This is a genomic window from Bacillus sp. DJP31 (assembly GCF_049310945.1).
GTDB lineage: Bacteria > Bacillota > Bacilli > Bacillales > SA4 > Bacillus_BS.
In genome coordinates this window covers 167493-225163 of record NZ_JBMERO010000003.1, presented here as the reverse complement: position 1 = coordinate 225163, position 57671 = coordinate 167493, and the positions used below count along the sequence as shown (strand labels likewise).

Below are 57671 nucleotides of genomic sequence, written 5' to 3'. Positions count from 1 at the left end.
GAAGATTGTTGCAGCAACACCAAGAAGCATCATTCCAACAGCAACTGGACGCTTAGTAGGTCTACGTTCTGGCCCACGGTCCAAAAATGGCGCCAGCATTAATGCACCAAATGCTATACCTGGCATGATAAATGCTCCAACAACAGTAAATTGTCCTGCAGCAAATTCATACTTTAAAAGTTGGTATAGGAATAAGAAATACCAGTCAGGTAGAGGTATATAACCTGTATCTGTTGGATCAGCCACACGTTCAAGTGGTGATGGATGCGCAACAGTTAAAGCAAGGTATCCAATTAGAAAGACTGAACCTACTAACCATTCTTTCAGTAGAAAGTTCGGCCAAAATGCTTCTGTTTTTCCTGGAAACTCTGAATAGTCTTTTGGAATATTCGCTTTACGCTCAGCAGGTACACGCGAATCTCCAACGAATTTCATGCCTTTTCCACGATGCATTCAGTTCCCCTCCTTTTGTAAGGTAGAAAAAATTTCATGAAATTATAAACGTCGAATCTCTTCGTCAGCTCTCTCACTCAGATCCTCATGTATGTATGATACACTCCGGTCTTCGCTCGCTTCGCTTTCTCGACCTTCTAGCTTCTAATTGCCCGAAATTTTGTTCCTTTATTGATGTGCAGAAAAAATTTCATAAAATTATAAACTTCGAACCTCTTTAAGTACATAATCGCATCATTTTGTCTTTGTTCATTTGTATATGTTCTTTATTTTATAGTGGTCCTGAGATACCTTGTTTACGAATCATAATAAAGTGAGCACCCATTAATCCAAGTAGTGCTCCAGGAAGGAAGAATACATGAATAGCAAAGAATCGAGTTAGTGTTTGTGCACCAACGATTTCGGGATGACCGGCTAATAATGTTTTAACAGCTGTTCCAATAAATGGTGTAGCCTCGGCAATTTGCAAGCCAACTTTAGTAGCAAATAATGCTTTCATATCCCATGGAAGTAGGTAACCCGTAAAACCTAAACCAAGCATTACGAAGAAAATTAAAACTCCGACTACCCAGTTTAATTCACGTGGCTTCTTATATGCTCCTTGGAAAAACACACGTAACGTATGTAGGAACAACATGACAATAACCAAACTTGCTCCCCAGTGATGCATACCACGGACAATAACACCGAATGCTACTTCATTTTGTAAATAGTAAACTGATTCCCATGCATTCTTAATATCTGGTACATAATACATCGTTAAAAACATACCTGACAGAATTTGAATGACTGTAACAAAGAAGGTAAGTCCTCCGAAACAATAAACAAATGCAGAGAAGTGATGAGCAGGGTTAACGTGTTCTGGAACCTCATGGTCCGCAATATCACGCCACATTGGCGTAATATCTAAACGTTCATCTACCCAATCATAAATTTTGTTTAACATCTATTACGCCCCCCCTTTTGGCTTAGCTTTACCTAAGTATAGTTTTCCGTCTTCCACTTTTGAATCAAAAACATCTAATGGTGCTATAGGTGGTGTTCCTTTAACGTTCATACCATTTTTTTCATATCTGCCATAATGGCATGGACAGAAAAATTGGTTTGGGTTTGCAGGATCTGAATTCCAGTTGACCGTACAGCCAAGATGCTTACAAACAGGTGATAATGCAACAATTTTATCGCCATCTTTATACACCCATGCAGATTTAATTTCTTCAGATTCATACCAAGCATCCACTTGATTAACTTTAAAGTCGAATCGTTTAGGTTCTGTTGTAATATCTTTAACATCTGCAACAGGTAATAACTCTTGCTCTGTTGCAGGACGAATAACTGGGTCTAAAGCAAAACGAACCATAGGCATCAACATACCCGCAGCCATAAATCCACCAACACCAGTAAGGGTATAGTTTAAGAATTGACGTCTTGAAACCCGATGTTTTTTCTCACTCATCATTTTCCCCCCTTAATCACGAAACTAAGTCCGTTCGAACATACTTTAATACTTATAAAACTAGGACATACTCATGATATATCAATATTAAAAGAAGGTCAATAATATCATTTTCATATTAATGTTGCAATATGTATAATATTTCTAACCTCTCCATGCTGCTAGTATTAGTGGCACCAGGTGTTGAACTTGATCAGTCATAATTTGCTGTTTGATATGGCTATCTAAATGCTCCAATGGTATAGCTTGTAACCAAATTAAAGATTCTCCTAGTTTTTCAGAGTACTGTTGCCATTCTGCCTCGCTCGTCAAAAAAAGAATATGCTTAAAGCCTTGACCAACTAAATGTTCCTTCCATTCCATTAACCTAATAAACTCACTTTCAAGCTTGCTATTTAAATAAGTAAATGAAGGAAGTAAAAACATTCTACCTTTGAATTGCCTTTCTATTTCACTACCTACTTTTTCTATAAATTCCCCATTAAGAACAGTGTTTTTTAGTTGTTGGTCCAATGAAATAGAAAGTAGCGGAATAATTGCTGTATCAACATATTCCTTTGACTGTAGGTATAGATCCATGTCGGTTGTCATCCACTTCACCTGTATGACCTCCTTATAAAGTCTTATCTTCATTTAACCATATTTTTTTCTCTTTTTCATCCATGAATCAGGCTTAAACATTTCAATATAATAAATTTGCACATAATGTTCACAAAAAATTCTTTTTTGATCCACAAAATAAAAAACAACATCCTGCTCGTAAGCAAGATGTTAAGTTAATCTTTTTAATAATCCTGTTAATCTTAAAAATTCATCTTGATTTTGTTGATCAAGGGCATCATCAATCAATAGTAAAAGTTTATCCCGTTGAAAGGAGAATATGGATTCTTCAAGAAATTTTTCAGCCAATTGCTTGTCTTTTTCATTAATTTGCAAGTGTTTTGGCATAAATGGATTTTCTTCAAGAACCAGCACAAAGTGAGAAGAATGGTAGGATTCCCGAAAGTTTAATTGAATATATATATCTTCATCACGATTTAACCGGATATCATGAAAAGACTTTTCAGCATCAGTGGTCATCACATTCTCTTTGTAAAAACGAAACGGAACATCATCTACACAATGAGTTGACATGATGATTCCCTTCGGACAATATTGTGCTTGCTCAACAAAGTGCACCTTATTCATCAATTGATCATGACTCATTAAATAATTTAAAATCCATACGCACTCTCTTCGTTTAAGCTGATAATTATTTAGAAACCAACGAATAAATTCTTTTTTTTCATTTACAGATACAGGGGTTGCCATTATTGTCCCTCCTCTGCTGTCGATTGAGATGAAGGCATCACCACTCAATAACTAAAATTCAACACAAATGATAAAAATCCTTCACTTCATTCTACGCTTTCATGCTCCAAAATCAGACCTTCAATGTCGATTCTTGTCTTATCCAATTGAAGTAGGTCTTTAAATCGTTCTAACGCTTCTTGTTTTAATCCTTCTTCCAAGAGAAAATATCCGTATTCTTCAAGGAATTCCGGTTGATCTTTAAAAAAAGTATATGCAGCATGGTACTGTTTTAATGCATCCGAATATTGTTCTAATTCCTTCTTTGCAGTAGCTAGATCCCAGATCATTTGTGGATCTTCGTCTCCATTTTCCATGGCTTTTTCCACGAATTGTTCTACTTTTTCATAGTTACCCTCACTCATATAGATCCTTGTTAGAAGAAATGTTGCCTCTAATGATTCATGATCAAGCTCGAACGCTTTTTCTAGCAGTTGTTTTCCTTTTGATGGCTGGCTCATTTTCATGGCTAATCTGCCACCGTAAATATACAATTCTTTGTTGAACTCATCCACTTGAAATCCTTCTAGTACAGCTTTCTCTGCCTCATCCATCAATTCTTCTGCTTCGTAGGCTTTTGCAAGGACTAGATAAAGAGGACTATAGGCTGGATCTATTTCCTTAAGCTCTACTAATTTATTAATAGCTGTCTTGAACTGTTCAGCTTGGAAAGCCGCACAAGCGTAGCCAAATAAACTATCTATTTCCTTCTTATCCTTCAAACCCTTTTCATAATATGTAAAGGCTTCTTCAAAAAGCCCTGTAGCCGCATAGCTTTCTGCTAAACGCAGGTAAACATCTATATCTCCAACCTTGTCTTGTGTTTTCATGACCTCCTCATAGTAAGGAATACTTTGTTTATAATTTCCTCTTCCAGAATAAAATTCGCCTAAAGCAAAAAGAACAATAGGATGATCAGGAAGCAAGGACTTTGCTTCTAATAACTTCTGCTCTGCGACTTCATCAAGCCCTTGCATTTGATATAGATCAGCAAGTAATACTAAGGCTCTAGGATATTCAGCGTCACTTTTATCGATTTGGTCCAATAGCAGGGTAGCATGTTCTTCCTCATCTAAGTCAATATAAACCTCAGTTAGAAGGAGTATAAGTTCACTCTCATGTGGAAAGTCGGCTAAAAGAGAGAGTAGTAACTTCTTTGCTTCCTCTAGAAAACCAAATTGATAATATACCTCTGCGATTGAGTATTTTTCACTATCATTTGCACTCGGTAATAAACTGGCTAATTGAGCTAACCCTTTTTCAACTTCTCCGAATTCAACTAATTCAATTGCTTTTTCTATCGTTTTCATAGTGCTCCCTCTATTTACAGTAATATATAGTGATTAAGTCCATTTCATCATAGTCTGTATCAAAATGTTTCTCTTTGTCACGGTAGATTTATTTCCTAAAAAGTTGAAGCGAAAAATCCAGGTACTTTTATACAAACCTGACTACCAAATCCCGGATTAATAAAGATCTTGTCTCCCGCTCTAATACACCGACCGTTATGGACAGTAATAATTGGTTTATTCATATCATAGTTAACTTCTCCTACATTCGCAACTTCCCTGCTCTTTTGTGCATACAAATTATAATCCACGTCCGCACCAATTCGTATTTCACCTTTTAGTGGAGAAATGCCAATTTTCCTTAAAACATTTAGTGAAAGAGGGGCATCAACACTCGGACAAAAAGGGATCGTAGGAATTCCTTGTCTATTTAAAAGTTCTTTCCATTCTTCTGTCAGTTTTTTGACTTTCCCTTTAGAATAACCTTGACTCCATAACGGAACAATTGGAAGGTAGTATGGATACAATGCATCTCTAATCCATGTCCAAGCCATTTTATACATATCGTGTTCACGCGCTTCAATAAATACAACAGGTATTTTTAATCGTTTACACTGCCTAATGAAGTCTGGAGTCATGACACGAAACGGAATCCTAACGCCAATACAGTAATCTATCGGACTATTAATCATCAGATGCTGAATTTTTTTATATACAGATACCAATTCAGTTTCATAGTGTACAGTTACACTTATCAAGACCGTTGTACATCCATTACCAATTAGCTCCTTCATACGCTCCTTAAAGGCAGAAAATGAGGTAAGTTTTTCAATTTTGAAGTCTAGCATGACATGGCCCGGGGTAAGTAAATAAGGAGAAGCATCCATTTTCAACAAGCTCATATTATCCATATGAGCCCGAATATAATCAAACTTATTGTTCTTTATAGAAAATGAGCATCTTTCAATATCTCGATCTTTCATTAGGTTAGCTCGGTCAATCACATACTGCATAGCGTGTAAACCTCCCACTTGGCTTAACTAGTTAATAAAATAACTCTTAAGACAAGCTATGAAACTCAGAAGGAAAGTATGCATTTAATAAGTCTTTTGGTAGTATTGGAAAAAAAATTGCTCAAATACTCTATTCGCATGTGGGACAAAAAAAGACTACCGAGTAATCAACTCAGCAGTACCTTGTTATTTCATAATAAGTGATTCAATATGTTCAAAAAAACTAGGATATGACACTGCGATTGCTTCTGTATCTTCAATTGACATTTCGCCATTAGCAACAAAAGAGGCAATTGAAAGCATCATGCCGATCCGATGATCACCATGGCTTTGAACAGCTGCTGCATGAAGGGATGACTTCCCTTTTATAATCATTCCATCTTCAGTTGCAATGATATTGGCACCAAGTTTAGATAATTCCTTAACAACTGTATCGATTCGGTTCGTTTCTTTTACCTTTAGCTCACTTGCATCTTTAATTATGGTAGTACCTTGAGCCTGAGTTGCCAAAAGAGCAATGATTGGAATCTCGTCGATTAGGCGAGGTATTAACTCTCCACCAATCTCAATTCCATTTAAATTCGAAGTGGAGATATGTAGGTCGGCAAAAGGTTCAAAGTTTTTTTCTCTTTTATTTTGAATGGAAATCGTTGCACCCATCTGTTGCAATACATCAATAATCCCTGTTCGAGAAGGGTTGATTCCAACATTCTTTACTACTATTTCACTATTTGGCACGATCGCACCAGCTACTAACAAGAATGCAGCAGATGAGATATCACCTGGCACATAAATAGAAGTTGCTGTAAGCTGTTGACCACCAGATAAAGAAATTGTATTGCCTTCCACTTCGATTGTCACCCCAAAGGCTTGGAGCATTCTTTCGGTATGGTCTCTAGATTGATGTGGCTCAGTTACAGTTGTTTTCCCGTTGGCATTCAGACCCGCTAGCAAGATAGCAGATTTAACTTGAGCACTTGCGACAGGCGAATGAAAATCAATTCCTTGGAGTGATCCACCTCTACTGGCTATCGGTGTAAATTGCCCATCCTCTCTTCCATCAATTTTCGCTCCCATTTTTCTTAGCGGATTCGTGACTCTTTTCATGGGACGCATACTAATTGACTCATCTCCAATAAGACAAGCATGGAGAGGCAGACCTGCTAAAATACCAAGTAGTAATCTTGTTGTAGTTCCTGAATTTCCAACATCTAGAATTTCTTTAGGTTCCAAAAGACCATTCCAGCCTGAACCATCGACCGTTACATTTTCACCGTTTCTATGAATAGTAATCCCCATTTTTTCAAAGCAAGAGATGGTGCTTAAACAATCTTCACCCGGAAGGAAATGCTCAACCGTTGTCACCCCATCTGCAACAGCTCCTAGCATAACAGCACGATGTGAAATAGATTTATCACCAGGCACTTGTATATGACCTTTGAGTGGACGCCTAAAGTAGCTCATGGTTCTCATCTTTATAAACCCCCTCCTTAACTAGTGACATATGTTTCATATGTTTGTTCTTCTAAACAAAGTCTAGCTTTTGTACGGTCTTCTTCTGATTGAAAACTTAGACGAAGTACACCGAATATATCTTCTCTAGCCTCAATGATTCTTATATTCGTAATACTAATGCTATGTATAGCTAAAATCCCAGTTACCTCGGAAATAACCCCTGGAAAATCAGGAACATCTACAAATAAATCATAAAAAGAAGGTATAGCGCCTTTTGACTTACTTGGCAAGCCGTCCCGAAAGGACTTTGCCTTTTCAAAATACTGAAATATTTGATCTGAATCAACAGCGTCTATCATTTCACGAACAGAACTCATCTCTTTCATCCATTGATCAAACAGCTCTAATAAAGGAAGACGGTTATGGATGAGAATATCTCTCCACATCAATGGACTAGAGGATGCTATTCTCGTAATATCTCGAAAACCACCTGCTGCAAGTCGACTTATATCACGATGCTCACTTTCATAATGAGCTACATTATGTACCAAACTCGCTGCGATAATATGTGGGAAATGGCTAATTAAACCTGCGACTTGATCATGCTCTGCTGCTGTCATCTCGATAAAATTCGCCTTTGTTCCAGTCAAAAGATCCTTTAATGAATCGATCACATGCTTAGGTGTTTGCTCTCCCGGTGTTAAAATATAAAAAGCATTTTCAAACAAGTGAGCTTTGGACGAACCTACTCCTGACTTATGTGAACCAGCCATAGGATGCCCACCAATAAAGTACACTTCTTCCTGTCTGATTAGAGAACTTTGTTGTACAATCTGCTGTTTTGTACTGCCTACATCCGTGATAATTGCCCCTTTTTTTAAAACTAGCTTAGACATTTCGATAAGAAGTTGCTCTGTTTGTGTGACTGGTGTTGACAGAATGATAAAATCTGCTAAACCTATTTCCTGCTGTAAGTTTATACAAATTTCATCAATTACATGAAGGGAATGAGCTAGCTTTGCCTGGTCCGTTCCTATATCATACCCAACAATTTTAACATCTTTTGTCCTTTTAATCGCGAGTCCTATCGATCCGCCTATTAACCCTAGTCCAATAATCAATACTCTTTTCATCATGTAATCACCTCTTCTTTTATAAAATTGTAGACAAAAAGGTAGGCTTTTTTAACCTACCTAAAAATCACACTTTAGGAAACTTGATAGTTAGCTTTTAGCATTTCCGTTAGTAGAGCAATAATTCCATCGTTATCTTCAGTTTTGCCCACTGTAATCCTGATACAGGTCGGGAACCCAAGGGCATTTCCTGAACGGACGATATACCCACGCTCTAATAAATATTGAAACACTTCATTTCCGTCAAACGTTTCAAAATCAATAAGGATGAAATTACATTGTGACGGATAATAAGTTAAGTTATGTTGCCTGCAAAACTCTTCATATTGTTGTAAGCCTTCGCGATTTTTTTCTTTACAGTTATCAACAAATTCTTGGTCTTTAATTGCTGCAATCGCTGCTGCTTGAGCAAACCGTGATGTGTTAAATGGTTCACGAACTGGCTCTATTTGTTGGATAAATTCTTCATTACCGACTCCATATCCTATTCGTAAACTCGCTAATCCATAGATTTTCGAAAAGGTACGTAGAATCAAGACGTTTGGGAACCTATCTAGTAAACCCAACGTTTCTAGATAATCATCCGCTTTTACATATTCATAGTAAGCCTCGTCAATTACAATCAAAGTAGTGGATGGAACTTCTTTGACAAAAGAAAGCAAAGCTTCTTTCCCAACGTATGTACCAGTTGGATTGTTCGGATTACATACCCACACAACTCTTGTATATAAATCAATTTGTTCAAGCATTCCCTCTAAATCATGTTTTCCATCTAGTAACCCTACTTCTCTTACTTCAGCACCCTCGATGATAGCATTATGCTTGTACTGACCAAAGGTAGGCGTAGCCATGACAGTATTCGTTTGAGGTGATAATAAAGCACGGCAAATGATTTGAATGATTTCGTCAGAGCCATTCCCAAAAATCAATTGGTCTTGTGACACATTTAAATGATTTGAAACTGTTTCCCTTAAATTTGCAGCATATCCATCAGGATACAATGACATTTCATCCACACTGTTTTGAATCGCTTCTTTTACAGAAAGGGCACTTCCAAAAGGATTCTCATTTGATGCTAGTTTCACGATTTTTTCTAAGCCATATTGCTTTTTCACTTCTTCAATTGGCTTACCAGGTTGATATGGCTTTAATGAAATCAATTGTTGTTTGATCTCCATTTTCGTAAACTCCTCTCTTAAGACGAAATAGGGAATATAATGGATTGTACAAAAGCTTTGAACTCTTCTAGTGCATCGGCTTTTGTTTCATCATTTTGTAAGGTAGACTCCAGTTCACTCAACTTTTCTAACAGGGCACTACCAACGATAACACCATCACATACAGGTATCAAATCTGTTACTTGGCTTGCATTTGAGATTCCAAATCCTACTGCAACCGGTATGTTTGTATGTTTTTTGACTGATAGAAGGAAAGGATTGATACTTTCATGCAGTTCCTGTCTCACACCTGTGACTCCAAGCGAAGATACACAATATAAAAAGCCATCTGCAACACTAGCGATCATTTCGATTCTAGCTTCAGACGTAGGTGCGACTAATGAAATATAGGTTAATCCTTCTTCCCGACATTTATTCCGTAGCATGATGCTCTCTTCAAAAGGTAGGTCTGGGACTAATAATCCATCTATATCGTTTTGCTTCATTAAAGCGAAAAAGGATTCTTCCCCTAATTTTAGCACAGGATTATAATAGGTAAAGAGGATTATCGGGACGTGCACACCTTTTTTCCTCATAAGGCTAACTAAATTCATGGCTCTTGTTAAAGTCATACCATTTTTAAGAGCCTTTGAAGCAACACCTTGTATGATTGGTCCATCTGCAAGTGGATCCGAATAGGGAACGCCTAGCTCTATTACTGAAGCCCCTAGATTCTGCAGTAAGACAGCAAGATCAACCGTCGTTTCTTCATCCGGGAACCCAGCCATAATAAACGGGATAAATAAAAAATTAGTAGTTGGAATGTTACGTTTTATTGACGTATTCATTAAGCTTCTTCCCCCATTCGTTCGATGAGTGTATGAACATCTTTATCTCCTCGACCAGATAAACAAACAAGAATGGAATGCGAGGAATCTAATTCTTTAGCTAACTGAATGGCTTTTGAAAGAGCATGAGCAGTTTCAATGGCCGGAAGAATCCCTTCTGTTCTAGTAACCATTTGTAAGGCCTCTAACGCTTCTTCATCCGTTACACTTACATACTGAACTCTATTCGTCTTGGCAAAAAAAGCATGTTCTGGACCCACTCCAGGGTAATCCAGCCCTGCTGAAATAGAGTACGGTTCAGTTATTTGCCCATGTTCATCTTGGAGAAGATACGTAAGAGAACCATGAATCACCCCAACGGATCCCTTTGTTATCGTTGCAGCATGATAGGATGTATCTACTCCTTTACCAGCAGCCTCTACCCCAATAAGCTCAACTGGATCCTCTAGAAAAGGATAGAATATCCCAGCAGCATTACTCCCACCACCAACACAAGCCACCACTGTATCTGGTAGTTTTCCTTCTCTTAAATAAAACTGCTCCTTCGCTTCATCACCGATAATTCGCTGAAAGTCTCGAACCATTTTTGGGTAAGGGTGTGGACCAACAACAGATCCAATCATATAAAAATAATCCTCACAATGAGATACCCAGTATCGTATTGCCTCATTTGTGGCATCCTTTAGCGTTCTAGTTCCGCTATTCACTGGAATAACCCTAGCTCCAAGAAGCTTCATTCTAAATACATTAAGCGCTTGACGTTTTACATCTTCTTCGCCCATAAAAACAGTACATTCCATCCCAAACTTTGCTGCGACCGTTGCCGCTGCCACACCATGTTGTCCAGCACCAGTTTCAGCTATTATTTTATTCTTGCCCATACGTTTTGCCAGTAAGGCTTGCCCGATGGCATTATTAATTTTATGAGCTCCCGTATGATTTAAATCTTCTCTTTTGAAGTAAATTTTGGCTCCACCTATCACACTCGTTAAGTGATCCGCGAACGTTAACGCAGTTGGGCGCCCTGAATACTCCTTAAGTAAAGTTAGATATTCTTCACGGAATGAAGGATCAGAGTTCGCCTCTAAAAGTGCTTGTTCTATCTCTTCAAGAGGATTCATTAAAGTTTCTGGTACAAACTTCCCTCCGAAATCTCCGAATCTGCCAAACTTATCAGGACTTGTTGTTAACATGTCGATCCACCTCAATCTCTAATTTATTGATTAACTCGGAACTTTTTCCTTCCTCTATTTCAATACCAGATGCTAGGTCAATACCATCTGGTAGATAGTCTACTAGCTGAGATACATTCCCGGGACTAACACCACCGGCAATAAAACATGGTACCCCTTGTTTATTCGCTTCCTCTAAATAATTCGGAATGGCTGACCAATTAAACGGAATTCCAGTACCCCCATATGCAGTTGTGGATTTTGTATCAACAACGTATCCATCTACAATACCGTAATAGGACTTCATCTTTTCTATTGCATTTTCCTCATGGTGTATGGCTTTCCAAATGGGTAGATCTACTTTTTCTTTTAGTTGAAAAATTTCTCCTGGTGTTTCGTGACCGTGACACTGAACAATTGATATCGGGACTGTATTCACCGCTTCTAAAATTTCGGCAATTGGTGAATGAACAAAAACCCCAATTAGTTTTTTCCCAATAGGTAAAGGCTTTTTTTTAGACCACTCTAGTACTTGATGTGGAGTAACTCTACGTTTACTTGGAGCAAAAATAACGCCGATAAAGTCTGCTTTACTCCCAATCACATGACACCAGTCTTCAAAGTTCCTATTTCCACAGTATTTAAATAATGGTCTTTTCAAGTGATGTCTCTCCAAACATTTTTCGAATACCTTCACTCGGTTCTTCCTCTTTCATAAATGCTTCCCCAACTAAGATAGCATGAGCTCCATAATTCTTTACAGTCTGAACATCAATTGTTGAATGAATGCCGCTTTCACTAATCACTAAACAAGTTGAGGGTAGGTAAGGTACAATTTCTTTCGTGTGATGAATACTTGACTGGAAAGTAGCTAAATTACGATTGTTTATTCCAATAATTCTCGGAGTGATTTCTTTTAATAGAGCTTCTACCGTTTGAATAGAGTGAATCTCTACTAAGCACTCTATTCCTAACTCCTCGGCCTCTAAATAAAACTCTTTTAATTTTAATGGTTCTAACACTTCCCCTATTAATAAAATGGCATCTGCCCCTATATGCTTGCTTTCTAAAATTTGTCTTCGATCGACAATAAAATCCTTTCGTAAGACGGGAATATTCACTATTTGTTTTATTTGAGTTAGATAGTCTAGTGAACCTTGAAAAAATGTTCGATCGGTTAACACTGAAATTGCATCAACCTTTGAATCCATATATTCTTTTGCTATCTCCACTGGGTGAAATTCCGCTCGAATTACTCCCTTCGAAGGAGATGCTTTCTTTACTTCTGCAATCAAACCTATGTTTCGGTTTGGTTTTGAGAGTGCACGATGTAATGAATAGTTCGTAACTGATTGTTTTTTGGGAAGGGAGAAAAACTTCATCTCATCTTCCTTTACGCTAATAATTTTAGTAAGCATATCGATGTGCCTCCTTCTTACGAATCAATGATTGAAAGTGGTGATAAACTCTAGTAGAATCTAGCGCTTCCTTTGCTATTTGGATTCCGTCGTAAATGGAAGAAGCCCTTCCAGACACGTAGATGGCTGCACCTGCATTTAGGATTACTGTATGACGTGCACTTTCATTTGAACGATTGCTAAATACCTTCTCAATCAATCTTGCACTTTCCTCTACTGAATTTGTTTGAATGTCGCTCAAAACTCCAGTAGGTAAGTTAAAGTCTCTCGGGTGAATCGAATACCTAGTAATCTCTCCATCTTTTAATTCCACTACATCAGTGTCTGTTGTTATGGAAATTTCATCTAGGCCCTCTCTCCCTGTCACAAAAAGGACATGCTTTGAACCTAATGTTCTTAGGGCTTGGGCCATCTTCTCAGCAAACCTAGTATCATAAACCCCGATCACTTGCCTCGAACATCTAGCTGGATTGGCTAGTGGTCCAAGAAGGTTAAAAACAGTTCTGAAACCGATTTCTTTCCGTGGGGTTACGGCATGCTTCATGGCCGCGTGATAAATAGGTGCAAACAAAAAAGACAACGAGTCCTTCTTTAAGGAGCAACGTGCTTCTTCAGGAGTGGACTGAATAGGAATCCCTAAGTATTCTAGGACATCTGCACTCCCACTCTTTGAGGAAACAGCACGGTTTCCATGTTTAGCCACCTTGATCCCGATTGCACTTGCTACAATGGCTGAGGCTGTTGATATGTTAAACGTCGAGACTCCATCACCACCTGTTCCACACGTATCAATGACCTCATCACTGTTTTCAAATTGAATCGCGCTCATACGATTCCTCATTGCTTTAGTAAAACCAATAAGCTCCTCTACTGTCTCGCCTCTAAACCGTAGCACCGATAACAAGCTTGCTATTTGACTTGGGGTAGCCAAACCATTCATAATTTCACTCATAGTACTCTCTGCTTCAGCTTCCGTAAGTGTTTTTCCTTCCATACAATCACTCAAGTAATCCTTTAACACTTTACTCGCTCCTCTCGTCTAAACGTTCTCTCAGCTAATTGAATTGCTTTTATAACGGCACTTGCTTTATTAATCGTTTCTTTCCACTCGAGTTCTGGAACTGAATCCGCCACAATTCCAGCACCCGCTTGAACGTAAGCCGTTTTGTCTTTAATGACGGCAGTTCGAATGGCAATGCAAGAGTCGATGTTTCCATCAAAACCAATGTAAGCAACTGTGCCTGCGTATATATTTCTCGCTACAGGTTCAAGTTCTTGGATAATTTGCATGGCTCGGATCTTTGGTGCTCCTGATACCGTTCCAGCTGGAAAGGCTGACAGCAGTGCCTCAACTGGATCCACCTCTTCACGAAGCCTCCCTGTAACCTTTGATACGAGATGCATAACATGAGAGAAGTAATGGAGTTCCTTAATCATCGGAACTTTGATGCTACCGTACTTTGAAACACGCCCAAGATCATTTCTTGCTAAATCGAGTAGCATATAATGCTCGGCTTGCTCTTTTTCGTCTCGTAGTAGCTCGGCACCTAGTTTTTGATCCTCTTCTTTTGTTCTACCCCGTCTCCTCGTTCCTGCAATTGGATGGACTTCTAAATGACCATTTGTAATTTGAATTAATTTTTCTGGTGAGCTACCCACAATCTCACAGTCATCTAGTTTTATATAAAATAGATAAGGCGATGGATTCACAAATCGAAGTACACGAAATAGATCAAAACCTTTAATAGTGATTGGAAGTTCAAAGCGTTGTGACAATACGGTTTGAAAAACATCACCTGCCGAAATGTATTCTTTGACTCTTTTGACATGGTCAATGAAGGAATCCTTATGATAGGTAGATTTAACAGTTGTGAAATCAGCTTCAAAGTGAAGAGGATTTAGTAATGATTCATGGTGGTTGGGATGTTTGGTTAGCTCGTTAAAATATTGTTCTAGTTGCTCATTAGCAAGTTTATAACACTTTCTCAGCTCAGCTAACGATTCATTTCCATCTAACTGAGTGTAGTGAATAAAAGTTATTTCTTTTGTTGAATGGGAAAATACAATGATTGTTTCACAGAATAATAAATGATAATTTTTGAGCTTAAGATCATCGTTCCTATGCTTGGGAACATTTTCAATATCCGTAACTGCATCATAGCCGATATATCCGACTGCTCCTCCTTTAAATGGAATGGAGGAGTCGAGATCCTTTACAAGTAAATGTTCCTTAACAAAATGGATGGCCATTTGGAGTTCACTGGTTCGAAATAAAATCTCTTTTTGTTTTGTAAGGATGAGTAGCTCTCCTGCCTCTTCTTCGATCGTGATAAATGGATTGAGACCGATAAAAGAATAATTAGACCATGGTGACTGTTCATCATTACTCTCTAATAAATAAACAGCTTCTTCTTTAAAGGCTTGGAATACTTGAATGGGGGTTAAGGTATCTACAAAATAAGAATGCACGATTGGAATTGTACGGTAACAGACTGCATCTTCAATAAATACAGCTTCATTGTATGTGGACATTAACTCATTCCTCCTAACGAATTTTCCGATTAGGAGAATGAGGAAGATAGAGGTGGAAATGTAGGAATCTTGATCGGTGCCAAGCCCTATTGCGACGTTTCTACCTGTTTTATTAAAAACAAGAAACCCAAAGACAAATAAGCCTTTGGGTAGAATTCATCGCTTGTTTACTCTACTAACCTCAGCTATCTCAACTCATTCTCGTCTACCCTATTTAACTCTTCTCAGCTCTAACTGTAAAAACTTTCTCTAACTATTTAAAATAGTATTACAATTCGCTTCTATTTGTCAACCTTAAGTCTGGTCGTAAATTTTGTGCTCTTTCATGATAAATATGTTGTACTTCATGTGGGGCAAGATTGGTATTAACGCTCATCATGACCCTGATGCAAAGAGGTAGTGAATCAGGTACAGGTATCTCCTTGACACACATTACAGGTACGAACGTAAATCCAACTAGTCTCCTCATTGCTTTTGCAGGAAAATCTGCATTGACATCATCTGTCACTGAAATGATGATGGATGCAATATCAGCCGGCTCTATACCATTGGCTAACACCATTTCTCTTAGCAAAACTTCCGTTCGATTAAGTATTTCTTGAGAGGTGTTACTTCCTACTGTTGTAGCTCCTCGGATTCCTCGAATCATTTCTATTCCTCCTTACATTCTTTTTGAAGTAAATTTAGAAGCAAATGATCCTCGACATCTGTGACAGTTAAGCTACCAATTTCTTTCATTAGACTCATACGAATGTTTCCATTCATCGCTTTTTTATCTTTTTTCATCCTTTGAAGAACAGATGTGGCTGTTATAGCCTTCGGAAATCTTGGGAATCCTAGCAAATCAAACCAGTCTTGTAGTTCTTTTATGGGTAGAGTAACTTGAAGCCGCATCTCACTTACCTTCATTGCAAAGATCATCCCTATGGCAACCGCATCACCATGACTCATTTTTCCATAACCAAGCTCAGCTTCTAGTGCATGTGCAAGTGTATGACCAAAATTCAGATAAGCCCTGATTCCAGTTTCCAATTCATCTTGCCCGACAATTGTAGCTTTGATCATTATAGCTCGAATTAGCGCATCTTCGAGAATGGTTCCTTTTAGATCCTCCATCGTTTTGATGTTTTCCCTAAGCCAAGGATAGAAATTTTCATCCCAGATTAAAGAGTGCTTGATTAGCTCGGCAAAACCTGCTCGACATTCACTCGTTGGAAGTGTCTTAAGGAATGAGAGATCATAGATAACAGCCTCAGGTTGATAAAATGCTCCAATTGTATTTTTACCAAGTTGATGATTAACCGCCACTTTCCCACCTACTGCACTGTCATGGGCCAATAATGTAGTCGGAACCTGAATGAACTTAATTCCTCGCATAAAAGTGGCGGCAACAAACCCTGCCAAATCGCCAATTACTCCTCCACCAAAAGCAACAATCATGGAATGGCGATCCAAATTCTTTTCGAGTGCAAATGTTTGACATTCATAAAATTGATCAATAGATTTTGAAGCTTCACCACTTGGAATGACTTTCGAGTACACAGGTGCATACGGGCTCAATAATTGAATAAGATTTTCTAAGTAAAGAGGCGCAATATTGTCATCTGTTAAAACCAAAATGGAAGAGGGTTTACCCTCAAAAATCTTTGTTAACATGTCAGTTTGCTCAAATATATGTGAACCTATTAGTAGAGGATATTCCTTGGATACAGTTCGTATTAACAATTCTTTCATTAAAATTCCCTTGCCCAATCTCTCGTCCTCTGGACATTTTCTTGAATTAATTCTAGACGGTCTTGTCCAAATTGATCTATAACAGCCGTGGCAACCTCCCAAGCCACAACGGCTTCAGCAACTACACTTGCTGCTGGCACTGCACAACTATCCGACCGTTCTATGCTTGCTTCAAAAGGTTCCTTTGTGTCAATATCTACACTTTTCAATGGTTTATAAAGCGTAGGAATTGGCTTCATAACTCCTTTAACGACAATTGGCATACCTGTTGTCATACCACCTTCAAATCCGCCTAAATTATTCGTTCTTCTTGAATATCCATTTTGTTCATCCCATAGTATCTCATCATGTACAAGACTTCCAGGAATGCTTGCTGCCTTAAATCCAATTCCGAATTCTACACCTTTAAAAGCATTGATACTCATGACAGCCGCCGCGATCTTTCCATCTAGTTTACGGTCATAATGAGCGTAGCTTCCGAGTCCAACTGGTACTCCTTCGACAACTACTTCAACAATGCCACCAATGGAATCTCCGTTTTGCTTGGCTAGATCAATTGCCTCTATCATTAGGGCTTCTGCTTTAGAATCAAAACATCGTACCGGAGACTGTTCCGTTATGGTTTGTAGCTGCTCGATATTTTCATAGTCAGTGTTCTCGGCTTTAACTCCACCGATTTCCAACACCTGTCCCGCTACTCTTATTCCTAGTTCACTTAAGATTTTCTTAGCAACAGCACCAGCAGCTACTCTTACAGTCGTTTCTCTTGCAGAGGAGCGCTCTAACACATTCCTCATGTCACGGTGACCATATTTAATCGCACCATTTAAATCCGCATGACCCGGTCTTGGTCTTGTCACTTTACGTTTCATTTCTGTTTCGTTGTCTTCTACTGGTTCAATACCCATTATGGATGTCCAGTGCTTCCAATCGTTATTTTCAACAATCAAGGTAATTGGGGAGCCAAGTGTGACTCCGTGACGTACCCCACTTACTATTTTCACTTCGTCTTTTTCAATTTGCATACGTCTACCGCGCCCGTGTCCTTTTTGTCTCCGAGCCAACTCTATATTAATATCCTCAACTGTTAAAGGAACACCTGCTGGAACGCCTTCTATAATAGTAGTGAGCTGTGGACCATGGGATTCACCAGCTGTTAAATACCTCATTTCTTCTCCCCCTTTATCGCTTTAAAGCTTTTATGTAACAATATAACATATATAGAAAGTGTTCGAGAAGTATTAATTTTATTCTTTAAGTATACACAACGAAATTATAGAATGAAATTTGTTTAGTTGGTTGATTGTATCGAGAGGTTGCTTTTCCTATTTTAAAAAAACTTAGACGGTCAAACTAACACAATTATTGCTATAGTGTCTTTGTAATAGGTTTTAATAAGAAAAGCGTAAGCGCCTTGTTCTGACTAGGCATAGCAAATGTTCTGAAGCAAAAAAAAGGTTGATCTTCCCTTTTTGAATGCTTGGAAACTGGCACGTTCCTTGTGGAGTAGGGGAAAAGCTGGAGATAACTTCAAATGCTTACCTATTACTAACGTTTAGTTGAAGAAGGAACTGAGTACATCCATTTTTATAATCATGAAAGATACCAAAAACGATTAAACGGCCTTAGCCCTATGGAATATAGAGCTAAAGCCGCTTAAATCTTTTTATTATTTCCACTGTCTACTTAACAGGGGGCAGTTCACAATTAAGAGAAAGGGCCTTTTTTAGTTCCTCCATAGACACTCCATAATACCTCGCGAATTTCTCCAAACTTTTCCCTTTGGCACTCTTATATCATTTCTCATATCATTTCTCATACCGATTAACACTATTGATGCTTATACCTAATTCATTTTAACAAATGTAATAACCCTACTCTAAAGAGTAGGTCAATTGGATTAGATAAAAACACTGATAGTCAATATTACTTAACATCACAAGCTTTGATAATTAAATTTCCTGTGTATTTAGGTTTGATAATCTGAAAATTACACTTCTTTATTAAAGCTCTACTTTTCAACCCATCCATTCTCCATATTATGTTAAAAAATGTTTTCAATTTACGGTAAGTGAATTATAATGTTCTTGTCACTAATTTGTAATACTTTTATGAATATTATGAATAATGGGGATTATCAATGAGAAAGAAAAGGAAGGTTCTATTAATTTTATTAGTTGGATTAATTGGTTTTAATTTACTGTTTATTACACCAAATAGTACAAGTGCTGCGGGTGCTGGTTTAGCCTGGGGACCAAAGATTGTTGGTAATTTAAAATTCTATATGACCAATGTACACACTGGGTGGGCTGGGCCGAAGTTTCCTTGGGCCTCCCATACAAATTTTCATGTAGATAAGAAGAAAACAACTGGTGGTTACAAACAGGTAGCAAATTATCATATTGTAAAATATCAAAAAAGCAGGTCTTACTGTGTTTATAATTTATGATTCTGTAAAGAAAAAAGTAGTTATGGACTCATGTGGTGATAGCCTAATTGTGCTTCAGTAATATATACCGATTCGGAATATATCTCATCTGATTCTACTTCAGAAGCTACAGGTTGTTCAGAAAATGGAAGTATAGGTATTGGATCACCTGGGACTAGTATATCTATGACAACCAGAGTAATTAAAGACCATGTTGCAACAGTAGCAATCCAATCTGCATTATCTAGCACTGTCTTAATAAATGATTTCATTGCACTTGCTGCTTTATTAGCTATGCTATTCCATTATACTGCTGAGGAACTAAATCAATATGACACAAATGATTTGAAGCCTGAGTATGTGAGTGATACCGAAGGGAATACAACCACTACAAATTCACCAGATTTGCAAGAAACAAAAACAACTACATCTCCTGGAGTTATTACAGTTCCGGAAGACCCTACTTTACAATACTAGGTGATTATATGAAAAATAATTTTGTTATTCATAATATTAGTGACGACGACAACTGGAATAAAGTTTTTAATATTTGTTTAAATGAGGCTAACAGATTTGAAGTAGCATATCCACTTGGTGATGACGAAGATGATAATCCACTATTAGTTGGAAGAGATTATTTTTCTTCAACCCCTTCATTAAAAACTAAACCTTGGGATCTTATGGATAATTCACTTTTGTATTATGGAGAATTAAATACAGCAATTAAAAATTATATTTATACTAAAGTCAGTCCTTCCTTTGATGGAGAAAAATCAGAAATATGGAATTTTAGTTTATTTAAAAATGACATTAAACTCCTGTCAGTTACAGATTTCAATGTTTGTATAATTTATCATGGACAATTTATGGAAAGACTTTTAATTCAAAATGGGATTACTATTGATGAGTAACTGACTAACTAAAAATTCTTAACCCTACAAATAACGGGTTCACTTTCGTGAGAGAAAACTTAAAATAACATACTAAATAGGGATACATTTCGCATAGTGATTGGTATCCCTATTTTTATTGATATATTAAGGCTTTTGAGTTTTTAAAACCTTTACTGGAATACTAATTAGTGTGCTAATTTTTATTTTGATAACAGTGTTAATTCGGCAATACTACTTATTTATTTAAGATAACCCACACAATAATGTGCTTGGGTTATTTCTTTTTTAGGGGTTTTAGTTTTTATGGTAAAATTATTTATAATATTTTATAAATTGATTTGACCCCAAAAACGTAGGCATTTAAAAAACTTTTGCAGGGTTCACGAACATTGCATTGCTTTATTTTACAATTTATTGGAAGTTTTGATCTGGCTGAAGAAAACCATTCTCTCCTTAAGAAGTCTTTACCCTGTATTTGCTCACTGCCTTAAAGTTAAAGGCTAAAATTTTGGTGTGAACCCATATTTTTGAGCGCACTAAACCAAGGACCGGGATATCGTCAATTTTGAATCCCCTCCTAAGTGCAGATATTATTCCTTCTATGCCAGCTCTAAAATTAGATAACTCTCGATGTCGATCACCGTTCATATGACTTCTTACTGTGTCAGTCTGTAATTTGTTTTTGGTAAAACGAACAGTGTTTGCTTTCTTTTGCTGTTGAATAGGGCATTGATCTATAAAAGGGCAAGCGGCACAGGTCTGTTTTGAAAATTTCGCCTGATATACCTGCTTCTCTGAGTCAAATATTGAAGAGATCGGTTGGTGTCCTGCAGGACATTGAGTAATATGGTCATTCTCGTCGATCTGAAATTGATCAACACCCAATTTATCCTTGGCTGGCTTTCTTCCTGTCATTGTAGAGAAGTTCAGTTCAATTCCTTTTTTTTCAGCCTTTTCAAGGGAACTTTGACGATAATATGCACCATCGGCAGACAAGCAAGAAATGTCCGTTGAGAGTGGATCTTGCTCAATAAACTCTTCTCCAAATTGAGCATCACTATAAAGGTTCGTCTGTACATCGTGACTTAAAATCATTCCTACTTTCTTCTTTTGGTCACGTACTTCTACTACATTCACAGTGTAGCCAACATCACCTTTCCCGTTCTTCGAACGATAGGTTGCATCTGGATCAGAAGGATTTTGAAGACTCTCGGGAGAGAGTTGCTTAGCTTCGATTGGAATTAAACATCCTTCGTCAGTTTCTACAGATTGATCTTGTAGAAGACGAGTAAGGTATTGAAATTCTTTCATAGTTCGGCATTCGTTGATTGTATAGATATGGCGATATAATTCAGCTGCGTTTTCGAATTGCTTTTCAAGTTTGGATCCAGCTTCCGAACTCTTAATATGGTAGAGCGTTTGATTTTTATGTCCATCTTTTAAGTAGTCTTGAAAAGATTCAGAAACAAGCTCAGGATTTAATTTATTCAACGCTTGAACCATTTGTTGTACCACTCGATACACCAATTCCAATCGAGTTAGCTTTTTACAAGAGCTGCTTAACATGAAGGAGTCCATACGAGCCATACTTCTATCTAATTGAATAAGTTCAGCTAACCTATTTGACAATTCATTCTCTTCGATTTTTAGCAAATCTTCTTTCGTTTCGACCTCATGCTCAACTAAGCGTTTACGGAAATTGGTTAGAGTATTGATGCATATACGTTCCTTTTCAAAGTTCTCTATACCGAGAGCGTAGTGATAACGGTAGTCAAAGTATAAGGATTCAATCAATTGTTCATCAGTTAAACCATGCAGCTCTTTTAAGATGAGTAGGCTTACTAACATGTTAACAGGCTTATTAGGGCGGCTAAATTCTTCACTGTATAGCACGGAAAAACGATCCTCATTAATTCCTAGAAATATATTTCTGTAGAAGTCATCTGCCCAGCTTTTTTGTAGAGACTCTACGATAGATTTAGGTAAATCCAAGAATCGATCATCAAGTGATAATTGTTGTTCTTTTCTTCCGTGCTTAAACATGATAATACCCCCGCGAATATTAAAGTCTATATGTAAATTTTAACATTAGACAAGGTAATTAGAGACCACTGAAAAAGTAGTTGTTTTCGAAATATGAGCTATTTTAAGGAATACTAAGTTGATTGGAGCGGAAGGTGCGAGACTCCTGCGGGAGCAGCGGGACAGGTGAGACCCCGCAGGCGCTAGTGCGCCGAGGAGGCTCACCGCCCGCCCCGCGGAAAGCGAGCATCCTGGAGCGGAAATCAACAGGTAATTAACACATGCTTATTAAAAAGTGGACTTTTTCAGCAGCCTCGGTAATTAGGGGGTTTTTTAGGGGAGATCTGACCCTTTTTGGGGGCGAATCATAAATTATGTTCTTCAACAAACGGGAAAGTTTAATTCAAGATAGATAAGTGAGATCAGATTACAACGAATTAGGTAGAGGGAAAATATAGGAGGGTTGGTGGAATTGCTATCAACAAATTTAAATAACTTCTGAATTGTTGAAGTATCTAAGGATAAAGTTGGAAGATACATTAAATTGGACGTTCAGCTTCCAGATGGTGATTGCATCATTCGATAGGATTTAGATGAGTATACTTACAAACAAATTAAAGAAGTTGTATCTAAAAAGCATTTTGATTCACTTGCAATACACTATCTATATGAGATTATCCCCCATGTTTCTAAATACCAGGAAAAACCAAAGAACCAATCCAATTACAGAGGAGTAATTAGATGTATCCAAGGAAATCGAGAAGCAAGGAATGAATTCTCTTGTTCCGAAAGGTTTGCTGGTAATATGGAGTGGTTCAGAAAAGAAGTTAAAAAAGTGGAAGATATAAAGCATTTAGTTTGGGAGAATTTCTTAATTGGAAGTTTTTTATTTTAAGAAAAAAAAGTATGTGATGAAGAAATGTACTTAAAGTAACGGAGTGCTTTAGTTGAAGAACAGGTCAATAAATTTTAAAAAACGCAGAGGGCTGTTAAAACCTCTGCGTTTTCTTGTGCGATTTCGTCGTCTAAATTTATACGATTTATCCTGTTATTTCGCTTGTTATTTTGGTTTTTCTACCTCTGAACCGAACTACTTAAATATTCGTCAATGCTCTTTTTATATAGGACATTATTCCAAACCTTATGTATATGTCAACAAGGATACATCAATCGATTTTAAAGAGTTTTATTTGATTGGAGTAAAGATAACTGGATATGATAAAGTCCTTTGGTGCGGACCTTCCCATCGGATTTGAACTGGTAAATAGACATCCCATTGTCAGCAGCGTAGGCTCTGAAAGCTCGCCAGAAGTCCGTACACAATACATTTTGGGATGAAAGTTTATGACCAATCGCTTTGTCCAATTGCTCTGTTTTTATTCTACCTACTCCAAGTGTTTTTGAGACTGTGTTTTTGTCCCGCTCTCTTGCCACTAATACACAGACCTGTTCCTTGCTGATGCCCCGTTTTTTAGCTTTTCCACCGCGTTTACGAGGTTTTCTGCCTGTGATTTTCTTCTGCCCTTTTTCTGAGTACAGGAAATAAGTTTCGTCCATTTCAACGATACCTTGAAAATTATCTACTTCAATTTGTTTCAATGCAGATAATAGTTTGTGTCTCCAATAAAACAGTGTGACGTGAGAGATCCCTTTAACCAATTTGGCTGACTTACGAAGTGAGTATCCATCAATCATACATTCAATGAATTTAATCCACTTATTCAGCCGACGGGTTCTATAAAGTGCAGTGTTTGTTAAATCGGTGAAAGTGGCAGTACAGGATTTACAACGATAATGTTGCTTCTTTACTTCATCACCATCAACAAGAGTTGTATATTTGCCAAATCTGACAACGTGCTTAGATTGGCAGTGAGGGCAGAAATATCCCTGTTTATTTTTGCGTTCTGAAATCTCCTGTAGTACGTTGCCTGTTGAAGATGAAGCAGTGAGAGCATCTATGAAAAATGCCCGCAGCCTTTGTTTTTCTGCCGGATTTAATTTCTGTATCTCTTTAAGGATATCTGTCGCTCTCACTATCATCACCAGCCTTTAGTTGATACTCTCGTTATAGAGCAAATGTTCGTAAAATTCAAATATCAACAATAACCTTTAACACAGCCTATCTTTTAAGAAAAACATATTACATAAAAGTTGATTGGAACAGATATGCTCGGGCACCTGCTTAGAGCAGCGGGACAGTTGAGATCCTGCAGGCGCAAAAGCGACGAGGAGGCTCACCGCTCGCCCCGGGAGGTGCATCCTGGAGTTGAAATCAACCACCAACTTGATTATCAATATACCAAGGTATTGCGTTGTTTTAACCGTCTAAGAAAAAATCAATTTTTTAGTAAGAACCAAACCATAAGAAAAAAAATAGGCCCTCATAAGAAGAACCTAGTTTTGCTTTCGATAAAAAAACGTATCTTCTGTTTCTAATCCGAATGTAGAAGGTGTAAAGATTTGCTCCGTACTACCTACAAATAAAATTCCGCCTGGCTTTAGTGCCTTACTAAATTTGTGGAAAATGAGATTCTTGGCTTCCTCAGTAAAATATATGAGAACATTTCTACAAACAATTAGATCGAAATTCTGCTCAAATGGATCAGCTAACAAATTTTGCTTTTTAAAAGTGACTGTTTTCTTAATAGAGTCATCCACGTTATAAAACATTCCATCACGAGCAAAGAATTTTGACTTCATATCATTTGGAACTTCCTGAAGGGATCTCTCAGGGTATGTTCCCACTTTGGCACGAGCAATAGCAAGCTCATCTAAATCAGTAGCCAAAATGGAAATATCACGCACAGGCATGAAATTTGAAGCGACCATCGCAAGCGTGTAAGGCTCTTCTCCTGTAGAACAGGCAGCACTCCATATCTTTGGCCTGTTAGTATCCTTAAGAATCTTCGGGAAAATCTTTTCTTGCAAAACTTCCCAGCGCTTAGCATTTCGATAGAATTCTGATACATTAATGGTCATACGATCAAGGAATTCATCAAATAATTTTTGATCGGTCGTCATAAAACGGAAATATTCTTGAAAACTCTTAAACCCTCTTTTTTCATATAATGAAGTCAACCTTCTCTTCATTTGTGCTTCTTTATAAAGGGATAAATCGATCCCCGTCTTTCTCTTAATATTTTCGTTAAAATCAATATAATCCTGTGACATGTAAGTAACCTCATTCTTAGAAAGTATAAGAAGAGTATACACGAAAAATGACCTTTACGTAATCTATTATTTTAGGGTACAACAAAAACAAAAAGTGAGGGAGTACTTCTAAAACAAATTTTTTAGGGGTATCAGAACTCGGATCCTTTCTATTAAGGTAGACTTTCTCAAAGCTTGTCGCTGGAACAGGATTTGGAAACCTAAACGTTATATATTCTAATAAAACAAAAAAACAAACCAGCTTTATAAAGACTGGTTTGTTACTACTTAACTATCTCTTAAATAGGAAGGTCTGTTATCCTATTAGTTTGTCCACTGATTAATAAGCTTTGAATATTCAACTAGCTCTTCTTGGTTAAAGAATAAGTTGACTTCGCGCTCTGCGCTTTCAGCTGAGTCTGAACCGTGAATGATGTTCTTTCCAACAGTAACGGCAAATTCACCACGGATTGTACCAGGTGCAGAATCTTTAGGGTTTGTTGCACCCATCATCTGTCTTGCTGTAGCAATCACATTTTCACCTTGCCATACCATTGCAAAAACAGGACTAGACGTAATGAAGTCCACTAATTCACCGAAGAATGGACGTTCTTTATGTTCACCATAGTGAGTTTCTGCTAATTCTGTTGGAATAGTCATTAATTTTGCTCCTACAAGTTGAAATCCTTTTTTCTCAAAGCGTGCCACAATTTCACCAATCAAATTACGTTGAACACCATCAGGCTTAACCATTAAAAACGTTTTTTCCATTTTATTCTCCACTCCTGTTACATTATGTATAAGCCTACATTGTAAGCCCATCCAAATATATCACTCTTTTCTATCTTTCGCAATGTTCGAGTAGTGATTAATACTTTCGTTTACCTATATATCTAGCAATATTAGTTAGGGCTAATTTCGCACGATTATGGGGTAATTCTTGAATAATCGCTAGAGCCTTTTGTAAATAAAGATCACTATATTGAAAGGATTTCTCAATACTTCCACTATTCTTAATGTCTTGAATAATCAAATGAAGCTCTGCGTTTTCAATATGCTCATGAACATTTACTATTTTTTGACGCAGCTTTTCATCTCTCATGGCAAACAAAACTGGAAGTGTAATATTTCCTTGCCTTAAATCACTACCTGAGGGTTTACCCAATTCTTCTTCTGTTGAAGTAAAGTCAAGAATATCATCTGTAATTTGGAAGGCCATCCCAACATAATAACCAAATTGAAATAGCTTTTGATGGATATCCCGAGGGACATCCGATGCAATTGCTCCCAATTGACAGCTTGCTGCAATTAATAGAGCCGTCTTTCTTTTTATCCGTCTCAAATAAGTTTTTAGGTGCTGATCAAAATTGTATTTATCTCGTATTTGTTCAATTTCACCCAAACTCACTTCTACGATTGTATGGGAGAGAATTCTGTGAGCCTCAGGTTTATTGATTTTTGTCATTAATTCTAATGACCTCGCAAAAATATAATCCCCAGTATACATGGCAATTCGATTATCCCATTTTGCTTTAATGGTTGGTTTCCCCCGACGGAGTTCAGCATCATCTATCACATCATCATGAACAAGTGAAGCCATGTGAATGAGCTCCAATGCTACTGCAACATCTTTGATTACATCTAGATCATATTGCCCGAATTTCCCTGCTAACAGGACAAATATAGGTCGAAGTCTTTTCCCTCCGGCCTGTAAAGTATGCAGTGATGCTTCTTGTAGCAATGAATGCTCCGACTTAATCGTTTCTTGGAGTTCATTTTCGATTTCTTTTAAATCTGTATTCAAAAATGAATACATCTTATTTAATTTCATCTATTTCACCTAAATCATTTACAATTTTACCATCAACTTTTGAATTTTTTAGATTCTAGCTTGATGGCTCGTCCTTATATCCGATATGAGTAGCCGCAACACCAAATGTATGGGCCTTTACATCAACTTTTGAAAACCCTGCACCTTTAAACATAGTTGCAAGCTCCTTCATGCCAGGGAAGTCTTTAGCTGATTCCTGTAACCATGAGTATTCCTCATAGCTTTTTGCAACTAATTTACCAAACAGCGGCATTAAATATCGAAAATAAATTGAAAACACTTGCTTGATTACTGGAAGTTCTGGCTGTGAGGTTTCAAGACAAACCGCTTTACCACCTGGTTTTAAAACTCGATACATTTCTCTTAAAACCTGTGCATAATCTGGTACGTTTCTTAATCCAAATCCAATTGTTACATAATCAAATGAATTATCCTCAAATGGAAGAGCCATTGCGTTTCCATGAAGTAACTCAACTTGGTCTAAACGTAACTCATCTACTTTTTGTTGTCCTACACTAAGCATGTTCTTACTGAAGTCTAATCCAACGACCTGACCTTTTGGGCCAATAACATTCGCTAAAGCAATTGTCCAGTCTGCTGTCCCACAGCATAAATCCAGTGCCTTCGTCCCTGTTTGTACATTCATCAGCTGCATTGTTTGGTTTCTCCAAGCGATATGGCGTTGAAAGCTAATTACAGAATTCATCAAATCATATTTTCCGGATATTTTTTCAAAGGTTCTATGAACTCTTTGTTCTTTAGACTCTTGCATATTTCACCTTTCTTCCACAATTTGATGAATAGTATGCTCAAACCCGTTCACCATTGACTGTAAGCTATTTAATATAGAAGAATGTATTGATGTATTTGAAATAATAGAATGAACTCGTTCTCGAGTATTCACGATCACTTGTTCAAAATTAGTAAGTACTTGTTTTTCCATTTCAAGCTTTGATTGACTATATTTTATGCATTCTTCGTCAGATTCTTTCAGTAAATATTGAATAATAACCGAGCTCCCAGTCCGTTCATATATCAACTTTTCGAAATATAATCGTTTTAGTACCAGTAATTCAGGAATTATTTCCTTCCAAAAAGAAAGCTGAAAAGCATTAGCTACATTTCGGAAGAGCTCGCTCTCAATAATCCTAACACTATCTACCAGTGAATCATTATAAGATGAATCTTTTCGATAGACTCTTATTTTATGCTCATTTATTCGCTTAATACTCGTTGCTAGTATTTGAATCATATTAATATCTTCTATTTCAGCTAATAAGCTATAGTAAAGTCCACTATAATAATCACCGGCTAAAACCTTTAGTTGCTGTTCTTTTTGCTCCGAATCTTGAAGAGTATTTGATATGGACACCTCTTCATGTGTATCAAGTGCGACTTGAACAAGCATTGTAGTGATTATGTAAGAGTCTTTTTTCTCTTCATTCATCTCTATATCATTACACATGGCCACCAATAGAAAAAGTTTGTCCTCATCCACTTTTGGGCTTTTTATAAATTTTTTGAGATAAGGATGGTGTATGTACTCATGGATTTTTTCGAGCATATATGCTTTTTTTCTATTGATGTCACTCACACTGATCACCCAATCCCCATCAAAACAATTTCTGTGTAAAGAAATATTCATTTTTAGATTTATTATTGATAATTTTCGGCACCATCAATTATAGCATAGCCGTCTCAGGAAAAGAATGATAAAAGCTCATGTCAAAATACGACTTTAAGCATGGATAGAAACAAATAAAAGCAGGGTAGCCTGCTTTTTTTATTCTACCTCGGTATCTATTTCACCATGACTGGTTTGTACGATTGCTTTTCCTCTAATCTTCACGGCTGATGTATGTTCTGTAAATTGGGCAATCATCACTTCGCCTTTGTCCAACTTTTCAGAATGATGAAATCTCGTATCTAGCCCTCTTGTTAAGCCGATTACATTGACACCGTTTTCTTTTGCCTTAATAACAAAGAAATCGTTGTTGGATGATTCTTTCATCAGATGATCCCCCTTAACGCCCATTCTTGTCTCTTAACTATCTCCTAATCTTTAAGTTGTGTCAATATTTATTGCTACTTGATTAATGAAAGAACCTCAGCCCTTGCTGCGTTGTCATTAACAAATATACCTCGAACAGCAGATGTGATTGTAGAAGATCCTGGTTTTTTTACACCTCTCATCGTCATACACATATGTTCTGCTTCAATAACAACCATAACTCCATATGGGTCAAGAGATTCAACCATAGAGTCAGCAACAGTTGAAGTAATCCTTTCCTGTAACTGTGGTCTTTTAGCAACTGCTTCAACGGCTCTAGCCAACTTACTTAGGCCTGTAACGCGCCCACCTCTTGGAATATAAGCCACGTGTGCCTTCCCGAAGAAAGGAACGAGGTGATGCTCACACATTGAAAAGAAAGGTATATCTTTTACTAATACAAGTTCTTCATGATCTTCTCCAAAAACCGTTTTAAAATGTTCCTTTGGGTCCTCATTTAAGCCAGAGAATACTTCAGCATACATCTTCGCAACACGCTTTGGTGTATCTAAAAGTCCCTCTCGGTTTGGGTCTTCACCTATTGCTTCCAAAATTAATCGAATTGCTTGTTCAATTTGTTCTTGATTGATTGTTGCCATAATGCCTCCTGTAAGTGTATGTAATCATATTTGATTTTGATTTATAAGTAGAATATTAGCATACAGGGTATATAGAAGCAAAAAAGAAGAGTCGCAACATGTGCGACTCTTCTTGCCAATATGTAAAGATTACTTTACTGCATCTTTAAGTGCTTTTCCTGGTTTGAATGCAGGAACCTTACTTGCAGCGATTTCGATTTCTTCACCAGTTTGTGGATTGCGTCCCTTACGAGCAGCACGTTCACGAACTTCAAAGTTACCAAAACCAATTAGTTGAATCTTATCACCGTTTTTAAGTGCCTCTAAGATTGAATCAAAAACAGCATCAACTGCTTTTGTTGCATCCTTTTTAGATAGTTCACTAGCTTCAGCCACTGCGTTAACTAATTCTGTTTTGTTCATGCCATTCACCTCCTCTAAAAATATTAGGCACATATTATCTCGGGTGAGACTACGTCACAAGGATGTGCTCATACGCGATAAGTGCATATACCTCAATAATATGTGAATTAAAATCTTACTATCATTACTTCACATATTTTCAACTTTCTATACTTACTAAAAGCAAGCAAATCGCTGACAAGCCTTATATTAAACGATATTTAGACATAATTCAATACATTTTGATAGAAATCTTTCATATTTAGGCATAAATCCCCAAAAAAGTTAAGATTTTCTTACAAAAAAACTAAATTACCTTAAAAGCGATAATATCGGCACGCGTTCCTGCTTGTTTACTTGTAGAAGATTATCATACTGATCACTATAAATCAAGTAACATCAAGGCTTAGATCACTTTCGACATTTTTCGAACAGCAAGCCACTTACTATTCAGACAAAAAAAGACCCCCTATAGGAGCCCTAGTGTTATAGGATAATAGCGATTAGTCCGCCAGATCCTTCATTGATAATTCTTTCTAATGTTTCTTTTAGCTTGTATCGGGCATTTTCAGGCATTAACGAGAGCTTTGCTTGAATCCCTTCACGAACAATTGAACTTAATGAACGTCCGAAGATATCAGAGTTCCATATTGAAAGTGGGTTATCTTCAAAATCTTGCATTAAATATCTAACGAGCTCTTCACTTTGCTTTTCTGTTCCGATAATTGGAGCAAACTCTGATTCGACATCCACTTTAATCATGTGTATAGACGGAGCTACAGCTCTAAGTCTTACTCCAAATCTAGAGCCTTGACGAATGATTTCCGGCTCATCTAAAGCCATTTCAGAAAGAGCTGGTGCGGCAATCCCATAACCTGTTTGCTTTACCATCTTTAATGCATCAGATACTTGATCGTACTCCGCCTTTGCGTAGGCAAAGTCTTGCATCAGTTGAAGTAAGTGATCTTTCCCTCTAATCTCTACTCCAACAACTTCCTTCAGTATTTGATCATAGAGTGCGTCTGGTGCATATAAATCGATTTCGGCCACACCTTGACCCATTTCGATTCCTGCAAGTCCTGCATGCTCAATGAAATCATATTCACTAAATTGACCTACAACTCGATCAACATCACGAAGTCGTTTAATATCCTTTACTGTGTCCTTCACTGCATCCTGATAACTTTCACGTAACCAGTGATTATCGCGAAGTACCATGACCCAGCTTGGTAGGTTCACATTTACTTCAAGGACAGGGAATTCATATAAAGCTTCGCGCAAAACGTTGAAAACATCTGATTCTCTCATACTTTCAACACTCATCGCTAAAACTGGAATATCATATTGCTCTGATAATCTTTGACGTAATTGTTCGGTTTCTGGATGATGTGGATGAACTGTATTAATGACCATTATAAATGGTTTACCCACTTCTTTTAATTCGTTAATGACTCTTTCTTCAGCAACTAAGAAGTCTTTACGTGGAATTTCACCAATAGAACCATCCGTCGTAATCACAACACCAATTGTTGAATGCTCCTGAATGACTTTTCTAGTCCCGATCTCTGCAGCTTCATGAAACGGGATTGGCTCATCATACCATGGAGTGTTAATCATTCTTGGTCCGTTCTCGTCTTCATATCCTTTTGCTCCTGGAACAGTATACCCCACACAGTCAACTAGACGTACATTGACATCTAGACCATCTGCTACATGAAGTGATACAGCTTGGTTTGGAACAAACTTCGGTTCAGTAGTCATAATCGTTTTGCCAGCAGCACTTTGAGGTAACTCGTCTTGTGCGCGTGCTTTTTCCGATTCATTTTGAATGTTTGGTAAGACTACTAGCTCCATGAACTTCTTAATAAAGGTAGATTTGCCTGTTCTAACAGCACCTACAACTCCTAAGTATATATCGCCACCAGTACGCTCGGCGATATCTTTAAAGATATCTACTTTTTCCAAGTGTTTCCCCTCCCGATCTCAACTTATTGGGATAATACGATCATACGCTATCCAATAATGACTAATAACCCTAGGACAATATATCTTATGATGTTGTCCTATTTGATTATGACTACTGTTAAAAGAAAAATTTATTTCTTACGATGTTTGCTATGCTAAAGCCATATTTTAATAGGGCTTACTCGTTCTTTAACAGAGCATTAGTAGTTTGAATGGGGTCTAAAATCCCTAATTCAAAAAAAACCCTTCTGTAGAGTCTATTCTAATCAGAAGGGTTCATGACTATTTTGTTAGAAAAATAAAATCAAACCATATCAGTATTCTGTAAAAAATAATAAGCCACGAATTCGTTTATTTTTCAAAGAATACAGGTTCATTATTTTCAACAGTATAAGGAACAGAATAAACAGGTACAAAATCAGACTTCTCCATTAGCAATTCACGTATATCATCACCTGATTGATAGCTATGTTTTGTCTCTTTCAAAGCACTGTATAAATCTATAGAATAATCGATAAATATTTCACCTTCGTTATTGATAATAAAAGGTAAATTCATTCCCGAGATAGGGCTTACTGCATATGGTGGCTCATCGTAACCAAGTTCTTTATAGTTCACAGTGAAAACTTTGTCGGATAATATTTTATCAAAAGGTGGATACCCATTTGATCTTTTATACACGAGGATTCTCGCCTTTAAATCTCTTATTTCATCAGTTAGTCTTAGATCGATCAGCTTAACTGTAGGGTTTACTTCTACATCCACTAATACATATTGAAAGATTCCACCGCTCTCAAATGCTGATGAGGGAGGTTCAGGAATGTAGCGAGGTACTAGTTTCCCAAAATCAATCGGGTATTTTTGATAGATTGGCGTCTCCATGTCTCGGTCCTTAATTGGAATTAATCCACCACTATCTTCTCTAAACTGAACGACAGCGTTTTGGACTGATTGGAGCTGATCCTTATATGCAACTGCATTTTGAGCTAATCTGTCATCTGGATACAAACAGCCTGTTAGTAAAAACGAACAGATAATTACTAGTGTTGTATATTTTTTCATCTCATACCGCCTTATCTACACCTTATGTAAGGTTATTCGTTAACCGGTCCACTAAATACAACAAACAATATAATAAGTCCAGCGATTACCATAAATGCATATGCCATAAAGGCAGTGATCCACTTAAAAACACCTCTGAGCTTATATCTACTAAGCATGATTGTCACAACTGCGAGAAACATTAACCCCATTGAGCCTAATGCAAACCACATCTTAATTAGTCCTGTTGACATCCTCTCAACTCCTTCTCAAATCGACAGAATTATACCACAAACAAGCCCAAAATTCACGACATATACCTTTACGTCATTTCCATCCAGCCACCATGCAATTCTCTCTATTTCTTAATCTTTGGCTCTTTGGCTCTTTAATCCTTTAGATCTTTGGACCCGAGGCCGCCCTTCCCTGAATACCCTTCTCCACTCCCCACCTGAATGAAATTCAGGTGCCACACCCAAAATGCAGAAGGGAATGGAACTGAACTACTAACCAAATCTTGTAATGAATAAAAAAAGCTGAAGCAAAGGGGGCTCCTTACTCCAGCACTGACTAAATATAACCAAACAAATACAGCTCAAACTCAAAGTTTGCTTCGAAATATTGTATGCATTCCACAAGTAAAATGCATCGTTAGGTAGCCTATTTTTATTACTTATTTTTTAAACATCTTACCAATCGAGTTTATATCCATAGGCATGTTATTGTTAATAATTGCGTTAACAATCTTATCTTCCTTTTCTTTTGTAACAGGCTTACCTGCCATTGCTGATACTTGCTTAATAAGCTGTCGGATTTGTTTCTCATCTTTCAAATTAGCACCTTTAACAGAATCTGCTAATTTAAAAATATCATCCTTTTTTATGTTCGTTTTCTTTTCAATATTATCAAACAGGCTCACTATATACCCTCCTTCACATAAGATTCAACATATCGTATGCAGAAATAAGGAAACGGTGATTGTTTAATAGGCTTGATTTAAAATTTTCACATAAATACTATTCATTAGTAGAATGAATAGGACCAAGGTCTTCCATCTCATGAGTTTTTCCACGAGCCATTAAAATATCTACTGCTTCTTTGGGATCCTTTTGATTAAATAGAACATCATATAAGGCGTTGGTGATTGGCATTGTTACATCCATTTTTTTAGCGAGCTGGTAAGCAGCTTTTGTCGTTCTTACTCCTTCAACAACCATTCCCATATTAGCTAGTACTTCATCTAAATTTTGCCCCTTGCCCAATAAGTTCCCCGCTCGCCAATTCCGACTGTGGACACTTGTGCAAGTTACGATTAAATCTCCAATACCGGTTAAACCCGCAAATGTTAGGGGGTTGGCTCCCATTGCCACGCCCAGTCTAGATATTTCAGCTAATCCACGCGTAATTAGAGCTGCTTTTGCATTGTCACCATAGCCTAAACCATCTGTAATTCCAGCCGCAAGCGCAATAATATTCTTCAACGCACCACCTATTTCAACACCTACAACGTCTGGATTAGTATAGACCCGTAAATGCTGGTTGATAAACATATCTTGTACTCTCTGTGCAGCACGAAGATCTTCACAGGCTACTGTGACAGTGGTAGGCTGTCTCCTACTCACTTCTTCCGCATGGCTTGGGCCAGATAATACAACAACATTTGATAATAAATTAGGTGGTAACTCTTCGCTAATAACCTCTGATACTCTCTTAAAGGTATCCGGTTCAATTCCCTTACTTACATGAACAATTGTAATGGGTTTTTCAATAATTGAACGAATTTGGGTCATAACTTCGCGAATGGCTTTTGTCGGAACAGCCAAAACAAGGGTCTCAATCCCCTGTAATGCATCTTCTAAAGAGGAATATCCGATAATATTCTCGGGCAGTGAAACTCCTGGAAGATACTTCTCGTTTGTATGCTTCTCATTTATCTCTTTAATCTGCTGTTCTTTATGTGCCCATAATCTAACCTGGTACCCATTATCCGCTAGTACAAGTGCTAATGCTGTTCCCCAGCTTCCCGCTCCTACAACTATGACATTCTCCAATTTCATCACCCTTTTTTCTATTATTTACGAGCTCTAGTAAATATTTTAATTGGAGTTCCGATAAATCCAAATGATGCTCGAATTTGATTTTCCAAGAATCGTTCATATGAGAAATGCATGAGTTCTGGATCATTGACAAATACAGCAAAGCTTGGTGGCTTAACTGCAACCTGTGTTGCGTAATACAGTTTCAAACGATTTCCATTATGTGTTGGCGTTGGGTTCATGGCAACGGCATCCAATATAACATCATTTAACACATTCGTTTGAACACGTAAGCTATGGTTCTCTGCCGCAACATTGATCATCGGTAACAGTGTATGCGTTCGACGTTTTGTTAAAGCTGATAAAAAGACGATTGGTGCATAGTCCAGAAACTTAAAGTGAGCTCTAATCTTTTCTTCAAATTCTTTCATGGTCTTCTCATCTTTTTCAACGACATCCCATTTATTCACAACGATTACGATCGCACGACCAGCATCATGAGCATAACCAGCGATTTTCATATCTTGTTCAATGATTCCTTCTTCACCACTAATAACAACTAATACAACATCAGAGCGTTCAATCGCCTTTAATGCACGTAGAACACTATATTTTTCAGTACTTTCGTAAACTTTCCCTTTCTTTCTCATACCGGCTGTATCAATAATTACATAATCTTGACCATCCTTTGAGTAAGGACTATCAACTGCATCTCTTGTCGTTCCAGCGATTGCACTTACAATAACTCTTTCTTCACCTAGTAAAGCATTAACAAGTGATGATTTCCCTACATTAGGACGACCAATTAGAGAAAAGAGAATGGTACTTTCGTCATAAATTTCAGGTTCTCTGCTAGGAAAGTGCTGAACCGCAGCATCAAGTAAATCACCGAGACCAAGACCATGAGAACCTGAAATTGGCATAGGCTCCCCAAATCCTAACCCGTAGAAGTCAAAAATATCATTTCTCATTTCCGGATTATCAATCTTGTTAACAGCAAGAACAACAGGCTTATCAGATCTGTATAAGATCTTTGCGACCTCTTCATCTGCAGCCGTTACACCATCTCTTCCGTTTACCATAAAGATAATTACATCTGATTCATCTATTGCAACTTCTGCTTGTTGACGGATTTCGGTTAGAAAAGGGGCGTCTCCAATTTCAATACCACCTGTATCAATTATATTAAAATCTTGATTTAACCATTCTCCTGAACTATAAATTCGATCTCTTGTGATACCTGGTGTATCTTCTACAATGGATATTCTTTCTCCCACAATTCTATTAAAGATAGTTGACTTTCCTACGTTCGGTCTTCCAACTATTGCAATAATTGGTTTTGGCATCTTTTTTCTTCCTTTCTACTATCCGTTACACACATACTTTATTTGAAATTGTCTCTACGCTATGTTTGTTACGTTGGCAATTGCATATGCGCTCATTGTTAGGTAAAAAAGTATCCCACCATTCTTTAGGGAAAGGCTTGAAAAAACCATCCTTTTTAGGGTAGTAGGGACTTGCGTTTTCAAACCTAACTTATTAATCCTACCAAAAATGTGTAAAGAGAACAATGTTTTCCTTAATGTCGAACGATGATATATACTTCTTCGCTCAACTTATGTGCAATTCCGTCAATGATTGCTTCTAAGTTTTTCGCAAAATCATCCATCTCTTCAACCGAATCACATGTAAAAATGGCTGTACCACCTGCGACTTTTTTGGGGTTTATTGTCACGATCGCTAGAATAAATTTATCTAGATTCATTTTATCTTATGCCCCTTTTTGTTTGCTTTTGATTCTGTTGGCATCCTAATCGCATTTTCCAAAGTGGGTACAAGACCAATTACCTCAATGGCTTTCTCATAGTCCTTAACCTGTGGTAGAACAAATATACCTACACGTCCATCGTCTAAATCTCTTTTGGCTAGAGGAACAAGGGCTGGTGTACCTGAGTCACGATATACACCTAAAGCAATCGACATGTCATATAAAATTGCTTGCCGTTGACCTAAGTTAGCAATGGTAGACCTTGCATTAAAGTTTTTAGGCTTTAAGATAAAACCCATCCCGTATTTTAAAACTTCCTTTTGTCTTTCGGGTATCCCGATATTCATAATATATATATTATCCACGTAAAGACCCGCACCTTCAAACCTCGGTTCAATATATTCAATGTCGATTATATCTTTAAGACTGCCCCCACTCATTAGTTTCTTTGAGAGAAACAGTGCAATTCCTCCTGCTAATAGGCCAGCCCAAATATTCCAGACTAAGTATGACAAAGTAGAAACAAATGAACTAAAAATAACTAAATAGTTTCTCCCTTCAAATGCAACAGCGATGCCCTCAATATATGTATTACCCCTTGAAACCAACTCATATTCATCTAATTGTGCTAATGTATTTCTTTCCATATTTCGTACTTCTCTAAACTGAGATGCCGCCAAAGTTAGAAAGGTTATCGCTGTAAAATCTTCTTCCATGATGGAGGGTACAGCGACTGTTCCAAGACCTGCCGCTATAAAACCAAGAGCAATATGAATGATCTTCCCATGAAGATAAGTAGGATATTGTCGGTAATCCGTCCTTAACATATAAATCCTTGTTAAGGTTCCGATTGTTACACCAAAAAGAATGGGGTACGTGTATTCATTCATAGAATTCCAGCCTTTCTTTTGCTAGTTTTTGAAATACCCTGATTAAACATCGCAGATAACCGTTCAATTCCATCCCACATAAAGAGTAGGATGATACCGAATACAACTACATCAAAGAACGAGAGATTACCCATACTATATGGAAATCTAAAGTAGTCCATAATAACACCGTATAGAATCTCACCGTGGCTTACACCAAACAGAAACATAATGATGCGTTCCTTCCTACTTTTGGCTAATAGTAGAACTAAATATATAAGGATAAAAGCAACCATAAAAGAGGGTTGAAAAATAACCCATATAGGATCAAACAATCGAAACAATTGAAAGCTTACATAAGCAAAAGTTAGGATGAAGGTACAGATCAATATGTAAAGTAGTTTACTGTTTTTCATGTAAGCAACTTGGATATACGTGATGAGAAGCAACACTATGAATCCATAGGATACTTCTATTTTAGAAAAAGAGGAATGGTGATGAGCCGTTATAAGTAGGATTAAAACGAGACTCGCTAATCTAGTCCTTAGTTTCCCCTTTTTCATAAAGAATGTAATGATAATCCAACCCATCCATGCAAACCAATAAAACGAAATACCTTCCAAGAATATCCCTCCTATCATTTCCATTATTTCTTCATTTCATGAAAATTAATCAATTTACAACATTGAATGTGTTTGGTGTAGTTAGGAGAGGATAAGTAAAGATTTTATTGTGAGAGGAGGAGAAAACATGGGAAAAGACCGTCAAGAAAAAAAAGTAAAGGCTTCTGGAAAAGTGGAGTCCGACCGAGATCAACAGCTTAATTATCCTGGTGCAACAACAATGGAAGGACCTAAAGAGGCAAGAGAGAGGTCAGAAAAAAACAGCTCATATACGTGAGCTGTTTTTCTTATTTACTATATGATGATGTATCAATACCTCTTTGGGTTAGCCAATGATAGGTATCGCCTTTAATGATGATAGGGGCCTTACCCAGTTCTAAAATATCTCTTTTGCCGAGCACCGTCATGATGAAGCTTAAATCAGTGTGAATCTCTTTAACCTCTTGAATTACCTCATCGGCACCCTGTTCTAATAGGATTTTCAGGAAATAACCCGCCATCCCTACACAACTAGCCCCTAAAGTGATCGATTTAGCAATATCTAAGGCTGACATAATTCCACCAGATGCAATTACAGATAGCCTGCGAGATTGGGAACGGACCTCAACAATTGATGATGTTGTTGGGATACCCCAATCATTAAAAAAGGATAAATTCCGTTCACGTCTTAAATTTTCTATTCTTGAGAAGTTCGTACCACCAAACCCGCCTACATCAACTAACTGTACACCAATATCTAACAGAATTTGAGCGGTTTCTTTACTCATACCGTATCCGACCTCTTTCACAATCACAGGAACAGGTACACGAGATACAATTTGTTCAATCCGTTCAAATGCCTGTTTAAAATCTCGGTCTCCTTCAGGCATGACTAGCTCTTGAACGACATTTAAGTGAATTTGAATAGCATTTGCCTCAATCATATCAATTGCTCTCTGTGCTTGTTCTACCGTTGCTTCACTTCCTAAGTTAGCAAAAATAACCCCTTTTGGATTTTCTTTGCGAACGATTTCATAGGAAGCTCTTTCTGATGGATCCCTTAATGCAGACATTTGCGAACCGACAGCAAGTGCTACACGACACTCGTTCGCTACCATGGCTAGGCTCTGGTTGATTTTTAATGTTTGATTACCTCCACCACCTGTCATGGCGTTAATAAGAATAGGCGAACTTAAAGAAAGTTCGCCTAGCTTACAATTCATTTTTATATCCCCGACTGACAGGTTTGGTAAACTCTGATGAACAAATTGAATGTCCTCAAATCCATGAGCACGTACTTGACCTGTATCGATTGCATGATTAATATGATCTATTTTTCGTTGTGATCTACTCATAGTCATCACCATTATCTTAATTTATTTAATTTGTCACCAATCAAATCACCTAGACTGAAACCCGATGATTCCTCTTTTTGCTGATACTCACGGAAATCTATTTTATCTTCGTCTTCTAAAAGTTCACGGATACTTAAAGAGATTCGTTGATCAGATTCATTAATGTCAAGCACCTTCACTTTTACTTGCTGACCTACTTCTAAGGATTCATGTGGTGTAGCAATGTGCTTATTTGAGATTTGAGAGATGTGTACAAGTCCTTCTACTCCTGGGAACAATTCGACGAAGGCACCAAAAGCCACAAGTCTTCTAACCTTCCCCTCCACAACGGAGCCTACTTTAAGCTTTTCAGAAACTTGCCCCCAAGGTCCTGGAACTGTTTCCTTTATAGACAGAGAAATTCTTTCATTATCAAGATCTACCCCAAGTACCTTAACCGTAACTTTTTGTCCTTCTTGCACAACCTCAGAGGGCTTGCTAACGTGTTCATGTGAAAGCTGCGAAATGTGAACCAATCCATCAATTCCACCGATATCTACAAATGCACCAAAATCAGTTATACGTTGCACCGTTCCTTCTAGAGTTTGGCCAACCTTTAACGATCCAATAGTTGCTCTTTTTTGTTGCTTTTGCTCTTGCTCAACAACTACACGATGTGATAAAATTAGACGGTTTTTCTCTTTATCCAATTCAACTATCTTTACCGCTAAGAGTTTCCCTTTGTAATCTGTAAAGTCTTCAACAAAGTGTGCCTCTACCAAGGAAGCTGGGATAAAACCTCTAACACCTAAATCCACTACTAGTCCGCCTTTTACAACGTCTTTAATTTCGGTTTCAAAAACTTCTCCTGAATTAAACTTAGACTCAAGCTCGCCCCATGCATTCTCTGCTTCAACCGCTTTTTTTGAAAGAATAACGGCATCATCTTCTACTTTTATTACTTTTAGCTCTAGTGTTTGTCCTTCAGAAACAATTTCACTAGCCTTTTCAACATGGAAACTAGAAAGCTCACTGATTGGAACAATTCCATCTGATTTATATCCTATGTTTACTAGAACCTGCTTTTCTTCAACCTTTGTTACTTGACCGGTAACAATGTCACCGATTTCTAAACTTTTAACTACCATAACTTCTTGGTCCATCTCTTCCATTCCAATTACCTCCTTATTTACCAGCAAACGATTTGAAACAAACTGTTAAACGGTATTTTTTTATATGTATGAAAAAGGAAGGGAAATACCCTTCTCATATGAAAAATCTAGGTGTTGCTCTGCCGAAGAAAAGTGTGGCATGTTCTTTGTTAGCTTTTTAAGATTTGGGTTTTCATGCCGAGAACGCTTATCTTCTCAGTATTTTTTTAAAAATTATTTCTTCTCTAACTTCTAATAAATGCAATAAATTGTCAAGTAATAAACTCTGACTATTTGTATTTTTGCAGGATTTGCTGAATTGAATCCATGATTAACTCAGTAGCTTCTTCTGCAGATCCTTTTCTTTCTCTCATTTCTTGCATATTTATAGGAGGACCAAACACAACTACTACTCGCTTAAAAGGTTTATAAGGTCCAATAATGGCACATGGTATCACCTGTGCCTCTGTTCGGAGTGCAAAGAATCCAGCCCCCGCTAACCCTTTGCCAAGCTCCCCCGTCTTGCTTCTTGTACCTTCTGGAAATAAACCAAGGACTTTTCCATCCTTTAAGATTTGAAGAGCTGTTCGAAGAGATTGCTTATCGCTTACCCCCCTCTTAACTGGAAAGGCATTAATGCTAGGTAAAAGGTTTTTAAGGATTGGCAGACGAAATAATTCATCTTTTGCCATGAAGTGTATGTCTCTTGTTGATGAAATCCCTACAATTGGTGGATCTAAATTATCAATATGATTTGAGCATATTATGACACCACCTGAAGTTGGAATATTATCCGCACCAACTACTTGAAGTTGATATAACGGTTTTAATAATCCTGTACAAATGGCTTTACCAGCTTTATACAGATTCACATCCATCAATCCTTTCGTGAGCTAACACCATGATTCTTTCAACCACCTCAAATATTGACAATGAAGTAGTATCGATTGCGATTGCATCTTCCGCTTTAACTAAAGGTGCCACTTCTCTTTCAGAATCAATTTTATCTCGTTGTTCGATCTCTGCCATTAGCTGTTCAAGGTTGGATTCCATACCTTTTCGAATGTTTTCACCAAATCTTCTACGGGCACGTTCTTCAACAGAAGCTAGTAAAAAAACTTTCACCTCAGCGTGAGGAAGGACATGAGTTCCGATATCTCTTCCATCCATCACCACACCACCACTTGAAGCCATATCCTTTTGTCTATGAACCATTTCTTCTCTGACGAGTCCATGAGCAGCCACGTAAGAGACTTGGTTTGTTACCGCATTAGATCGTATCTCATCTGTAACATTCACTTGATCCAAAAACACAAGCTGACCTTCATTGGATGGCTTCAAACCAATTTTTGTTCGAGAAAGCATTTCTGATAATGCATGTTCATTATGAATATCTATACTGTTTTGAAGAGCTTTAAAAGTTAATGCTCTGTACATAGCACCTGTATCAATATATATATATGAAAGATTCTCAGCAACTTGCTTCGCAACTGTACTTTTTCCTGCAGCAGCTGGACCATCAATTGCAATCGATAATTGTTTACTCATTTTTCCTCCCAAAATCCTAAAATTATAGGTTGTCCTATTTCAAGTAAGCTATAAATGAAAAAAAGCAGGTTCTACCTGCTGCTATTGTTCTTCACAGATGATAAATTTATTTTATCATAGCTTCTATTAACGGTCGAATGTTTCTACTACTTTCGTATACGTATCTTTCGTTACCCCTTCATACTGGATAACCTTTGATAAGAAAGGAGAAAGCTGATGATTCATCATAATGACCTGAGCTATAACTAGACAAATGATTTGTATCACAACTACCTTCATTAATATTCTTTCGATATGTTTCACCATATCCCCCTCTTCTTCAAACTGTCACTCTAGTTTAAGGGGAATTTTGATTTTTTATACTATTTAATCCCTTTTCGTTTTAAATTTATTTGTCGCTCAAAGGAAAATCGGATGAGAAGCTGGCGATCCGTATCATTTATATCTACAAATTCTATTGGCATTTTGTCACGCTCTCCATCTCTACCTGGAATCACTCTAATCGCCTTTGATTTAAGTGTAATATATTGATAGTCTCCTGATTGCATAGGTAAGACGATCCAGCAGGTAAAAGTGGTTTCTGGTTCTAAGCTTTTATTAGATGGTAAAATTATGGAAGCTCCACCTGCACTTATATCACTCGTCACTGTAACAAAAGGACTAAACTCACTATTTATTGGCTGCAAGGCTACGTCAACCGAAGTATCTACACGAACATATTGCCTTCGCTGTATCCTCACAACGTTATCTTCTTCTGGGCATGATAACGCAATCATAGGAATATTTTGTTTTGTACGTCCTTGAACTTCTGTTTCAAATAAATAAACTGTATTGTCCTTGCCAACAAAAGAGGCCTTTAATTGAGTTCCGTCTAATAGAAAAACAGTTCTCCCTGTCTTCATATTAATAGGATAATCAATAAACAATTTTTCGCCATTTTTTTCTACTAGTTTGCATCTATATTTTTCATTATCAACTGAGTTCTTTGGCTCTAGTATAATTGTATCTCCTATGTTAATCATGAAATCCCTCACTTATTTTACCAGTGCTCCTATTATCTCACGGAATAAAAAAAAGGAAAAGCCATTATTGATTGAATACTGGCTTTTCTTCTTATTAAGCTATAGTAACTCCTTATAGATCGGCTCAGCATTTCTAAGCTTTTCTACCTTTTCTTCAAAACCAGTCTCGGAATTTATAAAGATACGGTAGGTGTCATTTTTAATCGTACCTAGGAACTCGTAGCAAAGCACTTCCTCTTGAATGTCATTCACAATGAGAGCAAGTCGATCTTCCATGACATCGACACCAGGGTTAATTTTATCTCTTGCCTGTTCTACCGTAAGACTAGGTTTTGGCAAATCTCGTTTATGATTTGCCATCAAGTAATCCTTTGCCGTAAAACCGATTACATTCCCATCATCTAGTGCAACTTTTATAGTTATAGCATCAGGGTAGATTCGAACATCGTTTTTTACCGAAACAAAGGTGAATATGCCTATATTATCGTATTGGGCACTTTCAAACATTTGCAGATCCTGGAATTTATGATCCTTTAGATAGCTCACTGCCTTTTCCATTGCTTCATTTAATCCAATATTTTTTTCCTTTACATCTCGGTTTCGTAGTACCCAAATCGGATAACCACCTTTTTTCGTCACATCCATATATATTTCCGTCTTAGCCTTTGGATCGTCTACAGCCAAACTATAAAATCCATACTCTGACCCTTTTCCATTTTCAGATACTTGTATCTCTTCTTGACCTTTTAGTCCTAAGAAATCTTGTGCAACTTTTTTAGCTTGTTCCTCTGTAATTTCACCGCCAGTTAAATACTGAAAACCCTTTTCTTCTTTATTCATACTAGTAAATGTCGGACCAAAATCAGCCTCTGAATAGCCTTCTACATTTTTTTCAACTGTTTTAAATCCATCAATAATGGTATTATCCTGTTGTTGATCTGTTGCTAGGGCTAACTGCACATCCATCCAGCGAAGATTATTTTCTAAAACTAAATGCTGTACGTTTCTAAGTTCCTTCTGGATATCTCCTGACTTTTCATATAGAGACTCTAGTGTTTTATATTCCTCGTCAGTTAACGGTTCTTTGTCTAAATCACGGACTGCCGTGCGGTAACTAAATTCGCCAACATTCGCCAAGAATTCTTCTGTTTTGTTAAATGGGAGTAGGGTTAATGGTAACTGCCCTACATCAGAATGTGCTTCTGACGTTAATCTCCAAACCTCCGCTAAGGAAGGTGAAAGCTGTTGTCTAGAATTCATTGCTAAAGTAGACCCGATTTTATCGTTTAATAAATCCAATTGATAGGTTAAATCGTGAAACGCACGCTGATAGTTATTTTCCGCATGAATTAATACGGCATTTTTCTCAATATGTTCTTGGTAACCCCAATAAGCAGTACCGGCAACCCCTATTGTTAATACTCCAATAATTATTCCTCTAAGCATATTCTTTCACCCCTCTATTTACAGAAGATGTGCTTTCCGATTTTTTTAATTTGTGGTCTTCCCCATATCCAGCCATTTGTCGCTGTATCTGGGTTAAAGTAATAAATCGCACTTTCGGTTGGATCAAACCCATTAATTGCATCTAAGACTGCTTTCTTTGCTTGTTCATTTGGAGTTAAATTAATTTGTCCATCTGCAACGGCTGTAAAAGCACGAGGTTCATAAATAACACCCGAAACAGTATTTGGGAAAGCCGGACTATTAATTCTATTTAGGATGACCGCTGCCACAGCCACTTGCCCGATAAATGGCTCACCTCTCGATTCTCCATAAACAGCATTAGCCATTAATCTGAGATCATTTTGTGAAAAACCGTTTGGCATATTAACGGCAGTGTCTCTAGGTGTATCTTCCTGCTCTTGTTCAATTGGTTGTTCTTTTTGCTTCTCTGCTGGTGGCTGGGCCTTTGCTTGTGGCTTCTGCGCTACTGGCGGTTGGGCCTTTGCTTGTGGCTTCTGCGCTACTGGCGGTTGGGCCTTTGCTTGTGGCTTCTGCGCTACTGGCGGTTGGGCCTTTGCTTGTGGCTTCTGCGCTGCTGGCGGTTGGGCCTTTGCTTGTGGCTTCTGCGCTGCTGGCGGTTGGGCCTTTGCTTGTGGCTTCTGCGCTCCTGGCTGTTGGGCCTTTGCTTGTGGCTTCTGCGCTGCTGGCGGTTGGGCCTTTGCTGGTGGCTGCTGCGCTGCTGGCGGTTGGGCCTGAGCTGGTGGCTTCTGCGCTGCTGGCGGTTGGGCTACATTTCCTTGTTTTTGTAGCTCCTTATTTCGGTTTAAATTTTGTACAACCCTATTTTTTTCTGCTGCCTTTTTTGCTTGCTCAATCATTTTTTGACTCGGTGCACTTTGATTGGCCAATGGTGTGCCGCCATAATGTGTAAATCGACGCCCTTGTTGTAGTTGTTGATAAACAAAGTTTTTATCATACTTTGTTGCTTTTACAATCATTTCTTTTGTTTTTCCACCGACAAATCCATCTACTACTGTCAGTCCAAATTCCTTTTGAAAGTTACGAACGGACCAATAAGTTGACCAACCAAATACTCCATCAATAGGACCATGATAATAACCGTTATATTGCAAACGTGCTTGTAATTCAATTACATCATCACCTGTGGCTCCCCTTTGAATAATTTGATTACTAAATGCGTGGCCCGTTTGTGCTGGGAATAATGAAACAACAAAACAAACTGTAATCATGATGATTAGAGGAATTCTCCAGATAGATCGAAGCCTCATCTTTTTACCTCCTTAACCAAATTCTTAGGTGTCTTACAAGTATTTTCTGTATTGTCGCTAATTTTATACAAGAACTTTGCATAGAAAGTGAATTTCATTCAATTCACTTCAAGTCAAATAATAAAAAAAAGCAATTGTCATTGTGACAATTGCTTAATCGATGGTTCATGAATCAATCTAGCTAGCTTTACTTTTCTAAGAGCTAGCCACCATAAAAAAATCATAAAGGGCACGATAAAAATAATCCATTGTTCGAAAGAATAGATAATATAATCATAAAATCCATGCAAAATAAATGGAACGACTAGTGAAAGTATCAAAAACCTCTGTTTACTTTTCCCCAGACTAAACTTGGCCTTTCCTAAGTAATAGCCCATAATCACACCTAATAAAGCGTGGCTCGATACCGGAAGTAGGGCCCGACCAATGGCTAAATCCACACCATGTGCAAATAGGTATAATATATTTTCAACACTTGCAAAACCTAACGATACAGCGGCACCATAAACAATGCCGTCATACAGTTCATCAAATTCAACATGTTTATAGGCAATAAAAAACAAGATAAACCACTTGAAAAATTCTTCAAGCAAACTAGACATGAAGAATGCATTTAGTAAATCTGAAACAAAAATGCCTTCCAATGTTAATACATATTGAATAAACATAATCGGAAACACAAGGATGGATCCAAATAAAAACGTTCGAATAACCATTGAAATTGGTTCTGATTCGTATTGGTCCTTTAAGTAAAAATAACTAAGCAAGGCAACACCTGGGGCAATACCAGTTGTTATAATTCCTAACATATCTGTACCTCATTTCCATCAATCTCTAGAATGAGTATAAATGAATAGAAAAAATGTAATCACTCTCTAGTCAAGATCACTTTCTTATCGTAACATGATAATGAATGATTGAGAATGTTTCATGATAGAAAATTTCAAGGAGTAAATGGAGGGTTCAATGAAAAACATCTTAATACTTCATACAGGCGGTACAATCGCCATGCAAGAAGATAAACATACTGGGTCTGTTCAGCATGACGGAGTGGGACATCCCCTTCATGATTCCATCACAGCACTAAGTAAGATAGCAAATATAACGGCCGAGGAAGTATTCCAACTTCCCTCACCTCATTTCACGTCAGCTGAGATGTTATTTTTAAAGGAACGGATTGAGCTTGCAACTTACTCAGAGCAAATTGATGGAGTGGTGATTACTCATGGAACCGACACTCTTGAGGAGACAGCTTATTTTTTAGATTTAACTGTTAGGACAAGCATTCCAATTGTCCTGACGGGAGCAATGCGGTCAAGTAATGAAATGGGGGCGGATGGACCTTACAATCTACTATCTTCAGTAAGGGTGGCGGCATGTGACCAATCCAAAAAAAATGGAGTTCTTGTCGTTCTAAATGATGAGATTCATACAGCAAAAAATGCGACAAAAACGCATACTAGTAATATTGCTACCTTCCAAAGTCCTCAATATGGACCAGTTGGAATTGTCACTAAACGTGGCGTCTTTTTTCACCACCACCCTTTAAATCATGAAAAATATAATGTGCAACGTATTACAAAAAACGTCATGCTATTAAAAGCTTATGCTGGCATGGATTCTTCTTTATTATTTGCATTAAAAGAAATGAAGATTGATGGACTTGTCATTGAAGCATTAGGTCAAGGAAATCTCCCACCAACCATGATTGCTGGAGTAATGAATCTTTTAGAACATGATATCCCTATCGTGCTCGTGTCTCGTTGCTTTAATGGAATTGTACAAGATATATACTCATACGTTGGGGGCGGTCGACAGCTTAAGCAGCTTGGGGCAATCTTTTCAAACGGTCTTAACGGACAAAAGGCAAGAATTAAGCTTATGGTGGCATTAGAACAGACAGATGATTTGCGAAAGCTGCAAAGCTTGTTTTTGAATTAAATGCTGATTCTACAGTTTGGAAGACCCCAGCATTGTTATAGATTGGCTGGGGTCTTCGCATATTCCGAGGCTTTTTTTGGTATTTAATATATCCCCCCCTAACCTACTATTTAGGATACCACTGAAAAAGTAGTCATTCTCAAAAAACTAGTTATTTTAGGGAGTATATGTTGATGGGAACGCAAGGTGCGAGACTCCTGCTTAGAGCAGCAGGACAGGTGAGACTCACGCATGGCGCAAGCCGAGGAGGCTCACCGCCCGCCCCGGGGAAATGGTGCATCCTGAAGTGGAAACAAACAGGTAGATTTAACACATATTTTTAAAAATTCGGACTTTTTAACTGCCCTCACTAGTTAGAAGTGGTACTTTTGATCGAACTAGCAATGAGTCCACCGTGAAAACGACCATTTTCAATAAAGATCTCATTTGCGTTATTACCAGCTGCAAGTACACCTGCTATATAGATTCCCTTTCTATTTGTCTCCATCGATTCTGGATTAAAAAGGGGTCGTCCCGAGACTTCATCTATTAAAACGCCCATTTTTTGAAGAAGTTGGTGTTCGGGGTGATAGCCAATCATGGCAAATACAAAATCATTTTTAATTGAAGCATCTATTCCATCTATTCGAAAGAACACATTGCTATCTGTTATCTTAGTGACAGTAGCATTGAAGTACATCTTTATACTTCCGCCTCTTGCTAAAGATTCGAACTCAGGTAAAATCCATGGTTTTATACTTAAAGAATAATCACTGCCCCTATATAAAACCGTAACGCGTGCACCCACTCTTTCAAGTTCTAGTGCTGCATCTATTGCAGAGTTTTTCCCACCTATAACGACTACATCTTTATCGAAATAAGGATGTGCTTCTTTGAAATAATGAGAAACCTTGTCAAGCTCTTCACCAGGTACACTTAGAGCATTGGGATTGTCGTAATAACCAGTAGCAATTACGAGATACCCTGCTTCGTAAAGACGTTCTTTCCCTGTTTGTAAGATGGTCCTTACGCTAAATTGTCCATTCTCGCCCTCAACTCTAACCACCTTTTCAAAGGCATGAATTCTCAAATCTTTTCTTTTAACCACTTCTCGGTAATAAGCTAGAGCCTGACTACGAACAGGTTTTCTGCTTTCAGTGATAAATGGGATCTCTCCTATTGACAGCTTTTCACTTGTGCTAAAGAAAGTCTGATGTGTTGGGTAATGGTAAATTGCATTAACTATATTACCTTTTTCTATAATTAAAGGATTAAATCCGACCTCTTTTAACGAAATGGCAGTGGCCAATCCACAGGGTCCTCCGCCAACAATGATCACATCTTCCTTGTGCATTTATCTCTCCCCTTTTTTAAAAAAAGAAAAATCCCTTATCATTACTATGATAGGGGATTATAATCTTGATTTCAAACATTAGGTTTTTATATCCATCCTCTAAATCTTGAAGCTTCAGCCATTTTACGAGCACCCACCATGTAGGCAGCTAGGCGCATGTCTACACGGCGTGTTTGAGCGGTTTCATAGATATTATTGAAAGCCTTTACCATTACTTTTTCAAGCTTCTCTTCTACTTCTTCTTCGGTCCAGTAGTAGCCTTGGTTGTTTTGAACCCACTCAAAATATGAAACAGTTACTCCACCGGCGCTTGCTAAAACGTCAGGCACTAACAATACTCCACGTTCAGTTAAGATTTTCGTTGCTTCAAGTGTTGTTGGTCCATTAGCAGCTTCAACTACAATGCCAGCACGAATGTTATGTGCATTTTCCTCTGTAATCTGATTTTCAATTGCAGCAGGAACAAGGATATCACAATCAAGCTCAAGTAATTCTTTATTTGTAATTGTATTATTAAACAGCTTTGTTACTGTTCCAAAGCTATCTCTTCTATCAAGTAAATAATCAATATCTAAACCCTTCGGATCATATAGACCTCCGTATGCATCGGAAATACCAATTACCAAAGCTCCTGCATCATGCATGAACTTAGATAAGAAGCTTCCTGCATTTCCAAAGCCTTGAACAACCACTCGAGCACCTTCAAGCTTTAGCCCACGTCTTTTAGCGGCTTCTCGGATACAGATTGTTACACCTTTTGCAGTGGCTGTTTCACGACCGTGTGAACCACCCAAAACAATTGGTTTACCCGTAATAAACCCTGGTGAATTAAACTCATCAATTCGGCTGTATTCGTCCATCATCCAAGCCATAATCTGAGAGTTCGTAAATACATCTGGAGCAGGGATGTCTTTAGTTGGACCTACAATCTGACTGATTGCACGAACATAGCCACGACTTAATCGTTCTAACTCTCTAAACGACATTTCACGTGGGTCACAAACTATCCCACCTTTACCCCCACCATAGGGTAAATCTGCAATACCACATTTTAAACTCATCCAAATGGATAGTGCTTTTACTTCCTTCTCAGTTACATTTGGATGGAAGCGGATTCCACCTTTGGTTGGACCAACTGCATCATTATGCTGTGCACGGTAGCCCGTAAATATTTTTACGGAATCATCATCCATACGAATAGGTATCTTTACCGTCATCATACGAATGGGTTCCTTTAACAATTCATATACTTCTTCAGGGTATCCTAATTTCTCTAATGCACTATGTATGACAGTTTGAGTAGATTTTAAGACATCTAATTTATCATCACTATCATGAGAATGATCTGCGTTCTTTTCGGCAACCATCTGTAAACCTCCCAAAAATTATACCTATAAGTATTCTCTACCACTCGATAAATAGTATACACCTTCACTTTGCATATGCAAAGATGAAAAATTGACTTTTTTACAATTTGAAAAATAATTTTGAAAACGATTACATCATTTGGAAACTATGGTTAAAAGAAAATAAATACTTAGAAAATTACTATCTTATAGATTACTTTTAGTGGATATAAAAGGCTGTTTTCGTGAACTTTGTTGCTATTTAACCCAAAACCCATAAGTTGAGTGGTTGATTACAGCGAGAGAATGATCTCTTTGCGTGGGGGCGGGCTGTGAGCCTCCTCGGCGCTACTCTCGCCCCTTGAGTTAAGTCTCACCTGTTCCGCTGCTCTAAGCAGGAGCACTAGCATATTCGTCCCAATCAACTTATTTTTCAACGGGAAGATTTCACAAACTTCAATCTAAAAACAATCATCTTTTAGAAAAAAGCCAAATAAAAAAATCCATACAGTATATTCCTGTACGGACCTATTCTTATCTTTTGAAAAATTTGATTATTTGATGTATCGAATTTTCTTGCATTAGTTGTTTGCCGTACTCCATGACTCGATATTTGGTAACAGTTGCTGGGTTACCGTATTCAGCTAGAATGGCAATGATATTATCATTGTTATGATCAACTAGTTCACTATCTTCAAATAATAAATAGTATCTGGATTGAAACGAGAATAAAGTACCACCCTCGATCCGAAGGTTATGAAAATTCACAGCTAAAGAAATAATATCTTCTAAGTTGTTAAACTCGTAAAAAATATCGTCACTTTCATCTAGTGTCACTTGCATCTCGATATATTCATCTAGAAACTCATCTGTTTCTTCTTCTTGGTCAAATGCTTCCTTTGTAACGATGACCACCATGCCCTGAGCTTGAAGGGAGAATACCTCTACAGCAATCGGTCCGTCAGCTTCAAAGCCCAACTCGATGCTCGCTTCGTCCATCATATCTCGGAAAAGTTCTTGAACCTTTGGCGCATCATGCCATAAGTCTTCTTTTTTCAGACCACGTTCAAGGAGGTCATCAAATGTGAGAAATACCTTAATCTTATTATAAGTTAAACGTTCTAAACGCATTAGGGTAACCTCCTTACCATCAACTCCCACATCCTTACCTTTACTATATGAGTGGATTGTAAGATGGTTCATCACAATTACAACTTTAGTTTACACCAAAAGTCGAGCAAAAACAAGCATTCCGCTACTGTTTGGATTCTAGCCATGAATCCCATTCCCGTCTACTTTCCCCAACTAAGAATCGTCCATATCCTTCTTTCTGATTAGGATCTAGCAAAGAGAAAGCGTGCCCGCCTAATCCAATTTCGAGTGTTGGGAAATCCTTTTCTAACCGATCAACTAAAAGAAGGGTTTCAGGTACATTTTGGACGAGTGTGCAGGAAAGAAATAAGTATTTCGGCTTAACTTCACTCAGAACGATATCCATATCCTCAGCAATTATACTCCCACCTAAATAGATAACTTCATATCCCTTTTTGCGTAAATAAAGGGTAAAAACAAGTAATCCAAGCTCATGCCATTCATTGGGACCACAAACAGCTAACACCTTAGGTAGAAAAGCACTAATTGGTAAGGTGTGCATAATGTTGCCGATTCTCGAACGGAGAAAGGAGGAAGCGAAGTGTTCATGTGCACTAGTGATTTTTCCTTTTTCCCACAAATCTCCAATTCTTACTAAAACAGTACCAAGTATATCAATGGCTACTTTATCCACTGAAAAAATACTAAAGGCATGATCTAAATAGTCATTCGCTTTATTTTCATCAAAGTGGAGCAAGGCTTCAAGAAGCTTGTCTGTTAAATCTTCATTTTTTTCACCCTCTTCACTCAGTGCGCCTGTGGTTTCTGAGTGCATCCCTCCATTTTCAAAAAGATGGATAGCCTGACTAATGATGAAGCCCTTATTTACCTTTTCGATTAACCATTTTACTATTTTCACATGTTCTTCTGTATATAAACGATGACCTGCTTCATTTCGAACTGGAGCAATGATTTGATACCTTCTCTCCCATGCACGAAGTGTTCCCGCTTGAATACCGAGCATTTGAGAAACAGCCTTAATATTATATTTCCCTTCTGATGATATCATGCTAAAAGCCCCCAATAACCCAATACTGCTATTTATTTATCTGATAGAATTATAGCCTAAACAATTATTTGTGTAAACTTTGTATAGGTTTGTTCTATCAGTTAACATTGGGGTTGGAAATCGTAATGAGATGAGTCTCTGCTGGAGCTCCAAGCCGCAGAGGAAGCATAGTTGTTCCATAGCCATTACTAATAAAAAGCTTTGTACCTTCTGTTTGGATAATTCCACCCCTTTTGTACAATCCCCATGGTCCAAAGCGTATTTGTCCTCCATGTGTATGTCCACTCAAAACTAGTTTTATTTCATGTTCACTTGTAATCTTCTTAACGATCTGGGGATTATGACTAACAAGAATTTTAAAACTATCCTTTTTTGCATCAGATAAGGCCAGGTGAAGCCGATCTCTATTTTTACTTATTTCATCCACACCCATTAATGAGATTTCCTCACCACTCCCAGATTCAAATGAAACGGCTGTATTATCTAAGATTTTGACCCCTTTACTAAGTAACATGGAATCGAGTTGATGGTAGTCTACTTCATAATCATTATTTCCCCAGACAAAGTAGAGCTGACCAATCTCCTTTAACTTTTGAACATTTTCTTCCACCCTTTGAAAGGGTACTCCTTTTTCTAAAAGATCTCCACCAATGATCACTATATCAACATTTCCTTTAATTTCCTCTAACATTTTAGAAGAGATTTCCCTCTTATGTATATCTGATATAAAATAAATGGTGATTTTCCCCATACTCTCAGGAAACTCGTTAAAGGTTAAATCAACATATTGGATGAAATCTCGATGTGCTTCCAAATACATATAAATCAATAATAGGATGAAAGCTATTCCCACTATTACTAAAATAGTCCAAATCAAATGATAACTCCTCCTGTTTCACGTCTACTTACAAGTATCTAACCCTTCTATCTAGAGAAATGATACCATATAAAACTGAAAATATTAAAAAGACAATAGGCCTTGACAAGCTAAAAACGAATATTCCATCAAAATATATGTTTCAAAATAGGATTAGAAACAAAGCAGCACAGATTATTGAGCACGCTTTGCTTATATATAGCTTAATTCAATTCCCCCCGCCTAGACCAGCGAGTTAAAATAAGAAATAAGTAGGCATAGCGAAAACACCCTTTACCTTCATTTATGAGGGTAAAGGGTGTTCCATGAATACTTTTTGTTCTTAATCTTCTGTAATATCTAACACTCTAAATCCAGCACTTTCTAGCTTACTCACAAACTTATCCATGTTATTGTTCTTTTCAACCTTCATGACTATTCTTCTTACAAGTTTATCTGTTTCATCAAAGGTTGTTAAAGAAATAATCTTTTCGTGGTAGTGCTTTGCAATTTCGGCTAACCTGGCAATGCGTCCTTCCGTTTCAACTGACGTAAACGCAATACGCACTCCTGGACGGTTCATCCCAAATGCGCTTTGGAATTGTCCGAGAACGTCTGATCGAGTAACAACCCCTAAGTACTTCAATTCACTATCTACTACCGCAAGCAAAGGCATATCCTTAAGCATGACTAGGGTTTTCTCAAAAATTTCTTCACCTTCTAAATAGACATCCTTGAACGTAGCAATTTGACCAGCCGTCGTTTCGGCCAAGTAGGTTTCTCTATCTTTACTTGTCTCGAAAAAACATTCATAAACATGATAACGTGTTAACATACCAGCATATTTTCCGTCCTGAATCACAGGAACACCATCAATCGAGTGTTCTTCTAGCTTTTTAAGTGCATTTCCAACAGTATCGTTAAAATCTACTGTGAAGCTATTGTAGCTCGGTATCATTGTGCTTTTTACAAACATATACAAACACCCCTTTTTAAATTAGAAAAATGGCAATTAATTTAAAGTACCTAGACTTTTTTAATTCCTTACCATATATATTCAACACTTCTAAAGAAAAACCTTTCAATTTATGAGACGTTTTACAAAAAACACAGATCATATTACTAAATATAGAATGAATGAATTATTTACTGCGGTAAACAATAAAAGTGAATTTAGCTACATGAAAAAAGGAGAAGATAAAATGGGTTGGAGAGATGATCCCTCTTGGAAAGTAGTATATCCAGATCAAAGAATTTTTCTTATGAGAGAACATAACTGGGCTCTTGTAGCTTGGGAGATCGCCTTGAATAAAGGGTGGACTGAAAAAAATGCCACACTATATCAAATCGACCATCACTTTGATGATGCAGCTACAGGTGCTTCAGTACCTGGTCTCATAGAAGCAACTTCTGTCGAAGAACTAGCTTCATTAACTAGTGAAGTGACTGTATATGATGAAAAAATAGGCAAAGATAATTATGTACTTGCTGGATTTGCAAGGGAGAGTATACAAAAAGTTGTCTATGTTTGTCCTAAACATACTTCCCTAAAAGAAAAGGATCCCTTTGATCTTGATCGATGGAAGGATAAGGATGTTCATGACATCTTAAAAGCTATTCCACAAGAAAGGCTAGAAAGATACACAGGGAAACATTTCCTATCTATAGAAGATTTGGAAAAGCATATTACAGACGAAGGTTCGTTACCTTATGCGAATGCTAAGCCTATGATACTTAGTATTGATCTGGACATATTTGTGGAATACGAAGAAACGTCTCAACTAGTCTTAAAAAAAATGAAAGATGAGGGGACCATTCGGAAACAACTCCAATTCCTTAAGAGTGCATCTGATTGGGGTGCAACAGTCGTAGCCATTTCACCTTTTTATCTAGGTGGAGATGAAAATGCCGAATTCTTAGTCAATCTGTTTTTAGAGGAATTCAATTTAAGTAATGTAGAGTCACAGAGTTGGTCACACTTATTTTAGTGAGTCAACTATTTCCCTTATTAAATAAAGTCCTACTCCCAGATGAGATAGGAGTAGGACTTTTGTTATTTATTCTCGTGATAAAGATTTATATCTTTTACTTCTTTCATTTTAGCAAATACTTCATGACGTTTCTCCCAATCAAACGGATATCTCCATTGGAGTGGACTTTTTTGAACTATCTCTTTTCTTAATTCATGATATTCTTTTTCATGCTTTTCTTTTTTTCTTTTATAGTACGCCCCTAGACCAAGTAAGAAAAGCAAGATCACAACTAGAAAATACAATAAACGATCTGTGACAATGGCCGCGAACATCCTGTCCGCCTCAGAAGAGTACGGTGTTAAAATAAATTGGTTGATATAATAAAAGGTAACTAAAAAAAACAGTAGCGATAGCCATGAACAAAAAACTAAGTTTTTCTTATAAAGGTCAAACTTCTTTTTGTGATTAAATACATTTTGTAACATCACCTTTGTCGGCTCATCGGTATGACTTCCAAAGTTTTTAATAAACTGTTCCACCATGTTCCTCCGTTCCATTCATAGACCTTGTCTATTTATATTCAGAGCTCATGCAGCTTAGTCTTTTTTCAAAAAAAAATAGCCCAAATCTATTTTTGGACTATTTCTACTTAGAAGGCTTTATTGGAATTTCCAATCGTTGACCATTTTCAACTTGATTATTATTTAAACCATTCCATTTTTTTAGAATCTCTTCCCCGGATCTACTGCTGTAATACTGCTGAGAAATAGAGTAAAGTGTTTCCCCATCCTTTACCGTGTGAAACACAATATCATACTGCTTCTCGTCAATCTCTGATGAAGAGGCCTCTTGCTCACTATCAGGCTTTATAGCTAAATCTGATGTATTTGTTTCGGAGACAGGTGTATCTTCCTTCTTTTGAGGGGGATCTTGAATATCTGGTTCTTCCACAATCACTTCTTCTGGCTCTTTTTCAATCCCTTTTTTTGGTTCTTGTTTTGTGCCAATCGAGATTTCTTCCCGAGATGATGATTGATTTTGTGACAAGCTATTAGATGCTGGAAGTTGATTGTTTTGGTGATATGTATATCCTAAAATTGCAATGGGAAGTAAAATAAATAACAAGGCAAGTAAACGGACAATCGGGTATTTAAGTTTAATTTTCGTCTTCTTCTTTTCATCCTTTGCATGATGAATGGTTTTGCGTGGTGGTAATGAAAGAACCTCCTTTTCAACTGGTTCATTGTTTTGAATGAGATTCATACGCTCTCTTAGTAGTTTTGCTTGGTCAAACTGATCAATAGAATCAGACATACTTTTCACCTCATCCTCTTTTGCTTATACTCTATCCGTATTTTAACCCCAAATATAAAATCAATGAGGAAGTGTGCAAAAATGGTTACGTATAGATTTTGTGTACTTTCATAAAGCCATCCTAACAAAAAACTAAGGGTCATGACGATGATAAATAATACCCATTTTTTCAAATAGCGTACGTGCAATAAGGTAAATACAATACTTGCAAAGTAAATTCCATAATGAGTTTGAATGACTCCACGAAACAACCATTCCTCAGTAACAGCAATAAGCAAGCTTAAAAAAAAGATATGTAGAATGGAACGCTTC

General features: G+C 37.5%; 62 protein-coding genes and 1 pseudogene (2 of these 63 cut by a window edge). 7 read left to right on the top strand and 56 right to left on the bottom strand.

Going from position 1 to position 57671, the window contains the following annotated elements:
* From ACOI1C_RS05185 to aroC, 19 genes are all read right to left on the bottom strand, one after another.
* Positions 1-453 carry the 5' portion of a c-type cytochrome gene (locus ACOI1C_RS05185; protein WP_422508667.1) on the bottom strand. 345 nt of this gene lie to the left of the window's left edge, so 453 of the gene's 798 nt are visible here — the first part of the coding sequence; it begins with the start codon at positions 451-453; its stop codon lies beyond the left edge, outside the window.
* A gap of 271 nt (positions 454-724) precedes the next feature.
* Positions 725-1399 (bottom strand): menaquinol-cytochrome c reductase cytochrome b subunit, encoded by a 675-nt coding sequence (gene qcrB, locus ACOI1C_RS05180; RefSeq protein WP_422508665.1) that lies wholly within the window; start codon positions 1397-1399, stop codon positions 725-727.
* 3 nt (positions 1400-1402) lie between these two features.
* Positions 1403-1909 (bottom strand): ubiquinol-cytochrome c reductase iron-sulfur subunit, encoded by a 507-nt coding sequence (locus ACOI1C_RS05175; protein WP_422508663.1) that lies wholly within the window; start codon positions 1907-1909, stop codon positions 1403-1405.
* Positions 1910-2053: 144 nt separating this feature from the next.
* Positions 2054-2500 carry a YpiF family protein gene (locus ACOI1C_RS05170; protein ID WP_422508775.1) on the bottom strand — a complete coding sequence of 149 codons (447 nt, stop codon included), beginning with the start codon at positions 2498-2500 and terminating at the stop codon, positions 2054-2056.
* A gap of 180 nt (positions 2501-2680) precedes the next feature.
* A complete protein-coding gene (locus ACOI1C_RS05165; RefSeq protein WP_422508661.1) occupies positions 2681-3220 on the bottom strand; it encodes a ReoY family proteolytic degradation factor in 540 nt (179 codons plus the stop codon).
* A gap of 86 nt (positions 3221-3306) precedes the next feature.
* Complete coding sequence (locus ACOI1C_RS05160; protein ID WP_422508659.1) at positions 3307-4569, bottom strand: tetratricopeptide repeat protein; 1263 nt, start codon at positions 4567-4569, stop codon at positions 3307-3309.
* A 95-nt stretch (positions 4570-4664) separates the two neighbouring features.
* Positions 4665-5561, bottom strand: a complete 897-nt coding sequence (locus ACOI1C_RS05155; RefSeq protein ID WP_422508657.1) for a hypothetical protein — start codon at positions 5559-5561, stop codon at positions 4665-4667.
* Between the two features lie 186 nt (positions 5562-5747).
* Positions 5748-7034: a 3-phosphoshikimate 1-carboxyvinyltransferase gene (gene aroA, locus ACOI1C_RS05150; RefSeq protein WP_422508655.1), complete on the bottom strand. Its 1287-nt coding sequence runs from the start codon at positions 7032-7034 to the stop codon at positions 5748-5750.
* Between the two features lie 17 nt (positions 7035-7051).
* Positions 7052-8152 (bottom strand): prephenate dehydrogenase, encoded by a 1101-nt coding sequence (locus ACOI1C_RS05145; RefSeq protein ID WP_422508653.1) that lies wholly within the window; start codon positions 8150-8152, stop codon positions 7052-7054.
* Positions 8153-8223: 71 nt separating this feature from the next.
* Positions 8224-9327 (bottom strand): histidinol-phosphate transaminase, encoded by a 1104-nt coding sequence (gene hisC, locus ACOI1C_RS05140; protein ID WP_422508651.1) that lies wholly within the window; start codon positions 9325-9327, stop codon positions 8224-8226.
* 17 nt (positions 9328-9344) lie between these two features.
* Complete coding sequence (trpA, locus tag ACOI1C_RS05135) at positions 9345-10154, bottom strand: tryptophan synthase subunit alpha (protein WP_422508649.1); 810 nt, start codon at positions 10152-10154, stop codon at positions 9345-9347.
* The gene (gene trpB, locus ACOI1C_RS05130) at positions 10154-11347 is read right to left on the bottom strand and encodes a tryptophan synthase subunit beta (protein WP_422508647.1); all 1194 of its coding nucleotides are present in this window, start codon (positions 11345-11347) and stop codon (positions 10154-10156) included. The genes trpA and trpB overlap by 1 nt, the downstream gene beginning before the upstream one ends.
* A complete protein-coding gene (locus ACOI1C_RS05125) occupies positions 11328-11987 on the bottom strand; it encodes a phosphoribosylanthranilate isomerase (RefSeq protein WP_422508645.1) in 660 nt (219 codons plus the stop codon). The genes trpB and ACOI1C_RS05125 overlap by 20 nt, the downstream gene beginning before the upstream one ends.
* Entirely contained in the window at positions 11968-12744 is a 777-nt protein-coding gene (trpC, locus tag ACOI1C_RS05120) for an indole-3-glycerol phosphate synthase TrpC (RefSeq protein WP_422508643.1), read from the bottom strand. Before trpC ends, ACOI1C_RS05125 begins: the two co-directional genes overlap by 20 nt.
* A complete protein-coding gene (gene trpD, locus ACOI1C_RS05115) occupies positions 12734-13765 on the bottom strand; it encodes an anthranilate phosphoribosyltransferase (protein WP_422508641.1) in 1032 nt (343 codons plus the stop codon). Before trpD ends, trpC begins: the two co-directional genes overlap by 11 nt.
* Positions 13759-15276 (bottom strand): anthranilate synthase component I, encoded by a 1518-nt coding sequence (trpE, locus tag ACOI1C_RS05110; RefSeq protein WP_422508639.1) that lies wholly within the window; start codon positions 15274-15276, stop codon positions 13759-13761. Before trpE ends, trpD begins: the two co-directional genes overlap by 7 nt.
* Before the next feature lie 268 nt (positions 15277-15544).
* Positions 15545-15925, bottom strand: coding sequence for a chorismate mutase (gene aroH / locus ACOI1C_RS05105; RefSeq protein WP_422508637.1), 381 nt, complete (start codon positions 15923-15925; stop codon positions 15545-15547).
* Positions 15926-15927: 2 nt separating this feature from the next.
* Complete coding sequence (gene aroB / locus ACOI1C_RS05100; protein WP_422508635.1) at positions 15928-17010, bottom strand: 3-dehydroquinate synthase; 1083 nt, start codon at positions 17008-17010, stop codon at positions 15928-15930.
* On the bottom strand, positions 17010-18179 hold the full coding sequence (gene aroC / locus ACOI1C_RS05095) for a chorismate synthase (protein ID WP_422508633.1): 1170 nt from the start codon (positions 18177-18179) through the stop codon (positions 17010-17012). The genes aroB and aroC overlap by 1 nt, the downstream gene beginning before the upstream one ends.
* A gap of 410 nt (positions 18180-18589) precedes the next feature.
* Here aroC and ACOI1C_RS05090 point away from each other — a divergent pair, with 410 nt between their 5' ends.
* The 4 genes from ACOI1C_RS05090 (at position 18590) to ACOI1C_RS05075 (ending at position 20349) form a co-directional block, all read left to right on the top strand.
* Complete coding sequence (locus ACOI1C_RS05090) at positions 18590-18670, top strand: IS3 family transposase (protein WP_371316473.1); 81 nt, start codon at positions 18590-18592, stop codon at positions 18668-18670.
* Positions 18671-19150: 480 nt separating this feature from the next.
* Positions 19151-19459, top strand: coding sequence for a hypothetical protein (locus ACOI1C_RS05085; RefSeq protein ID WP_422508631.1), 309 nt, complete (start codon positions 19151-19153; stop codon positions 19457-19459).
* Positions 19460-19624: 165 nt separating this feature from the next.
* Complete coding sequence (locus tag ACOI1C_RS05080; RefSeq protein ID WP_422508629.1) at positions 19625-19915, top strand: hypothetical protein; 291 nt, start codon at positions 19625-19627, stop codon at positions 19913-19915.
* A gap of 8 nt (positions 19916-19923) precedes the next feature.
* A complete protein-coding gene (locus ACOI1C_RS05075) occupies positions 19924-20349 on the top strand; it encodes a hypothetical protein (RefSeq protein ID WP_422508627.1) in 426 nt (141 codons plus the stop codon).
* Between the two features lie 435 nt (positions 20350-20784).
* Here the strand turns inward: ACOI1C_RS05075 and ACOI1C_RS05070 are convergent, their stop codons facing one another.
* The 19 genes and pseudogenes from ACOI1C_RS05070 to ACOI1C_RS04980 all read right to left on the bottom strand — a co-directional run bounded on the left by ACOI1C_RS05070 (position 20785) and on the right by ACOI1C_RS04980 (position 38666).
* On the bottom strand, positions 20785-22374 hold the full coding sequence (locus ACOI1C_RS05070) for a transposase (protein WP_422508625.1): 1590 nt from the start codon (positions 22372-22374) through the stop codon (positions 20785-20787).
* Between the two features lie 1188 nt (positions 22375-23562).
* Positions 23563-24387 (bottom strand): annotated as a pseudogene (locus tag ACOI1C_RS05065) (IS1595 family transposase); the annotation flags it as partial.
* A gap of 360 nt (positions 24388-24747) precedes the next feature.
* Positions 24748-25524 (bottom strand): CheR family methyltransferase, encoded by a 777-nt coding sequence (locus ACOI1C_RS05060; protein ID WP_422508623.1) that lies wholly within the window; start codon positions 25522-25524, stop codon positions 24748-24750.
* Between the two features lie 303 nt (positions 25525-25827).
* Complete coding sequence (gene ndk, locus ACOI1C_RS05055) at positions 25828-26274, bottom strand: nucleoside-diphosphate kinase (RefSeq protein WP_422508621.1); 447 nt, start codon at positions 26272-26274, stop codon at positions 25828-25830.
* A 97-nt stretch (positions 26275-26371) separates the two neighbouring features.
* Complete coding sequence (gene hepT / locus ACOI1C_RS05050) at positions 26372-27334, bottom strand: heptaprenyl diphosphate synthase component II (protein WP_422508619.1); 963 nt, start codon at positions 27332-27334, stop codon at positions 26372-26374.
* 55 nt (positions 27335-27389) lie between these two features.
* The gene (locus ACOI1C_RS05045) at positions 27390-28106 is read right to left on the bottom strand and encodes a demethylmenaquinone methyltransferase (RefSeq protein WP_422508617.1); all 717 of its coding nucleotides are present in this window, start codon (positions 28104-28106) and stop codon (positions 27390-27392) included.
* A gap of 3 nt (positions 28107-28109) precedes the next feature.
* Positions 28110-28928: a heptaprenyl diphosphate synthase component 1 gene (locus ACOI1C_RS05040; RefSeq protein ID WP_422508615.1), complete on the bottom strand. Its 819-nt coding sequence runs from the start codon at positions 28926-28928 to the stop codon at positions 28110-28112.
* Positions 28929-29117: 189 nt separating this feature from the next.
* Entirely contained in the window at positions 29118-29345 is a 228-nt protein-coding gene (mtrB, locus tag ACOI1C_RS05035) for a trp RNA-binding attenuation protein MtrB (protein ID WP_422508613.1), read from the bottom strand.
* A gap of 74 nt (positions 29346-29419) precedes the next feature.
* Positions 29420-29983 (bottom strand): GTP cyclohydrolase I FolE, encoded by a 564-nt coding sequence (folE, locus tag ACOI1C_RS05030; RefSeq protein WP_422508611.1) that lies wholly within the window; start codon positions 29981-29983, stop codon positions 29420-29422.
* 129 nt (positions 29984-30112) lie between these two features.
* Positions 30113-30385 carry an HU family DNA-binding protein gene (locus tag ACOI1C_RS05025; RefSeq protein ID WP_422508609.1) on the bottom strand — a complete coding sequence of 91 codons (273 nt, stop codon included), beginning with the start codon at positions 30383-30385 and terminating at the stop codon, positions 30113-30115.
* A gap of 465 nt (positions 30386-30850) precedes the next feature.
* Complete coding sequence (gene spoIVA / locus ACOI1C_RS05020; protein WP_422508607.1) at positions 30851-32329, bottom strand: stage IV sporulation protein A; 1479 nt, start codon at positions 32327-32329, stop codon at positions 30851-30853.
* Positions 32330-32680: 351 nt separating this feature from the next.
* Positions 32681-33391, bottom strand: a complete 711-nt coding sequence (locus tag ACOI1C_RS05015) for a hypothetical protein (RefSeq protein WP_422508605.1) — start codon at positions 33389-33391, stop codon at positions 32681-32683.
* Between the two features lie 32 nt (positions 33392-33423).
* Positions 33424-33624 carry a DUF2768 domain-containing protein gene (locus ACOI1C_RS05010; RefSeq protein ID WP_422508603.1) on the bottom strand — a complete coding sequence of 67 codons (201 nt, stop codon included), beginning with the start codon at positions 33622-33624 and terminating at the stop codon, positions 33424-33426.
* Between the two features lie 419 nt (positions 33625-34043).
* Complete coding sequence (locus tag ACOI1C_RS05005; RefSeq protein ID WP_422508601.1) at positions 34044-34289, bottom strand: stage VI sporulation protein F; 246 nt, start codon at positions 34287-34289, stop codon at positions 34044-34046.
* A 97-nt stretch (positions 34290-34386) separates the two neighbouring features.
* A complete protein-coding gene (locus ACOI1C_RS05000) occupies positions 34387-35427 on the bottom strand; it encodes an NAD(P)H-dependent glycerol-3-phosphate dehydrogenase (RefSeq protein ID WP_422508599.1) in 1041 nt (346 codons plus the stop codon).
* Between the two features lie 14 nt (positions 35428-35441).
* Positions 35442-36752, bottom strand: a complete 1311-nt coding sequence (der, locus tag ACOI1C_RS04995; RefSeq protein ID WP_422508597.1) for a ribosome biogenesis GTPase Der — start codon at positions 36750-36752, stop codon at positions 35442-35444.
* Between the two features lie 233 nt (positions 36753-36985).
* The gene (locus ACOI1C_RS04990; protein ID WP_422508595.1) at positions 36986-37171 is read right to left on the bottom strand and encodes a capping complex subunit for YIEGIA; all 186 of its coding nucleotides are present in this window, start codon (positions 37169-37171) and stop codon (positions 36986-36988) included.
* Positions 37168-38064, bottom strand: coding sequence for a YIEGIA family protein (locus ACOI1C_RS04985; RefSeq protein WP_422508593.1), 897 nt, complete (start codon positions 38062-38064; stop codon positions 37168-37170). Before ACOI1C_RS04985 ends, ACOI1C_RS04990 begins: the two co-directional genes overlap by 4 nt.
* On the bottom strand, positions 38061-38666 hold the full coding sequence (locus ACOI1C_RS04980) for a YphA family membrane protein (RefSeq protein WP_422508591.1): 606 nt from the start codon (positions 38664-38666) through the stop codon (positions 38061-38063). The genes ACOI1C_RS04985 and ACOI1C_RS04980 overlap by 4 nt, the downstream gene beginning before the upstream one ends.
* Before the next feature lie 127 nt (positions 38667-38793).
* Between ACOI1C_RS04980 and ACOI1C_RS04975 the strand changes: the two genes are divergently transcribed.
* A complete protein-coding gene (locus ACOI1C_RS04975) occupies positions 38794-38943 on the top strand; it encodes a YpzI family protein (protein WP_422508589.1) in 150 nt (49 codons plus the stop codon).
* Between the two features lie 10 nt (positions 38944-38953).
* Here the strand turns inward: ACOI1C_RS04975 and fni are convergent, their stop codons facing one another.
* From fni to prsW, 9 genes are all read right to left on the bottom strand, one after another.
* Complete coding sequence (fni, locus tag ACOI1C_RS04970) at positions 38954-40000, bottom strand: type 2 isopentenyl-diphosphate Delta-isomerase (RefSeq protein WP_422508587.1); 1047 nt, start codon at positions 39998-40000, stop codon at positions 38954-38956.
* An 11-nt stretch (positions 40001-40011) separates the two neighbouring features.
* Positions 40012-41151 carry a 30S ribosomal protein S1 gene (gene rpsA / locus ACOI1C_RS04965; protein ID WP_422508585.1) on the bottom strand — a complete coding sequence of 380 codons (1140 nt, stop codon included), beginning with the start codon at positions 41149-41151 and terminating at the stop codon, positions 40012-40014.
* A gap of 269 nt (positions 41152-41420) precedes the next feature.
* Positions 41421-42008, bottom strand: a complete 588-nt coding sequence (locus ACOI1C_RS04960; protein WP_422508583.1) for a lysophospholipid acyltransferase family protein — start codon at positions 42006-42008, stop codon at positions 41421-41423.
* Positions 41989-42678, bottom strand: a complete 690-nt coding sequence (cmk, locus tag ACOI1C_RS04955; RefSeq protein WP_422508581.1) for a (d)CMP kinase — start codon at positions 42676-42678, stop codon at positions 41989-41991. The genes ACOI1C_RS04960 and cmk overlap by 20 nt, the downstream gene beginning before the upstream one ends.
* A 126-nt stretch (positions 42679-42804) precedes the next feature.
* Complete coding sequence (locus ACOI1C_RS04950) at positions 42805-42984, bottom strand: YpfB family protein (RefSeq protein WP_422508579.1); 180 nt, start codon at positions 42982-42984, stop codon at positions 42805-42807.
* Between the two features lie 56 nt (positions 42985-43040).
* On the bottom strand, positions 43041-43700 hold the full coding sequence (locus tag ACOI1C_RS04945) for a flagellar brake protein (protein ID WP_422508577.1): 660 nt from the start codon (positions 43698-43700) through the stop codon (positions 43041-43043).
* A gap of 99 nt (positions 43701-43799) precedes the next feature.
* Positions 43800-45146, bottom strand: a complete 1347-nt coding sequence (ypeB, locus tag ACOI1C_RS04940) for a germination protein YpeB (protein WP_422508575.1) — start codon at positions 45144-45146, stop codon at positions 43800-43802.
* 14 nt (positions 45147-45160) lie between these two features.
* A complete protein-coding gene (locus ACOI1C_RS04935; RefSeq protein WP_422508573.1) occupies positions 45161-46435 on the bottom strand; it encodes a cell wall hydrolase in 1275 nt (424 codons plus the stop codon).
* Between the two features lie 137 nt (positions 46436-46572).
* Complete coding sequence (prsW, locus tag ACOI1C_RS04930; protein ID WP_422508571.1) at positions 46573-47244, bottom strand: glutamic-type intramembrane protease PrsW; 672 nt, start codon at positions 47242-47244, stop codon at positions 46573-46575.
* Positions 47245-47401: 157 nt separating this feature from the next.
* On the opposite strand from prsW, the gene ACOI1C_RS04925 reads away from it, so the two are divergent.
* Positions 47402-48376 carry an asparaginase gene (locus tag ACOI1C_RS04925; RefSeq protein ID WP_422508569.1) on the top strand — a complete coding sequence of 325 codons (975 nt, stop codon included), beginning with the start codon at positions 47402-47404 and terminating at the stop codon, positions 48374-48376.
* Between the two features lie 349 nt (positions 48377-48725).
* Here ACOI1C_RS04925 and ACOI1C_RS04920 read toward each other — a convergent pair whose 3' ends face one another.
* The 6 genes from ACOI1C_RS04920 to ACOI1C_RS04895 all read right to left on the bottom strand — a co-directional run bounded on the left by ACOI1C_RS04920 (position 48726) and on the right by ACOI1C_RS04895 (position 55048).
* Positions 48726-49709, bottom strand: a complete 984-nt coding sequence (locus tag ACOI1C_RS04920; RefSeq protein WP_422508567.1) for a YpdA family putative bacillithiol disulfide reductase — start codon at positions 49707-49709, stop codon at positions 48726-48728.
* A gap of 86 nt (positions 49710-49795) precedes the next feature.
* On the bottom strand, positions 49796-51076 hold the full coding sequence (locus ACOI1C_RS04915) for a Glu/Leu/Phe/Val family dehydrogenase (protein WP_422508565.1): 1281 nt from the start codon (positions 51074-51076) through the stop codon (positions 49796-49798).
* 513 nt (positions 51077-51589) lie between these two features.
* A complete protein-coding gene (locus tag ACOI1C_RS04910; RefSeq protein WP_422508563.1) occupies positions 51590-52186 on the bottom strand; it encodes a genetic competence negative regulator in 597 nt (198 codons plus the stop codon).
* Positions 52187-52310: 124 nt separating this feature from the next.
* Positions 52311-53216, bottom strand: a complete 906-nt coding sequence (locus ACOI1C_RS04905) for a MerR family transcriptional regulator (protein WP_422508561.1) — start codon at positions 53214-53216, stop codon at positions 52311-52313.
* A 97-nt stretch (positions 53217-53313) separates the two neighbouring features.
* Positions 53314-54093: a metallophosphoesterase gene (locus ACOI1C_RS04900; RefSeq protein WP_422508559.1), complete on the bottom strand. Its 780-nt coding sequence runs from the start codon at positions 54091-54093 to the stop codon at positions 53314-53316.
* A 322-nt stretch (positions 54094-54415) separates the two neighbouring features.
* Positions 54416-55048 carry a CBS domain-containing protein gene (locus ACOI1C_RS04895; RefSeq protein ID WP_422508557.1) on the bottom strand — a complete coding sequence of 211 codons (633 nt, stop codon included), beginning with the start codon at positions 55046-55048 and terminating at the stop codon, positions 54416-54418.
* Between the two features lie 226 nt (positions 55049-55274).
* Between ACOI1C_RS04895 and ACOI1C_RS04890 the strand changes: the two genes are divergently transcribed.
* Positions 55275-56060 (top strand): UPF0489 family protein, encoded by a 786-nt coding sequence (locus ACOI1C_RS04890; RefSeq protein WP_422508555.1) that lies wholly within the window; start codon positions 55275-55277, stop codon positions 56058-56060.
* Between the two features lie 65 nt (positions 56061-56125).
* Here ACOI1C_RS04890 and ACOI1C_RS04885 read toward each other — a convergent pair whose 3' ends face one another.
* The 3 genes from ACOI1C_RS04885 to ACOI1C_RS04875 all read right to left on the bottom strand — a co-directional run.
* Complete coding sequence (locus tag ACOI1C_RS04885) at positions 56126-56584, bottom strand: DUF2663 family protein (RefSeq protein WP_422508553.1); 459 nt, start codon at positions 56582-56584, stop codon at positions 56126-56128.
* Between the two features lie 106 nt (positions 56585-56690).
* On the bottom strand, positions 56691-57359 hold the full coding sequence (locus ACOI1C_RS04880; protein WP_422508551.1) for a LysM peptidoglycan-binding domain-containing protein: 669 nt from the start codon (positions 57357-57359) through the stop codon (positions 56691-56693).
* A 5-nt stretch (positions 57360-57364) separates the two neighbouring features.
* A protein-coding gene (locus tag ACOI1C_RS04875) for a CPBP family intramembrane glutamic endopeptidase (protein ID WP_422508550.1) crosses the window boundary here: on the bottom strand, positions 57365-57671 show its 3' portion. The gene runs 278 nt beyond the window's last position; 307 of the gene's 585 nt are visible here — the last part of the coding sequence; the start codon falls outside the window, past its right edge — the gene reads right to left on this strand; it ends in the stop codon at positions 57365-57367.

Coding starts and splice junctions, on each gene's coding strand:
- trpE (WP_422508639.1), bottom strand. CDS start 15,276: ATGTCCACATACAATGAAGCTGTATTTATTGAAGATGCAGTCTGTTAC.
- ACOI1C_RS04880 (WP_422508551.1), bottom strand. CDS start 57,359: ATGTCTGATTCTATTGATCAGTTTGACCAAGCAAAACTACTAAGAGAG.
- ACOI1C_RS05070 (WP_422508625.1), bottom strand. CDS start 22,374: ATGTTTAAGCACGGAAGAAAAGAACAACAATTATCACTTGATGATCGA.
- hisC (WP_422508651.1), bottom strand. CDS start 9,327: ATGGAGATCAAACAACAATTGATTTCATTAAAGCCATATCAACCTGGT.
- aroC (WP_422508633.1), bottom strand. CDS start 18,179: ATGAGGTATTTAACAGCTGGTGAATCCCATGGTCCACAGCTCACTACT.
- ACOI1C_RS04950 (WP_422508579.1), bottom strand. CDS start 42,984: ATGGTGAAACATATCGAAAGAATATTAATGAAGGTAGTTGTGATACAA.
- ACOI1C_RS04890 (WP_422508555.1), top strand. CDS start 55,275: ATGGGTTGGAGAGATGATCCCTCTTGGAAAGTAGTATATCCAGATCAA.
- aroA (WP_422508655.1), bottom strand. CDS start 7,034: ATGAGAACCATGAGCTACTTTAGGCGTCCACTCAAAGGTCATATACAA.
- prsW (WP_422508571.1), bottom strand. CDS start 47,244: ATGTTAGGAATTATAACAACTGGTATTGCCCCAGGTGTTGCCTTGCTT.
- ACOI1C_RS05025 (WP_422508609.1), bottom strand. CDS start 30,385: ATGAACAAAACAGAATTAGTTAACGCAGTGGCTGAAGCTAGTGAACTA.
- ACOI1C_RS05080 (WP_422508629.1), top strand. CDS start 19,625: ATGACAACCAGAGTAATTAAAGACCATGTTGCAACAGTAGCAATCCAA.
- ACOI1C_RS05015 (WP_422508605.1), bottom strand. CDS start 33,391: ATGAAAAAATATACAACACTAGTAATTATCTGTTCGTTTTTACTAACA.
- ACOI1C_RS05075 (WP_422508627.1), top strand. CDS start 19,924: ATGAAAAATAATTTTGTTATTCATAATATTAGTGACGACGACAACTGG.
- ACOI1C_RS05165 (WP_422508661.1), bottom strand. CDS start 3,220: ATGGCAACCCCTGTATCTGTAAATGAAAAAAAAGAATTTATTCGTTGG.
- aroB (WP_422508635.1), bottom strand. CDS start 17,010: ATGAAAGAATTGTTAATACGAACTGTATCCAAGGAATATCCTCTACTA.
- ACOI1C_RS04975 (WP_422508589.1), top strand. CDS start 38,794: ATGGGAAAAGACCGTCAAGAAAAAAAAGTAAAGGCTTCTGGAAAAGTG.
- folE (WP_422508611.1), bottom strand. CDS start 29,983: ATGGCAACAATCAATCAAGAACAAATTGAACAAGCAATTCGATTAATT.
- ACOI1C_RS05000 (WP_422508599.1), bottom strand. CDS start 35,427: ATGAAATTGGAGAATGTCATAGTTGTAGGAGCGGGAAGCTGGGGAACA.
- ACOI1C_RS05170 (WP_422508775.1), bottom strand. CDS start 2,500: ATGACAACCGACATGGATCTATACCTACAGTCAAAGGAATATGTTGAT.
- hepT (WP_422508619.1), bottom strand. CDS start 27,334: ATGAAATTAAATAAGATGTATTCATTTTTGAATACAGATTTAAAAGAA.
- ACOI1C_RS04985 (WP_422508593.1), bottom strand. CDS start 38,064: ATGAATGAATACACGTACCCCATTCTTTTTGGTGTAACAATCGGAACC.
- ACOI1C_RS04920 (WP_422508567.1), bottom strand. CDS start 49,709: ATGCACAAGGAAGATGTGATCATTGTTGGCGGAGGACCCTGTGGATTG.
- rpsA (WP_422508585.1), bottom strand. CDS start 41,151: ATGGAAGAGATGGACCAAGAAGTTATGGTAGTTAAAAGTTTAGAAATC.
- cmk (WP_422508581.1), bottom strand. CDS start 42,678: ATGAGTAAACAATTATCGATTGCAATTGATGGTCCAGCTGCTGCAGGA.
- ACOI1C_RS05085 (WP_422508631.1), top strand. CDS start 19,151: ATGAGAAAGAAAAGGAAGGTTCTATTAATTTTATTAGTTGGATTAATT.
- ACOI1C_RS05145 (WP_422508653.1), bottom strand. CDS start 8,152: ATGATGAAAAGAGTATTGATTATTGGACTAGGGTTAATAGGCGGATCG.
- trpC (WP_422508643.1), bottom strand. CDS start 12,744: ATGCTTACTAAAATTATTAGCGTAAAGGAAGATGAGATGAAGTTTTTC.
- ACOI1C_RS04925 (WP_422508569.1), top strand. CDS start 47,402: ATGAAAAACATCTTAATACTTCATACAGGCGGTACAATCGCCATGCAA.
- ACOI1C_RS04935 (WP_422508573.1), bottom strand. CDS start 46,435: ATGAGGCTTCGATCTATCTGGAGAATTCCTCTAATCATCATGATTACA.
- ACOI1C_RS05010 (WP_422508603.1), bottom strand. CDS start 33,624: ATGTCAACAGGACTAATTAAGATGTGGTTTGCATTAGGCTCAATGGGG.
- ACOI1C_RS04960 (WP_422508583.1), bottom strand. CDS start 42,008: ATGGATGTGAATCTGTATAAAGCTGGTAAAGCCATTTGTACAGGATTA.
- ACOI1C_RS05155 (WP_422508657.1), bottom strand. CDS start 5,561: ATGCAGTATGTGATTGACCGAGCTAACCTAATGAAAGATCGAGATATT.
- ACOI1C_RS04945 (WP_422508577.1), bottom strand. CDS start 43,700: ATGATTAACATAGGAGATACAATTATACTAGAGCCAAAGAACTCAGTT.
- ndk (WP_422508621.1), bottom strand. CDS start 26,274: ATGGAAAAAACGTTTTTAATGGTTAAGCCTGATGGTGTTCAACGTAAT.
- fni (WP_422508587.1), bottom strand. CDS start 40,000: ATGAGTAGATCACAACGAAAAATAGATCATATTAATCATGCAATCGAT.
- ACOI1C_RS05175 (WP_422508663.1), bottom strand. CDS start 1,909: ATGAGTGAGAAAAAACATCGGGTTTCAAGACGTCAATTCTTAAACTAT.
- der (WP_422508597.1), bottom strand. CDS start 36,752: ATGCCAAAACCAATTATTGCAATAGTTGGAAGACCGAACGTAGGAAAG.
- ACOI1C_RS04905 (WP_422508561.1), bottom strand. CDS start 53,216: ATGATATCATCAGAAGGGAAATATAATATTAAGGCTGTTTCTCAAATG.
- ACOI1C_RS04910 (WP_422508563.1), bottom strand. CDS start 52,186: ATGCGTTTAGAACGTTTAACTTATAATAAGATTAAGGTATTTCTCACA.
- qcrB (WP_422508665.1), bottom strand. CDS start 1,399: ATGTTAAACAAAATTTATGATTGGGTAGATGAACGTTTAGATATTACG.
- ACOI1C_RS04895 (WP_422508557.1), bottom strand. CDS start 55,048: ATGTTTGTAAAAAGCACAATGATACCGAGCTACAATAGCTTCACAGTA.
- aroH (WP_422508637.1), bottom strand. CDS start 15,925: ATGATTCGAGGAATCCGAGGAGCTACAACAGTAGGAAGTAACACCTCT.
- trpB (WP_422508647.1), bottom strand. CDS start 11,347: ATGTTAACAACAAGTCCTGATAAGTTTGGCAGATTCGGAGATTTCGGA.
- ypeB (WP_422508575.1), bottom strand. CDS start 45,146: ATGCTTAGAGGAATAATTATTGGAGTATTAACAATAGGGGTTGCCGGT.
- ACOI1C_RS05045 (WP_422508617.1), bottom strand. CDS start 28,106: ATGCAAGAGTCTAAAGAACAAAGAGTTCATAGAACCTTTGAAAAAATA.
- mtrB (WP_422508613.1), bottom strand. CDS start 29,345: ATGAAAGAATCATCCAACAACGATTTCTTTGTTATTAAGGCAAAAGAA.
- ACOI1C_RS04915 (WP_422508565.1), bottom strand. CDS start 51,076: ATGGTTGCCGAAAAGAACGCAGATCATTCTCATGATAGTGATGATAAA.
- ACOI1C_RS04990 (WP_422508595.1), bottom strand. CDS start 37,171: ATGAATCTAGATAAATTTATTCTAGCGATCGTGACAATAAACCCCAAA.
- ACOI1C_RS05060 (WP_422508623.1), bottom strand. CDS start 25,524: ATGTCACAGGATTATATTGATTTTAACGAAAATATTAAGAGAAAGACG.
- ACOI1C_RS05160 (WP_422508659.1), bottom strand. CDS start 4,569: ATGAAAACGATAGAAAAAGCAATTGAATTAGTTGAATTCGGAGAAGTT.
- trpA (WP_422508649.1), bottom strand. CDS start 10,154: ATGAATACGTCAATAAAACGTAACATTCCAACTACTAATTTTTTATTT.